The organism is Streptomyces sp. Act143 (assembly GCF_003143935.1).
Lineage (GTDB): Bacteria > Actinomycetota > Actinomycetes > Streptomycetales > Streptomycetaceae > Streptomyces.
The window spans coordinates 6470303-6526266 of sequence record NZ_QFRX01000001.1; the positions used below are offsets into that span (position 1 = coordinate 6470303).

The 55964-nt window shown below is 70.4% G+C and carries 55 protein-coding genes and 2 pseudogenes (1 of these 57 cut by a window edge); 24 read left to right on the top strand and 33 right to left on the bottom strand.

Annotated features, from left to right (window positions below; genetic code table 11):
* Positions 1–859 (top strand): ABC transporter ATP-binding protein (locus tag DI272_RS29615; RefSeq protein ID WP_109498264.1); only part of this gene is annotated, 859 nt, incomplete at its 5' end.
* Positions 852–1199: pseudogene (locus DI272_RS29620) on the top strand (ATP-binding cassette domain-containing protein); the annotation flags it as partial. The gene DI272_RS29615 and the pseudogene DI272_RS29620, both read left to right, overlap by 8 nt.
* A 59-nt stretch (positions 1200–1258) precedes the next feature.
* Here DI272_RS29620 and DI272_RS29625 read toward each other — a convergent pair.
* Genes DI272_RS29625 through DI272_RS29645 form a run of 5 tightly spaced genes read right to left on the bottom strand, consistent with a single transcriptional unit; the run spans position 1259 to position 6842 of the window.
* The gene (locus DI272_RS29625; protein WP_109498265.1) at positions 1259–2569 is read right to left on the bottom strand and encodes a DUF58 domain-containing protein; all 1311 of its coding nucleotides are present in this window, start codon (positions 2567–2569) and stop codon (positions 1259–1261) included.
* Positions 2569–3558 carry an AAA family ATPase gene (locus tag DI272_RS29630; RefSeq protein WP_375138122.1) on the bottom strand — a complete coding sequence of 330 codons (990 nt, stop codon included), beginning with the start codon at positions 3556–3558 and terminating at the stop codon, positions 2569–2571. The genes DI272_RS29625 and DI272_RS29630 overlap by 1 nt, the downstream gene beginning before the upstream one ends.
* Positions 3558–4748 (bottom strand): DUF4350 domain-containing protein, encoded by a 1191-nt coding sequence (locus tag DI272_RS29635; protein ID WP_109498267.1) that lies wholly within the window; start codon positions 4746–4748, stop codon positions 3558–3560. The genes DI272_RS29630 and DI272_RS29635 overlap by 1 nt, the downstream gene beginning before the upstream one ends.
* Complete coding sequence (locus DI272_RS29640) at positions 4745–5506, bottom strand: DUF4129 domain-containing protein (RefSeq protein ID WP_109498268.1); 762 nt, start codon at positions 5504–5506, stop codon at positions 4745–4747. The genes DI272_RS29635 and DI272_RS29640 overlap by 4 nt, the downstream gene beginning before the upstream one ends.
* Before the next feature lie 4 nt (positions 5507–5510).
* Positions 5511–6842 (bottom strand): hypothetical protein, encoded by a 1332-nt coding sequence (locus tag DI272_RS29645; RefSeq protein ID WP_109498269.1) that lies wholly within the window; start codon positions 6840–6842, stop codon positions 5511–5513.
* A 140-nt stretch (positions 6843–6982) separates the two neighbouring features.
* On the opposite strand from DI272_RS29645, the gene mtnA reads away from it, so the two are divergent.
* Positions 6983–8125 carry an S-methyl-5-thioribose-1-phosphate isomerase gene (gene mtnA, locus DI272_RS29650; RefSeq protein WP_109498270.1) on the top strand — a complete coding sequence of 381 codons (1143 nt, stop codon included), beginning with the start codon at positions 6983–6985 and terminating at the stop codon, positions 8123–8125.
* Positions 8126–8326: 201 nt separating this feature from the next.
* Positions 8327–8497, top strand: a complete 171-nt coding sequence (locus DI272_RS44660; RefSeq protein ID WP_181387351.1) for a hypothetical protein — start codon at positions 8327–8329, stop codon at positions 8495–8497.
* Between the two features lie 191 nt (positions 8498–8688).
* On the opposite strand, the gene DI272_RS29660 is transcribed toward DI272_RS44660, so the two are convergent.
* The 12 genes from DI272_RS29660 to DI272_RS29715 form a co-directional block, all read right to left on the bottom strand.
* Complete coding sequence (locus DI272_RS29660) at positions 8689–9897, bottom strand: site-specific integrase (protein ID WP_109498272.1); 1209 nt, start codon at positions 9895–9897, stop codon at positions 8689–8691.
* Entirely contained in the window at positions 9897–10085 is a 189-nt protein-coding gene (locus DI272_RS29665) for a helix-turn-helix domain-containing protein (protein ID WP_109498273.1), read from the bottom strand. Before DI272_RS29665 ends, DI272_RS29660 begins: the two co-directional genes overlap by 1 nt.
* On the bottom strand, positions 10082–11506 hold the full coding sequence (gene repSA, locus DI272_RS29670) for a replication initiator protein RepSA (RefSeq protein ID WP_109498274.1): 1425 nt from the start codon (positions 11504–11506) through the stop codon (positions 10082–10084). The genes DI272_RS29665 and repSA overlap by 4 nt, the downstream gene beginning before the upstream one ends.
* A 4-nt stretch (positions 11507–11510) precedes the next feature.
* The gene (locus DI272_RS29675; RefSeq protein ID WP_109498275.1) at positions 11511–11693 is read right to left on the bottom strand and encodes a hypothetical protein; all 183 of its coding nucleotides are present in this window, start codon (positions 11691–11693) and stop codon (positions 11511–11513) included.
* Between the two features lie 95 nt (positions 11694–11788).
* On the bottom strand, positions 11789–12094 hold the full coding sequence (locus DI272_RS29680) for a hypothetical protein (protein WP_109498276.1): 306 nt from the start codon (positions 12092–12094) through the stop codon (positions 11789–11791).
* Positions 12095–12112: 18 nt separating this feature from the next.
* Positions 12113–12298, bottom strand: a complete 186-nt coding sequence (locus DI272_RS29685; RefSeq protein WP_109498277.1) for a mobile element transfer protein — start codon at positions 12296–12298, stop codon at positions 12113–12115.
* A gap of 20 nt (positions 12299–12318) precedes the next feature.
* Positions 12319–12963: a DUF2637 domain-containing protein gene (locus tag DI272_RS29690; RefSeq protein WP_109498278.1), complete on the bottom strand. Its 645-nt coding sequence runs from the start codon at positions 12961–12963 to the stop codon at positions 12319–12321.
* A gap of 71 nt (positions 12964–13034) precedes the next feature.
* The gene (locus DI272_RS29695) at positions 13035–13226 is read right to left on the bottom strand and encodes a hypothetical protein (RefSeq protein WP_109501104.1); all 192 of its coding nucleotides are present in this window, start codon (positions 13224–13226) and stop codon (positions 13035–13037) included.
* A gap of 2 nt (positions 13227–13228) precedes the next feature.
* The gene (locus DI272_RS29700; RefSeq protein ID WP_109501105.1) at positions 13229–13435 is read right to left on the bottom strand and encodes a hypothetical protein; all 207 of its coding nucleotides are present in this window, start codon (positions 13433–13435) and stop codon (positions 13229–13231) included.
* Between the two features lie 11 nt (positions 13436–13446).
* A complete protein-coding gene (locus tag DI272_RS29705) occupies positions 13447–13638 on the bottom strand; it encodes a hypothetical protein (protein ID WP_109498279.1) in 192 nt (63 codons plus the stop codon).
* Positions 13639–13717: 79 nt separating this feature from the next.
* Positions 13718–15049, bottom strand: coding sequence for an FtsK/SpoIIIE domain-containing protein (locus DI272_RS29710; protein WP_109498280.1), 1332 nt, complete (start codon positions 15047–15049; stop codon positions 13718–13720).
* A gap of 2 nt (positions 15050–15051) precedes the next feature.
* Positions 15052–15384 (bottom strand): hypothetical protein, encoded by a 333-nt coding sequence (locus tag DI272_RS29715; protein ID WP_109498281.1) that lies wholly within the window; start codon positions 15382–15384, stop codon positions 15052–15054.
* A gap of 192 nt (positions 15385–15576) precedes the next feature.
* Between DI272_RS29715 and DI272_RS29720 the strand changes: the two genes are divergently transcribed.
* From DI272_RS29720 to DI272_RS29760, 9 genes and pseudogenes are all read left to right on the top strand, one after another.
* Positions 15577–15897, top strand: coding sequence for a putative quinol monooxygenase (locus DI272_RS29720; RefSeq protein WP_109498282.1), 321 nt, complete (start codon positions 15577–15579; stop codon positions 15895–15897).
* The gene (locus tag DI272_RS29725; protein ID WP_109498283.1) at positions 15894–17129 is read left to right on the top strand and encodes a helix-turn-helix domain-containing protein; all 1236 of its coding nucleotides are present in this window, start codon (positions 15894–15896) and stop codon (positions 17127–17129) included. Before DI272_RS29720 ends, DI272_RS29725 begins: the two co-directional genes overlap by 4 nt.
* 931 nt (positions 17130–18060) lie before the next feature.
* Complete coding sequence (locus DI272_RS29730; protein WP_146238399.1) at positions 18061–18576, top strand: hypothetical protein; 516 nt, start codon at positions 18061–18063, stop codon at positions 18574–18576.
* Between the two features lie 148 nt (positions 18577–18724).
* Positions 18725–19414, top strand: a complete 690-nt coding sequence (mtrA, locus tag DI272_RS29735; protein WP_187284748.1) for a two-component system response regulator MtrA — start codon at positions 18725–18727, stop codon at positions 19412–19414.
* Position 19415: 1 nt separating this feature from the next.
* Positions 19416–21671, top strand: coding sequence for an MtrAB system histidine kinase MtrB (mtrB, locus tag DI272_RS29740; RefSeq protein WP_109498285.1), 2256 nt, complete (start codon positions 19416–19418; stop codon positions 21669–21671).
* Positions 21661–23511 (top strand): LpqB family beta-propeller domain-containing protein, encoded by a 1851-nt coding sequence (locus DI272_RS29745; RefSeq protein WP_109498286.1) that lies wholly within the window; start codon positions 21661–21663, stop codon positions 23509–23511. The genes mtrB and DI272_RS29745 overlap by 11 nt, the downstream gene beginning before the upstream one ends.
* A 247-nt stretch (positions 23512–23758) precedes the next feature.
* Positions 23759–24055 (top strand): annotated as a pseudogene (locus DI272_RS46270) (ComF family protein); the annotation flags it as partial.
* 1345 nt (positions 24056–25400) lie between these two features.
* Positions 25401–26093 (top strand): ribosome hibernation-promoting factor, HPF/YfiA family, encoded by a 693-nt coding sequence (gene hpf / locus DI272_RS29755; RefSeq protein WP_109498288.1) that lies wholly within the window; start codon positions 25401–25403, stop codon positions 26091–26093.
* A gap of 201 nt (positions 26094–26294) precedes the next feature.
* Positions 26295–27041: a response regulator transcription factor gene (locus tag DI272_RS29760; RefSeq protein WP_109498289.1), complete on the top strand. Its 747-nt coding sequence runs from the start codon at positions 26295–26297 to the stop codon at positions 27039–27041.
* Here DI272_RS29760 and DI272_RS29765 read toward each other — a convergent pair.
* Both DI272_RS29765 and DI272_RS29770 read right to left on the bottom strand, forming a co-directional pair.
* Positions 27027–28193: a winged helix-turn-helix domain-containing protein gene (locus DI272_RS29765; protein ID WP_181387352.1), complete on the bottom strand. Its 1167-nt coding sequence runs from the start codon at positions 28191–28193 to the stop codon at positions 27027–27029. The genes DI272_RS29760 and DI272_RS29765 overlap by 15 nt on opposite strands.
* A 49-nt stretch (positions 28194–28242) precedes the next feature.
* Entirely contained in the window at positions 28243–28827 is a 585-nt protein-coding gene (locus DI272_RS29770; RefSeq protein WP_109498290.1) for a GNAT family N-acetyltransferase, read from the bottom strand.
* Positions 28828–29096: 269 nt separating this feature from the next.
* Here DI272_RS29770 and secA point away from each other — a divergent pair, with 269 nt between their 5' ends.
* Positions 29097–31934 carry a preprotein translocase subunit SecA gene (gene secA / locus DI272_RS29775; protein WP_109498291.1) on the top strand — a complete coding sequence of 946 codons (2838 nt, stop codon included), beginning with the start codon at positions 29097–29099 and terminating at the stop codon, positions 31932–31934.
* A 127-nt stretch (positions 31935–32061) separates the two neighbouring features.
* Here secA and DI272_RS29780 read toward each other — a convergent pair whose 3' ends face one another.
* The 5 genes from DI272_RS29780 to DI272_RS29800 all read right to left on the bottom strand — a co-directional run bounded on the left by DI272_RS29780 (position 32062) and on the right by DI272_RS29800 (position 36157).
* Positions 32062–32850 carry an ABC transporter permease gene (locus DI272_RS29780; protein WP_109498292.1) on the bottom strand — a complete coding sequence of 263 codons (789 nt, stop codon included), beginning with the start codon at positions 32848–32850 and terminating at the stop codon, positions 32062–32064.
* On the bottom strand, positions 32847–33827 hold the full coding sequence (locus tag DI272_RS29785) for an ATP-binding cassette domain-containing protein (protein ID WP_109498293.1): 981 nt from the start codon (positions 33825–33827) through the stop codon (positions 32847–32849). Before DI272_RS29785 ends, DI272_RS29780 begins: the two co-directional genes overlap by 4 nt.
* Positions 33828–33916: 89 nt before the next feature.
* Positions 33917–34759 carry a DUF4097 family beta strand repeat-containing protein gene (locus DI272_RS29790; protein WP_109498294.1) on the bottom strand — a complete coding sequence of 281 codons (843 nt, stop codon included), beginning with the start codon at positions 34757–34759 and terminating at the stop codon, positions 33917–33919.
* Between the two features lie 110 nt (positions 34760–34869).
* Positions 34870–35385 (bottom strand): toxin-antitoxin system HicB family antitoxin, encoded by a 516-nt coding sequence (locus tag DI272_RS29795; RefSeq protein WP_109498295.1) that lies wholly within the window; start codon positions 35383–35385, stop codon positions 34870–34872.
* A 247-nt stretch (positions 35386–35632) separates the two neighbouring features.
* Positions 35633–36157 (bottom strand): Rv3235 family protein, encoded by a 525-nt coding sequence (locus tag DI272_RS29800; RefSeq protein WP_109498296.1) that lies wholly within the window; start codon positions 36155–36157, stop codon positions 35633–35635.
* Positions 36158–36497: 340 nt separating this feature from the next.
* Here DI272_RS29800 and DI272_RS29805 point away from each other — a divergent pair, with 340 nt between their 5' ends.
* Positions 36498–37013, top strand: coding sequence for a DUF6912 family protein (locus tag DI272_RS29805; protein WP_109498297.1), 516 nt, complete (start codon positions 36498–36500; stop codon positions 37011–37013).
* A gap of 62 nt (positions 37014–37075) precedes the next feature.
* Complete coding sequence (locus tag DI272_RS29810; protein WP_109498298.1) at positions 37076–37741, top strand: HAD family hydrolase; 666 nt, start codon at positions 37076–37078, stop codon at positions 37739–37741.
* Positions 37742–37938: 197 nt separating this feature from the next.
* On the opposite strand, the gene DI272_RS29815 is transcribed toward DI272_RS29810, so the two are convergent.
* The gene (locus DI272_RS29815; RefSeq protein WP_109501107.1) at positions 37939–38505 is read right to left on the bottom strand and encodes a DJ-1/PfpI family protein; all 567 of its coding nucleotides are present in this window, start codon (positions 38503–38505) and stop codon (positions 37939–37941) included.
* A gap of 474 nt (positions 38506–38979) precedes the next feature.
* On the opposite strand from DI272_RS29815, the gene DI272_RS29820 reads away from it, so the two are divergent.
* Together DI272_RS29820 and DI272_RS29825 are read left to right on the top strand one after the other, a co-directional pair.
* Positions 38980–43920 carry an NAD-glutamate dehydrogenase gene (locus DI272_RS29820; RefSeq protein ID WP_109498299.1) on the top strand — a complete coding sequence of 1647 codons (4941 nt, stop codon included), beginning with the start codon at positions 38980–38982 and terminating at the stop codon, positions 43918–43920.
* 133 nt (positions 43921–44053) lie between these two features.
* Positions 44054–44461: a GtrA family protein gene (locus DI272_RS29825; RefSeq protein WP_109498300.1), complete on the top strand. Its 408-nt coding sequence runs from the start codon at positions 44054–44056 to the stop codon at positions 44459–44461.
* On the opposite strand, the gene DI272_RS29830 is transcribed toward DI272_RS29825, so the two are convergent.
* Both DI272_RS29830 and DI272_RS29835 read right to left on the bottom strand, forming a co-directional pair.
* Positions 44458–45327, bottom strand: a complete 870-nt coding sequence (locus DI272_RS29830) for an ABC transporter ATP-binding protein (RefSeq protein WP_375138078.1) — start codon at positions 45325–45327, stop codon at positions 44458–44460. The genes DI272_RS29825 and DI272_RS29830 overlap by 4 nt on opposite strands.
* A complete protein-coding gene (locus tag DI272_RS29835) occupies positions 45320–46240 on the bottom strand; it encodes an ABC transporter permease (protein WP_109498301.1) in 921 nt (306 codons plus the stop codon). Before DI272_RS29835 ends, DI272_RS29830 begins: the two co-directional genes overlap by 8 nt.
* Positions 46241–46409: 169 nt before the next feature.
* On the opposite strand from DI272_RS29835, the gene DI272_RS29840 reads away from it, so the two are divergent.
* Positions 46410–47036 (top strand): TetR/AcrR family transcriptional regulator, encoded by a 627-nt coding sequence (locus tag DI272_RS29840; RefSeq protein ID WP_109501109.1) that lies wholly within the window; start codon positions 46410–46412, stop codon positions 47034–47036.
* A gap of 57 nt (positions 47037–47093) precedes the next feature.
* On the opposite strand, the gene DI272_RS46275 is transcribed toward DI272_RS29840, so the two are convergent.
* Positions 47094–47315 carry a helix-turn-helix domain-containing protein gene (locus DI272_RS46275; protein ID WP_109501110.1) on the bottom strand — a complete coding sequence of 74 codons (222 nt, stop codon included), beginning with the start codon at positions 47313–47315 and terminating at the stop codon, positions 47094–47096.
* A gap of 324 nt (positions 47316–47639) precedes the next feature.
* Between DI272_RS46275 and DI272_RS29850 the strand changes: the two genes are divergently transcribed.
* The 4 genes from DI272_RS29850 (at position 47640) to DI272_RS29865 (ending at position 49921) form a co-directional block, all read left to right on the top strand.
* The gene (locus DI272_RS29850) at positions 47640–47921 is read left to right on the top strand and encodes an SHOCT domain-containing protein (RefSeq protein WP_109501111.1); all 282 of its coding nucleotides are present in this window, start codon (positions 47640–47642) and stop codon (positions 47919–47921) included.
* A gap of 101 nt (positions 47922–48022) precedes the next feature.
* Positions 48023–48538, top strand: a complete 516-nt coding sequence (locus DI272_RS29855; RefSeq protein WP_109498302.1) for a putative immunity protein — start codon at positions 48023–48025, stop codon at positions 48536–48538.
* 213 nt (positions 48539–48751) lie between these two features.
* Positions 48752–48988: a DUF2945 domain-containing protein gene (locus tag DI272_RS29860; RefSeq protein ID WP_109498303.1), complete on the top strand. Its 237-nt coding sequence runs from the start codon at positions 48752–48754 to the stop codon at positions 48986–48988.
* 66 nt (positions 48989–49054) lie between these two features.
* Positions 49055–49921 (top strand): oxygenase MpaB family protein, encoded by an 867-nt coding sequence (locus DI272_RS29865; protein WP_109498304.1) that lies wholly within the window; start codon positions 49055–49057, stop codon positions 49919–49921.
* 52 nt (positions 49922–49973) lie between these two features.
* On the opposite strand, the gene DI272_RS29870 is transcribed toward DI272_RS29865, so the two are convergent.
* The 4 genes from DI272_RS29870 to DI272_RS29885 are packed head-to-tail and all read right to left on the bottom strand — an operon-like array spanning position 49974 to position 53595.
* Positions 49974–50912: an ADP-ribosylglycohydrolase family protein gene (locus tag DI272_RS29870; protein ID WP_109498305.1), complete on the bottom strand. Its 939-nt coding sequence runs from the start codon at positions 50910–50912 to the stop codon at positions 49974–49976.
* A 37-nt stretch (positions 50913–50949) separates the two neighbouring features.
* Entirely contained in the window at positions 50950–51576 is a 627-nt protein-coding gene (gene vanX / locus DI272_RS29875) for a D-Ala-D-Ala dipeptidase VanX (protein ID WP_109498306.1), read from the bottom strand.
* Positions 51573–52613 (bottom strand): D-alanine--(R)-lactate ligase, encoded by a 1041-nt coding sequence (vanA, locus tag DI272_RS29880; protein ID WP_109498307.1) that lies wholly within the window; start codon positions 52611–52613, stop codon positions 51573–51575. Before vanA ends, vanX begins: the two co-directional genes overlap by 4 nt.
* Positions 52606–53595, bottom strand: a complete 990-nt coding sequence (locus DI272_RS29885) for a D-isomer specific 2-hydroxyacid dehydrogenase family protein (RefSeq protein WP_109498308.1) — start codon at positions 53593–53595, stop codon at positions 52606–52608. Before DI272_RS29885 ends, vanA begins: the two co-directional genes overlap by 8 nt.
* Positions 53596–53722: 127 nt before the next feature.
* On the opposite strand from DI272_RS29885, the gene murF reads away from it, so the two are divergent.
* On the top strand, positions 53723–55066 hold the full coding sequence (gene murF / locus DI272_RS29890; RefSeq protein ID WP_109501112.1) for a UDP-N-acetylmuramoyl-tripeptide--D-alanyl-D-alanine ligase: 1344 nt from the start codon (positions 53723–53725) through the stop codon (positions 55064–55066).
* A gap of 13 nt (positions 55067–55079) precedes the next feature.
* On the opposite strand, the gene DI272_RS29895 is transcribed toward murF, so the two are convergent.
* Positions 55080–55964, bottom strand: the 3' portion of a protein-coding gene (locus tag DI272_RS29895; protein WP_109498309.1) for a peptidoglycan bridge formation glycyltransferase FemA/FemB family protein. Its footprint extends 273 nt past the window's final position; 885 of the gene's 1158 nt are visible here — the last part of the coding sequence; its start codon lies beyond the right edge, outside the window — the gene reads right to left on this strand; the stop codon is at positions 55080–55082.

Consider the following 55964-nt stretch of genomic DNA (forward strand, 5'->3'; position numbering starts at 1 on the left):
GGAGTCCGGGTCCGGCAAGTCCGTCACCGCGCAGGCGATCATGGGCATCCTCGACATGCCGCCGGGGCGGATCGCGGGCGGCGAGATCCTCTTCCAGGGCAAGGACCTGCTGAAGCTGAAGGAGGAGGAACGGCGGAAGGTCCGCGGCGCCGAGATGGCGATGATCTTCCAGGACGCGCTGTCGTCCCTCAATCCCGTGCTGAGCGTGGGCGATCAGCTCGGTGAGATGTTCGTGGTCCACCGGGGCATGTCGAAGAAGGACGCGCGGGCCAAGGCGGTCGAGCTGATGGACCGGGTGCGCATCCCGGCGGCGAAGGAACGCGTCAAGCAGTACCCGCACCAGTTCTCCGGCGGCATGCGCCAGCGCATCATGATCGCGATGGCGCTGGCCCTGGAACCGGCCCTGATCATCGCCGACGAACCGACCACCGCCCTCGACGTCACCGTCCAGGCCCAGGTCATGGACCTGCTCGCGGAGTTGCAGCGCGAGTACAACATGGGCCTGATCCTCATCACCCACGACCTCGGCGTGGTCGCCGACGTCGCCGACCGCATCGCGGTCATGTACGCGGGCCGCATCGTCGAACAGGCCCCCGTCCACGACATCTACAAGGCCCCGGCGCATCCTTACACGCGCGGCCTGCTGGACTCCATCCCCCGCCTGGACCAGAAGGGCCAGGAGCTGTACGCGATCCAGGGACTGCCCCCGAACCTGATGAACATCCCTCCCGGGTGCGCCTTCAACCCCCGCTGCCCGATGGCCCAGGACGTGTGCAGGACGGACGAACCCCCGCTGTACGAGGTGTCGGCCGACCGCACCAGCGCCTGTCACTTCTGGAGGGAGTGCCTCAATGGCTGAGCCGATCATTGAAGTGACCGGACTGGTCAAGCACTACCCGCTCACCCAGGGCATCCTGTTCAAGAAGCAGGTCGGCGCGGTCAAGGCGGTCGACGGCGTCGACTTCACCCTCAACAAGGGCGAAACCCTTGGGATCGTGGGGGAGTCCGGCTGCGGCAAGTCCACCGTCGCCAAGATGCTGGTCAACCTCGAACAGCCCACGGCCGGTTCGATCAAGTACAAGGGCGAGGACACCACCAAACTGTCCGGCCGCGCCCTCAAATCCGTGCGCCGCAACATCCAGATGGTGTTCCAGGACCCCTACACCAGCCTCAACCCCAGACGTCGTACCGCAGGGATCACGACCCGTCACCACAGCCCGGACATCACCGATTCAACCTGAGTAGAGAGTTGGTTGGGTTACAGGCGACCCGCTGTTTTGAGCGCGAGGTAGGCGTCCGCCAGTGTCGGTGCCAGATCGTCAGGTGTCGCGTCGACGACAGTGACCCCGTGCCTGCGGAGTTGTTCCGCGGTGCGATGGCGTTCGCTCTGTGCCTGGGCGGCGGCTGCGGCTTCGTAGACCGCGTCGGTGTTTCCGCGTGATCCCGCCATGCGGGAGACGTGGGGGTCGGCCACCGATGCCAGGAGGACCGTGTGGCGCTGAGTGAGTTGGGAGAGTACGGGGAGCAGGCCCTGTTCGACCGGGGCGGCGTCGAGGGTGGTCAGCAGCACGATCAGGGAGCGGCGGGGGGCCGTCCTGAGGGTGGTTGCCGTAAGACCGCGTGCGTCTGTCTCGACCAGTTCCGGTTCCAGTGCGGCCATCGCGTTGACCAGCGACGGGAGGACGTCGTTCGCGGCGCGGCCCTGGACCAGGGCGCGTACGCGACGGTCGTAGGCCAGGAGGTCGACGCGGTCGCCGGCGCGGGAGGCGAGTGCTGCCAGGAGCAGGGCCGCGTCCATGGAGGCGTCGAAGCGTGGGGCGTCGCCCACGCGGCCTGCCGAGGTGCGGCCGGTGTCGAGGACCAGGAGGATGTGGCGGTCGCGTTCGGGACGCCAGGTGCGTACGGCGACCGCGGACTGCCGGGCTGTGGCGCGCCAGTCGATGGAGCGGGTGTCGTCGCCGGGGACGTACTCGCGCAGGCTGTCGAACTCCGTGCCCTCGCCTCGGGTGAGCACGCTGGTGCGGCCGTCGAGTTCGCGGAGGCGGGCGAGCTTGGACGGGAGGTGCTTGCGGCTGGTGAAGGGGGGCAGGACGCGTACCGTCCAGGGGACTTTGTGGGTGCCCTGGCGGGAGAAGAGGCCGAGGGGGCCGTAGGAGCGGATCGTCACGCGGTCCGCCTGGCGGTCGCCTCGGCGGGTGGGGCGCAGCCGGGTAATGACGCGGCGGCGTTCGCCCGGGGGGACGGTGAGGCGGTGGCGGGAGGCCTCCACCTCCGTGCCGGCGAGCCAGCTGCTGGGGGGCCAGGCGTCGCGCAGGTGGGCGCGGAGGGGGCGGCCTGAGGGGTTGCTGACCGTGAGGGTCACGTCGGCCGTTTCGCCCTGGCGGACGGAGGTGTCGCCGGAGCGGGTCAGGCCTAGGCGTCGTACGGGTGCCGCGAGGGCGAAGTCGCAGGCGCAGGCCAGTGCCAGGGGGCCGTTCACGGCGAGGAGGCCCGTCCAGCCGGGGTCCCAGATGCCGACGGGGAGCGAGCCCAGGGCCGCGAGGAGTGCGGTGCGTCCGGTGAGTGCCATCAGCGCGGGACGGGGACGTGGGCGAGGATCGCGTGGATGACGGAGTCGGCGGTCACGCCCTCCATCTCGGCCTCCGGGCGCAGTTGTACGCGGTGGCGGAGGGTGGGGAGGGCGAGGGCCTTCACGTCGTCGGGGATGACGTAGTCGCGGCCGGTGAGCCAGGCCCACGCGCGTGAGGTCGCGAGGAGGGCGGTGGCGCCGCGGGGGGACACGCCGAGGGTGAGGGACGGGGACTCCCGGGTGGCTCGGCAGATGTCGACCACGTAGGCCGTGATCTCCGGGGAGATCGTCGTCTTGGCGACTGCTGCGCGTGCTGCTTCCAGTTCCGCCGGGCCCGCTACCGGGCGTACGCCGGCCGCTTGCAGGTCACGGGGGTTGAAGCCTTCGGCGTGGCGGGTGAGGACGTCGATCTCGTCCTGGCGGGAGGGGAGGGGGATGGTGAGTTTGAGGAGGAAGCGGTCCAGCTGGGCTTCGGGGAGGGGGTACGTGCCCTCGTACTCGACGGGGTTCTGCGTCGCGGCGACCAGGAACGGGTCGGGGAGCGGGCGGGGGGTGCCGTCGACCGTCACCTGGCGTTCCTCCATGGCTTCGAGCAGGGACGACTGGGTCTTGGGAGGGGTGCGGTTGATTTCGTCCGCGAGGAGGAGGTTGGTGAAGACCGGGCCGGGCTGGAAGGAGAACTCGGCGGTGCGGGTGTCGTAGACGAGGGAGCCCGTCACGTCGCTCGGCATGAGGTCGGGAGTGAACTGGACGCGCTTGGTGTCGAGTTCGAGTGCGGATGCGAGGGCGCGGACGAGCAACGTTTTGGCGACTCCGGGAACTCCTTCCAGTAGTACGTGTCCGCGGCAGAGGAGGGCGACGACGAGGCCGGTCACGGCGGGGTCCTGGCCGACCACGGCTTTGGCGATCTCGGCGCGCAGGGCTTCCAGGGAGGCCCGGGCGGCGCTCGGGTCCCCGGGGTACCCGGCGTTGTCAGTGGTCGGGGCCATCATGGACGGCGTACCTCTCTTTCGAGGGCGTCGAGTTGGTCGGCGAGCAGGACGAGGGCGGCGTCGTCGCTGGGCGGCGGGCCGAAGAGCAGGGTGTGCAGGGACTGGCCGTCGCCGCGGAGGTGGGCGGACAGGGCGGGGAGCAGGGCTTCGGGCGCGTGTGCCTGGGTGACGGGGACGCCTACGAGGGGGGCGAGGCGGGTGCGGGTGGTGGAGCGAAGAGCGGTGGCCGCGCGTTCGCGGGCGTTGGCCTTGCGGTAGAGGCGGGCGCGGCCTTCGACGGTCTCGGAGGCGCGGATCGCCACGGGGAGTTTTTCGGGCACGAGGGGGCCCAGTCGGCGTGCCCGCCAGAGGGCGGCCAGGGCTGCGGCGACGAAGAGCTGCAGGGTGCCCCATTTCCAGCCCGGGGGGAGCAGGTCGAAGAAGCTGCGTTCGTCGTCGCCGGTGGCCGACGTGTCGGAGAGCGAGGGGAGGTACCAGACCAGATGGGGGCGGGAGCCGAGGAGTTGGAGGGCGAGGGAGGCGTTGCCCTGCTCGTCGAGACGGTCGTTGTAGAGGATGTCGGGCGCGCCGAGGACGACGGTGTCGCCGTCGCCGGTCGCCGGGATGCGCAGCAAGGTGGCCAGGCGCTCGCTGGGGTAGCAGGCGTCGGCTTCGAGGTGAATGGTGCTGTAGCGGATGCCGCCGGTGTCGGCGGCGCCGGCGCGCTGGGCGGCGGGCAGGGCGCAGTCCGGCGCGAGGGTCGAGTCGATGCTGGTGACGGGGTCGGCGGTCACGTCGGGGGCGAGTCGGCCGACGGACCAGCTGCCGGGGGCGACGAGTACGGTTCGGCCGCCGGAGGCGGCGGTCGCCGAGTGCAGCCGGGTCTGTTGACGGTGTGTGAGCAGGTCGGGGACCGCGACCAGGAGGGTGGTGTCCGGGCCGGCCGCGGCACGCGCCTCGTCCAACGTGGTGACCACGCGCGTGGACACCCCTCGCTCGGCAAGGAGTTCGGCGACGGCGCGGCTGCCGAGGCCGTCGACGGAGCGCGGGTCGAGGGTGCCGTGTCGGGCGTCGGAGCGGATCACGGCGATCGTGACGGCTGCGGCCACGAGCAGGACGGCGGCGAGTGCGATGCCTCGTGTACGGGTCCACACCTGGCGTGCGGTGGGCGTGACCGAGGTGGGCGGGAGCGTGGCCTCGGTGGTCATCCGGTGGCTCCCTGGCGGGTGTTGTGGGCCGCGCTGGGGGTGCTGCTCGTGAGCTGGGGCTTGGCGCGTTCGAGGTCGCGGTCGAGTTCGGTGAGGCGTCGGTACGACTGCTCGCTCGCCCTGCGGCCGCCGTATGTGACGTCGTCGAAGTCCCGTGCGGCGGCGTGCAGTCGGTCGGTGTGGGACGGCAGGGCGCGGCCCGCTTCCGCGGCGGCCTCGTCGGCGGTGCGGCCGGGGCGGATGTCGAGGAGGGCGCGTTCCTCCAGGGCGCGGACGATGGCCCGCATGCGTTCCTGGACGGCTTGGTTCCAGTGGCCCTGGGCGGCGTGCGCCTCGGCGGCCGCGCGGTGTTCGGCGGCGCTGCGGGGGCGGTCGTCGAACAGGGCGGCGGAGGAGGTGGGTTCGCGGCGTGGAGTGCCCAGGCGCCACCAGAGGGCGCCCAGGACTGCCAGCACGGCCAGGACGATGACGATCAGGCCGAGCGTTCCTCCGGGGGTGGCGGTCGCGGCTGTGCTGAAGAGCTCGTCGACCCACTTCCAGAAGGCGTTGAGGGCGCGCTGGAACCAGCCGGGGTCGTTCTCGTGGTACATGCGCTTGGACAGCTCGCGTCGAGCCGCCTCCCGCGCGGGATCACGCGGGATGGTCACCGGCGGCTCGTCGCCGGAGCGCGGCAGTGACCGCAGTGTGGTGTCGCCGGCGCGCAGCACCGCGTGCGGGAGCAGCGGTACCGAGGTGAGAACTCCCCCCGTCAGGCTCACCGCATCAGCCTCCGGCGGTGGTGCCGGGCGTGCCGGAGCCGTAGTCCTGGAGGCCGGCCGCGCGGGCCAGTTCGAGGTCGAGGGCCTCGCGGCGGATGCGCTGGTCGATGTAGAGGAGCACGGTGACGCCGGCCGTGATCGGGAAGGTGATCATGGCGCCGATCACCGAGCCGACCCCGCTGACGACGAGGAACGTCCAGCCGAGGTCGCCGCCGCTGTTGAGGAAGCCGGTGAAGCCGTCGCCGCTGAGGGCGGCGGCGAGGAAGGCGAAGGGGATGACGACGATCGACGCGACGACGTTGGCGATGATCGTGGCGAGCAGCTGGATGCCGAAGACGCGCCACCAGGAGCCGCGGACCAGCTTCGCGGACCGGCTCAGCGACTTGACGATGCCCTGCTTCTCCAGCATCAGTGCCGGCGAGGCGAGCGAGAAGCGGACCATCAGCCACAGGGCGACGACGCCGGCGCCGAGGCCGCCGAGGACGGCGAGGGCGGCTCCCCCGTCGCCCGATCCCGCGATGGCCACGAGGATGCCGGGCAGGGTGCCGGCCGTCACGACGCCGAAGGCGATGAGCACCAGCAGGAAGATCAGGCCGAACAGTCTGGCCACCTGCGGGCGGGCATCGCGCCAGGCCTCGCCGGTGGTCACCGACTTGCCGAGGACCGCGCGGCTGGTGACGGTCGTGAGCAGGGCGGTCGCGGCGATGGTGCCGATCAGCGAGATCAGGAAGACGACACCGGAGCTGAGCATGGCGTCGCCCATGGCGCGGGTGAGTTCGTCGAGGGTGGCGCTGGGGTCTTCGAGCGCCTCGGTGCTGGTGTCGTTGAAGACCAGGCCCTCAAGGAGGATGACGACGATCTGCGTGACGACCGCGACGGTCAGCGAGATGCCCAGGACCGTGCGCCAGTAGGTGCGCATGGTGGAGACCGCGCCGTCGAGGATCTCGCCGACGCCGAGCGGGCGGAGCGGGATCACACCGGGCTTGGCCGCGGGCGGCGGACCGCCCCAGCCGCTGCCCCAGCCGCCGCCGGGCCCGCCGTAGCCCCTGTAACCGCCGTATCCGCCCGGGCCGTTGGGGCCGGACGGGGGGTGGTTGCCCCAGCCCGGGCCGGGCGGTGGGGGCGGCGGGGTCTGGCCTGGGGCCGGTGGTCCGGTCGGGGCGGACCACTGCGCGGGGGGCGGCTGCTCCTTGGACCACTTCGAGCCCTGCGGGTCCTGGCCCGGCTGCTGCGAGGGGTCGGGGCGGTCGGCGGGCTCGGCGGGGCCGGACGCACCGGGCTCCTGCCCGTCGGACGGGGCAGATCCGGGCGAGGCCCAGCCCGGAGTGTCTTTCATCGTCGCTCCTTCACGGTGCCCGTCCGCGGTCGCGGCGGCAGGTTGGGAGCCATCGTGCCATGGGGTGGTCACGGGGGGACCGGCCGCGGTATCGGCTGCACACCTTCAATTGTCTGCCGGATACGGGGCAGACTGACCGCATGGCTGATCAGTACGCGCAATCCGGCGAGGACAACCGGCCGACCGAGATACCGGCGATCCGCTGGGACGAGCCACCCGAGGGGCCTGTGCTCGTCCTGCTGGACCAGACGAGGCTGCCCGCGGAGGAGGTCGAACTGGTCTGTACGGATGCGTCGGCGCTCGTGGAGGCGATCCGGTCGCTCGCCGTGCGCGGGGCGCCGCTGCTCGGGATCGCGGGCGCGTACGGGGTCGCGCTCGCCGCCGCGCGTGGCTTCGACGTGGACGAGGCCGCGATCGCGCTGGCTAGCGCCCGGCCGACCGCGGTGAACCTGGCGGTCGGTGTGCGCCGGGCACAGTCCGCGTACCGGGCCGAGCTCGCCAAGAGCGGTGACGCCGGGGAGGCCGCGGCGGCCGCGCTGGCCGCGGCGCGGCTGCTGCACCGGGAGGACGCCGAGGCCAGTGCGCGGATGGCGGAGCGTGGGCTGGCGCTGCTGGACGAGCTGCTGCCCGGAGGCGGGCACCGGATTCTCACGCACTGCAACACCGGCTCGCTGGTCTCCGGTGGTGAGGGGACGGCGTTCGCGGTGGCGCTCGCCGCGCACCGGGCCGGGCGGCTCAGGCGGCTGTGGGTGGACGAGACACGGCCGTTGCTGCAGGGCGCCCGGCTGACGGCGTACGAGGCGGCGCGCACCGGAATGGCGTACACGCTGCTCACCGACAACGCGGCGGGCTCGCTGTTCGCGGCGGGGGAGGTGGACGCGGTGTTGATCGGGGCGGACCGGATCGCTGCGGACGGGTCAGTGGCGAACAAGGTGGGGAGCTATCCGCTGGCGGTGCTGGCGCGGTACCACCATGTGCCGTTCATCGTGGTGGCGCCGGTGACGACGGTCGATCCGGACACGCCGGACGGGGCGTCCATCGAGGTGGAGCAGCGGGCCGGGTTCGAGGTCACCGAGGTCGCGGTGCCGCAGGCGCCGGTGACCGGGGCGGGTGGCGGGGTGCCGGTGGCGCCGTTGGGGACGCAGGCGTACAACCCGGCGTTCGATGTGACGCCGCCCGAGCTGGTGACCGCGATCGTCACGGAGGAGGGCACGGTGTCGCCCGTGACGGCGGAGGCGTTGGCGGAGGTGTGCGCGAGGTCGCGGCAGCTGACGATCGGCTGAGCGGGCCGGGGTCCGGGGCCGGGGTCCGGGCCTGTGGGCGGTGCTGACGGTTGTGTGGCGGGGCTGGGGCTTGAGCGGGTGGCTGGGCCTCACCCCGGTCGGATCGCCCGCCGTGCCTGGTCGCAGGCTGCGATGATCAAGGTGCCGGCCGCGGCGCGGGTGGGGTCGGCGGGGCGGCTTTTCATGCCGAGGGGGAGGCGCGTGACGGAGCGGGACTGGGACGACGACAGCGAGTACCGGCGGGCTGTGCGGCGGACCTGGGGCATGGTGGCACTGGCCTCGTGCTGCTCGCTGCTGGTGGTGGGGCTGGTCGTGCTCGCCGTCCTCGGTGCAGGGGTGTTCCTGTTTCTCGTGGAGGCTCTCGGCGCGTAGCCGTGCGGTCTCCTTGCAGCGTGGGCAGACAGTGACCGCCCGGTACGACTAAGGTCACTGGCCGGTGACGTACCTCACCACTGCCTTCGTCGCCGTTATGAGAATGGGATGCTCCCAGCCTGATCAACGGAAACGGCCCCTCTACCTGCGGCGATGAGCCGGGCGAGGGGCCGTGACATCCAAGCTCTACATCAAGCGGCGGTTTCCAGGCCCGCCGAAGCCTCCAGTTCGCGGATGCGCGCCGGTTGCCGAAGCAGCCGATCGAGCTGTCCCACGGCTTCGATCACGTCGGGGTCCAGAGCCTCAGCGTAGATGTCCAGGGTCGTCGAAATCCGGCTGTGCCGCAGCACCGCCTTCACGATCCTGGGGTGCACCCGGAGGTGGACCAGGAGCGTGCCGCACGACTTGCGAAGCCCCTTGGGGTTCATCTTGCCGAGCCCTTCCAGCCGGATGATCCTTTGGAGATCCAGGTAGAGCTGAGCCGGTGTGAGCGGTCGGCCGGTCCGGGTCACGAACACGTGCACCTCGGGGTCCTCGAACCAGGGGCGCCCGTTGCTCGCCGCACGCTCCCGCAGCATGGCTGTGCGCATGCGCGTCCAGCGCAGGGGAGCGATGCACTGGGCTGGTAGCGGCAAGGGCGCCTTGGACGTGTCGGTCTTGAGTTCGGCGTCGTCAATCGTGCCCGCGCTACTGCGCTGACGCTGCTGCTCGATCCAGATGATCCGGTTGTCGAAGTCGATGTTGTCCCAGCGCAGCCCGCACACCTCAGCCCGGCGCAGGCCCAGGAGACAGATCAGCAGGAACACCGGGTAGTACACGGTCAGGCGCCGAGCCGCCGACAGGAAGCGGAGCACCGTCACCGCGTCCCAGCTCTTGCCGCTGTCCGTGGCCGCGCGAACGTGCACGAGCTTGGCCACGTTGCGAGTCAGCCCGATGTCCTCGACCATCGCGGCCGTGAGCGCCGCGGAGAGGACCCGGAGAGCGCGCTTGGCTGTCTTGACCCCTTGGTCCTGTGCGAGCGTCTGCATGGCCCCTCGCAGCTCCTTGACGCCGAGCTTCAGCATGACCTTGGAGCCCAGACGCGGGCGGAGGTGATGCCGAACTGCCGTCTCGTACGCCCGGTAGCTGTTCCCGGCGAGGTTGGGCTTCACGATCACCTCAAGCCAGTAGTCGAACCACTGACCAAGCGTCATGTCCCGCGTAGGCGTCGGGATGCCTCCCTTGGCACGGTCGATCAGCTCCCGGCGCTTCCGGTCGCACTCCTCGAAGGTCGCGCCGTATGCGTACTTCCGCTTCGTGGTGCCGTCCGGCTGCGGGACGTACACGGCAGCCTGATAGCGACCGTCAGAGCGCTTCGTGACCGTGCCCGACCCGTTGGGGTTCCGCTTGCGGGGAGGCATCAGGCAGCCTCCTCAAGCCGGGCGCGGATGTACTCCTCAAGCGCGCTCTCGGGAATCCGGCGGCACCGCCCCTCCGTGAAGGAAGCGAGCCGCTTCGAGCGGATCAAGTCGTAGACCTTGCTCCGGCCGTACTTCAGCCGCGCCATGACCTCAGCCACGGTCAGCAGCTCCACATGAGCAGTTGTCATGCGGCGGCTCCTTCCTGGTCGAGGAGAGCGGGTAGTTCCTCGCGGGCAATCTCGCGGTTGTGCTCGATGTCCCGGCGGATGTTGGCGGCAAGCCAGGATTCGCCGGGGGTGTGGCCATGTCCGGCGTAGGTCCAGTGGGCGAGGGTGAGCGTGGTTGCCTCCGGGGTGTCGTCGGGGTCGGGTAGGCCGAGGGCGGCGCGTTGCTGTGCGGCGCGGTAGTCGGCGCGGACCTGGCGGAGGGCGCCGAGGGTGGTGGAGTAGCGGCGGGACTTGGTGGAGAAGTGGCCGCGGAAGCCGAGCATGTGGGCCCAGTCTCGGAGCTTGCGGTCCGGGTAGAGCGCGTGCAGGTCGAGGCAAGCCGCGATCAACCGGGCGGGATGGTCGGGCACGTCGAGCAGTACGAGGGCCTCTTTGTTGCCGATGCGGCGGTCGACGGTGCCGGTCGTCTCCGCGGCTTTGGTGGCGTACTTGGCGACGTAGGAGGCAACGGCCGCTTCCGTGATCTCTTCGCCGTGCCCGAAGGCGCCGATCGGCTGCACGTCGATCTGTGTGCCCCACCGCAACGTCCGGGCCGGTTGCGTGATCGCCGGTTGCTTGGGGTTCGGCTGATACCGGGCCGGGGGCACGTCAACCATGACGCGGGCCGCGGCGGCGTGGATCGCGTCGGTGAGGAGGCCGAGGGTTGCCCAGGGTGGGGGCGGGGAGTCGGGCCCGTCCGCGCCGTCGAAGCGGATCACGGCGTGGAAGTGCACGGCCCCGCGTTTCTGGTACTCGGCGACCTTGCCGAAGGCGACCCTCGACTGTTCCCGAGCGGCCTTCTGCGTGAGCCCGGCGCGTCGAGCAATCTCGCGGCGGAGGTAGATCGTGAAGTAGCGCCACAGGTCGGAGGCGTGGTTGTTCCACAGCACCGCGCCCGCGTAGTCGTACGTCTGGGGGTCGAGGGGGGTGCCGAGTTCGGGGGCGTCCTCGCCGTGGCGGAGGCCGCAGCGGCAGGGCCGTTGGCCGGGCCGGTTGTGGACCGGGCCGAAGCTCGGGGCGGTGAGGGTGGCGAACACCCGCGGGTGGTTGCGGACGGTGGGCGGGGTGCCCTTGGCGGGGTCGCCGACGAGTCCGGCGCGGATGAGGTGGTAGGTGTCTCCGGCGTAGGTCCAGGCGCAGGCCGGGCAACGGGAAGCTCGGCGGTTGCCGCACGCGATGCGGAGCATGCTGCCCGGCTCGTGCTCGGTCGTGTACGCGTGGAGCACGGTCTTCGTGGCCGGGTCGATGGTCTTGGTTCCGCCCATGAGGCGGATCGGGTCGGAGCAGCCGCCGGTGCGGCGGATCTGTTCTTGCCAGCGGTCGAAGCCGTCGGACGCGGCCACCTTCAGCACGTCGGCGAGGGTGGCCGCATCCAGGCCCGCCAGAGTGGCGGTGTCAGTCACCTGGTCACCTCCCGGCCCGGACGAGACCGGCAGGGGCCGCGGCGTGGCCGATGCCCTTGCAGGCGTGGCAGACGACGCGGAGCAGGACGCGGGAGCCGTCGGCGTGGCGGTCGCCGGTGGTGATGGCGACGACCGGGAAGCCGTCGCAGTTACGGCAGACCGGGCGTGTCGTGGCGTGGGCAGGCATGATGAGGCTCTCCCTTTCGGGTCCGTTGGATCAGGAAGGTGGGAAGCCGTCCGGGGCGGCGGAAGTTTGGCGACCGAGGCCGCCCCGGACGGGCATTACTTGCCGAGCGTGGGTGGTGCCTTCTTGCGCTTGGACGTGCGGTTGATCGAGTAGCTGATCCCGCAGGTGGCCGACAGGACCGAGACGATCGACGCGGCGACGATCTGCGCGACGAACGCGATGACCAGCAGCACCGCGATCGAGCCGGTGATGACCAGGAGCGTCAGCACAATCGGGCCGGTGTAGGAGCGCGGGGCCTGTTGCACGATGACGATCTGGCGTACGTCGGTGCCCGGCGGGAGCTGGCGGTACAGGTCGGCGGGGATGTGTCCGGCGCGGAGCTGTTCGTCGGGCAGACGCACGAGTCCTCTCCTTCCGGGTCAGGCGGTGCAGCGGTGGGTGCGGGCGGCGAGTTCGGCGGCCGAGCGGTCACCGTGTTCGGTGGAGAACCCGCACTTGGGTGCCGTGCAGGCTGCGGTGTGCTTGGTCTGACCGCGTCCGTTATGGAAGGTGCCGACGCGGACGGGGCCGATGCGGATCACGTCGTAGAAGCGGTTGGGGCGCATGGGTGGAACCTCCTTGTCGATCAGGCGAGTTGGGCGGCGATCGCTCCGGCGAGGTCTTCCGGGATGCCGAGGCGGGCGCGCAGGGTGGCGGTGTCGATGTCCGTGCCGGTGCGGGTGCGGTGGTCGGCGGCGACCTTCCGGGCGTGGTCGACCAGGGCCGGAGGCACGACCGGGGAGGGCGCTTCAGGCAGTGCGGGCGCGGGCTCGGCCGCGGTGACAGGATCGGGGACCGGCTCACGGTCAACCTCGGGTTCGGGGGCCGGGGCTGCGGGCGCCGGCACAACCGGCACCCGGTCCCCGGCCGCAGTCGGCGAGTGGGCGAGCAGGGTGCCGCCGAGGAAGGCCAGCGCGGGCCACCCGGCGACGCCGAATCGCAACCAGGCGGGCGGATGCGCCAGGTCGAGGAAGCCTGCGGTGGCGACGTTGGCGCCGAGCGAGGCGACCAGGGCGATCAGGAACCAGCACCAGGCCAGCCGGGACCTGCCACCGTTGCGGAGCCGTCGCCAGGCGGCGACCAGAAGCAGATCAACCGAGACGGGGTAGGCCCACGCCTTCCATCCGGTCTGTCCGGCCGCGGCGGCAAGGTCGTGCAGGTGGGCGAAGGACAGCGCACCGGCAATCACAGCCTGAACCAGGACAGCGTCCAGACGGAGCTTGCGGGTCATGTCCTCACCTCCTTCAGGGAGTTGGGCCGGGCCGGGCGGGGAGCGGTGTCCGGCCGCCCGGCCCCGGCGGTTCAGTCGTCGGCGGGGATCTCGCCGGAGCCCAGGCAGTTCAGGCAGATGCCGGTCTGCTGCCCGGCGACCCGCTGCCTGCGGCCGACGCGGACGGTGCGGGAGACCTCACCGCTGCCCTTGCACACCGGGCACTTGGCGGGCTCCGGGGCGGCGGGCTTCCGGCGGGCGGTCGCCTTCTTCGCGGTCGCCACCGTCACCACCCCTCACCGGGGTACTGGGGGCCATCGGCGGGGTCGTAGCCGGGCGGGAACAGGCCCGGCGGCGGCTCGGGCAACGACGCGGCCAGAGACGGGCCGATGGCGGCAACGAAGGCGTTGTCTGCCCCGGCGGTCTGGGAGTACGCGGCCAGGTCGAGGAGCAGCCCGAGGGTGCGGGCGAAGTCGTCGCAGTGCGCGCACATCGCGGGCACCCCTACTTCGGGTAGCGGCGGGGGTAGCCGGACCCCTGCGGGGGCCGGTCGCCGCTGTGCTCGGCGTGCAGACCACCGCGGATGACGTCGGAGAAGTCGTCGGTGCCCTGCTTACGCTCGTACTCCCGGATGTCGCGGCCGAACTTGGACAGGCGGGAGAGGTTGTCGGCGAAGTTCTCGCGGCTAGTGCTCATCGGTGCCTCCTGATCTCGGACATGGCTCGGGTAGGGACCTGGCGCGAAGGCGGTCGCGTCGACCGGGAAGAACAGGGATCTACTTGCTTGCGGGCTCGGCGTCGGCGAGGGGCCGGGCGGGCTCGTACTGCGAGGCCGGGCGGAACGGAGCCAGGAACGCCAACTCCGGGGTGAGGTGGGCGAATTCGCGGCAGACGGCCGTCGCCTCTTCGGGGCTGATCTCGGGGGTGCGGATGCGGGACCAGTAGCCCGAGGCGTCACCAGCCACCGCCACACCCGGGCGGTCGGCGCGGATGCCCGTCACGGCGACCACCGCGTCCGGGGCGATGTCGCCAAGGCCCATCTCGGCGGTCTGCTTGTCGTTGACGCGGTGGCAGACACGGCCGGTGAGCTGGGCCCGCAGGGCGGTTGCGCCGCGGCCGAGGTCGGAGCCGAAGCGCTGCCCGCACACTTCCAGGTAGATGCCGACCGCGCGGGCCATCTGGCCGAGCCGCACGAGCTGCATGACGGTGTGATCGCGGGCCGGTTCGTCCTTCTTGGACATCACCAAGAACAGTTCCGCCACCTCGTCAATCAGCACGACCAGCGGCACCGGCCGCACCTCATCCGGCAACTCCCACAAGTTCGAGACGCCGTAGAGGGCGAGGAGATCGAAACGCTCCTCCATCTCCGCGACCAGCGCATCAGCCAGACGCCCGGCGGACTCGCGGTCGGTGGCCAGCGCCGACAGCCGGGGCGCGTAACGGGACTGCTCCACCCCGCGCTTGCAGTCGATGCCGACCAGGCCCACCGGCAGCTTGGCCAGGCCCTTGATCAGGTTGCGCTGATACATCGACTTGCCCGACCCGTTGGCGCCCAACGTCAGCGCCATGGGCATCTTGCGGTAGTCCCGCTCGAAGACCGTGCCGTCCTCGCGCAGCGCCACCGGCACGACCAGGCCGCGAGGCTGGGCCTTGCGCGGCATCCGCACCCGGCGCAGCACGTCATAACCCGTCATCCGCAGCTCGACATACCCCGGCTTGGACGACACCACGGTCACCGAGTGCACACCCCACGCATGGCGCAGACGCTCGGAGGAAGCGGCGATGTCCGCGGGCTCCAGCCCGGCCGGAAGCCGCAGCGTGACCCGCAGGCCGGTCGAGGTCGGACGGACGCGGCGAACCTTGGGCGGCACCGGCATGACCTCACGGCGACCGACGTTGCGGGCGACGAACGCCCGCAGGCCGGAGGGCTGCACGGTCAGGCCGCACGCGTCCATGGTCGAGGCGTAGGTGACGGTGAACCGGCCCCACGTAACCGGCAGACCCACCAGCGCCCAATAGGTGCGCGGCAGACGGTACTTGGCGTAGCCGACGCCACCGGCACCGGCCGCTAAGCCGCCGACCTCCACCCACGTCTCTACGCTGGTCATGGTCAGGCCGCCAGCGGGGTGATCGCGACCGCGCGGAACGAAATCCCGTGCCGCTTCTGGCCGTTGAACTCGTTCTCCCAGTCACGCGCCTTCAATCCGGTGACGGCCACCGGCGTGCCCGGCGTCAGCCCCTCGGGGAAGCCGGTCTCCGGGATCGTGACGGAGTAGAGGTTGCCCTCCCCCTCGTCCGAGACCAGCAGGCCCACCGTCGACAACGGCGCCTCGGTCTTCGAGTCCACGGCCCGCTCACCGGTCCGCTTGTTGACCATCTTCGGTTCCGGCGCGGTCGCCACGAACACCACCGCGGTCGAAAGGTCGATCTTGAAGGACGGCATTATGGAGTCTCCCTTTTGGGAAGAGCCCTGGGCTGCGTTGTGATCTTGGCGGATGGCACGCAGTCCGGGGCTGCTTGTTTCTTCCGACACGATCGAAGCTACTCGCAGAAAAACTGCGAGTCAACAGAAAAACTGCGACTAGTAGTAGTTCTTCGACTCTGCGAGACTGGGTGCGACGACAAGGAGGAAGAAATGAACCACTTCGGGCTTTTTGTTCGGTTCACCTTGCGCGAAGGTGCGGGCGAGGCGTTCGACGCGCTGATGGAGGAGACGACCGCAGGCATCCGTGCACATGAGCCGGGCACGCTGGTCTATGCGTGCCACAAGGTCGAGGGCGCGCCCGATGAGCGGATCTTCTTCGAGATCTACGCCGACCACGCCGCGTTCGAGGAACACGAGCGCCAGCCGCACACGCGGCACTTCCTGGCGGAGCGCACCAAGTATGTCGAGAAGACCGAGGTAGACCGCCTTGAGCCGTACACCGGCAAGTACCCGACCGAGGCCGAGAAGTGACGAGCGCCGACGTCAAGACCTTCGGCCAGAGAGTCAAGGAGCTGCGACGCGAGGCGGGCATGTCGCAGAGCGACCTTGCCGCCGCTATGGGGCGCTCGGAGAGTTGGGTGTCGCAGGTTGAACGAGGCGTGCAGCCCGTCGAGCGGCTGTCAGTGCTTCAGGCCCTTGCCGACGCGCTCAAGGTGTCTGTACGAGAGGTGCGCCCCGAGGCCGCTCCTGAGGAGGAGGCCGAGCCTGAAGGGCAGTCGGCTAGCAACGACCTCGACGGGCTGCGGGTAGCCCTCACCGGGCACCCGGCACTCAGCAGCTTGTTCGATCAGCCGACAGCCGACCCCGTCCCGTCGCTTGCCGAGTTCCAGCGGAGCGTAGACGAAGCGTGGACACTGACTCACGCATCGAGCTATGCAGCACTAAGCGATCACCTTGCCCGGCTGCTGCCGAGCATCGAGGCCGCCGTACGTCACGCACCAGCCGGTGACCGTGCGGAACTCCATGCTCTCCGCGCCAAGGCCTATCAGGCAGCAGCCTCAAGCTTCACGCGGCAGGACCAGGCGGATGCGGCTTGGGTCGCAGCGGACCGAGCACTACAGGCGGCCGAACTCGCCGGGAAGCCGCTGGAAGTGGTCGCAAGCCTCTTCCGCATGTCGCATGCGTTCATGCGGCAGCAGCACATGGAACAGGCCGAGCAAGCCGCGAGTTCGGCGGTTGCCGTCTTGGACCCGAGGGCAGCGGCCCCGGCATGCCCTCCGGAAGAACTGTCGCTCGTAGGCGCCATGAATCTTGTTCTGGCAGTGATCAACGCACGCGAAGGCAACCGAGCGCGCACCCATGAACACATCGATCGGGCGCGCGAGATCGCGGCGCGACTGGGCGAGGACCGGAACGACTTTGACACGGAGTTCGGTCCGACGAACGTCGAGATCCATGCCATGAGCACAGCGGTTGAGTTGGGAGACGCGGGCCTTGCTCTGGAGGTAGCCCAGCGGGTTGACGCGTCGGGGCTTTCGCCTGAGCGGCAGGCACGTTTCCTGCTAGACGTGGCGCGAGCACACGCGCAGCGGCGACACGTCGGTGAGGCCACAGCCGCACTGCTGGAGGCCGAGGCTCTGACGCCTGAGCAAATCCACGATCACCACTTGGCCCGCGAGGTCATCCGTGACCTGATCCAGCTCTCAGGCTCTCGTGTCCCGGAGCCCCTGCGTGAATTGGCCGAACGGAGCGCAGTCGGCTAGTTGATGTTGTTACAGGTTTCTCTACCTCATCAAGCCCCGCCGTTCCGGCGGGGAGGGGCGATCCCTGGGACCACGGCCCGCATGATCCAACGAAGCCCAAGCCGTCGCGCACCTTGGAATAACAGGACTCGACAGCTCACGCCGGGAGCCTCAGACCTCCCACGCTTCACGAACCCCCAGGGCTTGTAGCCTCCATCCCCGGCGATCACTGGCCTACGGCGTCGTGGTCCTTTGGTCGGGGGGCTCTTGCCTTCGGCATCCGGTCGCGCTGGCCCTACCGGCTTCCGGTCGTCGCTGCGTAGATCACACCCCACCGGCCCGCACTGCGGGCCGCCGCGGGCTCGGGGCTCGGGGCTTCGCTCCTGCCTTCGGCCCGCGCCGCCCCGGCCCCGGCCCCGCGGCCCCATAGTTGCCACGGGGTGATCACGCTTCACGCTCTGATCCCGCCTATGGGCCGATGCACCGGACCGATCCTGATTCCCCTCCCCGGACCACATCACCAGGCCCGATCCTGGGGGAAGACGGCATGGCCCACAGGCCCGCACGCCAGGTGCGGCCACGGACCCAACAGACGCTTTGTGCTCCACAAGCAGGTGCGCGACGGCTTGGGCTTCGTTGGATCATGCGGGCCGTGGTCGGGGGGATCGTGGGGGCTGGGGTGATCGACTCCGCGACTTTAGCCAGCCACTTTGGGGGGAGCCTCGAAGATCATGGCCCCAACGTCGTGCTTTAACGGGCAGGTCCACAGACTGCCCGACGCGCCGGAAGCTTACGGGGCCATGATCACTCCCCCCAAAGCAGCTCCCGGCCAAAGTCACTCCGTCGATCACGTGAGTCGGCTTGCCGAGCAGCAGGCTCAGGAAGTGCCTGAGCAGATAACGTTTGCGGGAATCGACCGTGGTCGAACGCATCGGCGGTATAGAACCAGGTCATGGAACCAACCGCCATCGGTGCCGCAGCCGCGCGGAGCATAGGCAAGATCGGTTCAGCAGCGATCAGCCGCTACAAACCGGTCGGCGTTGCCCGCGTTGGTAGCCCGGAAGATCGAGCACAGGCATACAAGCGGATGTTGGATGCCGCCGCGCACCATCGTCTCGCTCAGTCCTACGTCGAGGTCGTGAAGGTCACGAAGGACGACAAGCACCCGCTCTTCATGGAGGCGGTGCGCGACCTCCTGGCCTCAGGAGCTGAGCTGGCGTCTGCCATCTTGGGCGTGCAACTCTGCGCTCCTGCATATGTCATTGATGCAGCTCAGAAGGTCGCTGACACCGTCCAGGGCTCAGGACCTGATGGCGTGGAGCCCTATAAGGACGCGCAGGTCGCCTTCCTGAACGCTGCTCGGTACGACCTTGACTACAACCCCAAGCGTTGGCAGCTCTGGAAGCAACGGAAGACCCGCAAGTTCACCACGCAGCCGAGAGCGCTTGAGAGGGCGTCGGAGGGGTGAGAGCTCCGGCTGACCGGTGCCGACGAGCTGACATCCTCGCTGACATCAACGCTGGCGGCCGTGGGCAGACAGTGACGGCCCGGTACGACTAAGGTCACAGGCCAGTGAGCCTGCTCACCTGTACCTTCGCCACCGTTATGAGAATGGGATGATGTCGTTTATGAAGGGACGAGTCCTTGTCGTCGACGACGACACCGCACTGGCCGAGATGCTCGGCATTGTGCTGCGTGGTGAAGGTTTTGAGCCGTCTTTCGTAGCCGACGGCGACAAGGCGCTGGCCGCGTTCCGGGAGAGCAAACCCGATCTGGTGCTGCTGGACCTGATGCTGCCCGGACGGGACGGCATCGAGGTGTGCCGGCTGATCAGGGCCGAGTCGGGCGTGCCGATCGTGATGCTGACGGCCAAGAGCGACACCGTGGATGTGGTGGTCGGGCTGGAGTCCGGCGCCGACGACTACATCGTGAAGCCGTTCAAGCCGAAGGAGCTGGTCGCGCGGATCCGGGCGCGGCTGCGGAGGTCCGAGGAACCCGCTCCCGAGCAGCTCGCCATCGGTGACCTGGTCATCGATGTGGCCGGGCACTCCGTGAAGCGGGACGGGCAGTCGATCGCGCTGACGCCGCTGGAGTTCGACCTGCTGGTCGCGCTCGCGCGCAAGCCGTGGCAGGTGTTCACGCGTGAGGTGCTGCTGGAGCAGGTGTGGGGTTACCGGCACGCGGCCGACACCCGGCTCGTGAATGTTCACGTGCAGCGGCTGCGTTCCAAGGTCGAGAAGGACCCTGAGCGGCCCGAGATCGTGGTGACCGTCCGTGGTGTGGGATACAAGGCAGGACCCAGCTGACATGTCCGGAGACAGTGCCGCTTCGTCGCCCGGGCGGACCGGGGCCAGTGCGGGGCGGCCTGTCGGGCGGAGGCCTGCGGGCTCCCGCTGGGGGCGTTTCTTCGAGGGCGGGCTGCTCCAGGGCGGTGTCCAGGGCAGTCCGGTCCTGCGGTTGTTCATGCGCTGGGTACGGCGGCCGCTGCTGCCGGTCATGCGGTTGTGGCGGCGCAACATCCAGCTCAAGGTCGTCGCCACGACCCTGTTGATGTCCCTCGGTGTCGTTCTGCTGCTCGGGTTCGTCGTGATCGGGCAGGTGCGCAACGGCCTGCTGGACGCCAAGGTGAAGGCTTCGCAGAGCCAGGCCACCGGCGGTTTCGCATCGGCTCGGCAGAAGGCCGACACGGCGCCGAGCGCGAACCAGGAGGACGGCGCGGGCGCGGACGGGCGTGGCAGCCAGAACGTCAGCTCGTGGATGGGCGACCTGGTGGAGTCGCTCTCCAGCGGCGGCCAGGGCGCCTTCGACGTCGTCACCCTGCCTGCCGCGGGCGACGACAGCGGCGGGCGCGGGCCGCGCGCCTCGGGCGGCGTGGACGCCACCGCGAGCGTCCCCGAGGACCTGCGGGAACGCGTCGACAACGACAGCAGCATGGCGGCCCAGAAGTACACCCGCATCCAGTACACCGACGGCCACGAGTCGCAGCCGGCGCTGATCATCGGCAAGCAGGTCAACGACCCGAACGACGACCCGTACCAGCTCTACTACCTCTTCCCGCTCACCCAGGAGGAGAAGTCGCTGAGCCTGGTCAAGGGGACGCTGGCGACCGCCGGGCTCTTCGTCGTCGTTCTCCTCGGGGCCATCGCCTGGCTCGTGGTGCGGCAGGTCGTCACGCCGGTGCGGATGGCGGCCGGGATCGCCGAGCGGCTCTCCGCCGGGCGTCTGCAGGAACGTATGAAGGTCACCGGTGAGGACGACATCGCCCGCCTGGGTGAGGCCTTCAACAAGATGGCGCAGAACCTTCAGCTGAAGATCCAGCAGCTGGAGGACCTGTCGCGGATGCAGCGGCGGTTCGTGTCCGATGTGTCGCACGAGCTGCGGACGCCGCTGACGACCGTACGCATGGCCGCGGACGTCATCCATGACGCGCGCGAGGACTTCGACCCGGTGACCGCGCGGTCGGCGGAACTGCTCGCCGATCAGTTGGACCGGTTCGAGTCGCTGCTCGCCGACCTGCTGGAGATCAGCCGGTTCGACGCGGGCGCGGCGGCGCTGGAGGCGGAGCCGATCGATCTGCGGGAGGTCGTGCAGCGGGTCGTCAGCGGGGCGGCGCCGCTCGCGGAGCGCAAGGGCACGCGGATACAGGTGCTGGGCGACCAGCAGCCCGTTGTCGCCGAGGCCGACGCCCGGCGCGTGGAGCGGGTGCTGCGCAACCTGGTCGTCAACGCCGTCGAACACGGCGAGGGCAAGGACGTCGTCGTCAAGCTCGCGTCGGCGGGCGGGGCGGTCGCGGTCGCGGTGCGCGACTACGGCGTCGGGCTCAAGCCCGGCGAGGCCACGCGCGTGTTCAGCCGCTTCTGGCGGGCCGACCCGGCACGCGCGCGTACCACCGGCGGTACGGGTCTGGGGCTGTCCATCGCCCTGGAGGACGCGCGGCTGCACGGCGGCTGGCTGCAGGCCTGGGGTGAGCCGGGTGGCGGTTCGCAGTTCCGGCTGACGCTGCCGCGGACCGCGGACGAACCGCTCCGGGGCTCGCCGATACCGCTGGAGCCCAAGGACTCACGTCGTAACCGTGGACTTAATGACGCCGGATTGCCGCGCGGGGCGGGCGACGGGGAGAAGCGCGCCACCGTACCGGTGCAGCCGGCGGGCGAACGGACGCCCGCGCGGGCGCCGCTCGCGCCCCGGCTGAACGCCCAGCCCCCTACGGCCGACCCCACCGCGCTGCCGGGCAACGGCGCGCGCGTGGTGCCGCGGCCCGCCGGGGGCGCACGACCGGCGGACGACAGCGCGGGCGCCGCCGCGGGCGCGCCGGAGGCGGATGGGCGGCCGTCGGGTGGGCCTCAGGTGGATGCACCGCCGTCGGGTGGGGCGCAGGCGGATGCCGCATCGTCTGGCGGGGTGTCGTCGGGTGGGGCGCAGGGGGACGGCTCATCGGCTGATGGGGCATCGTCGGATGCGCCATCATCGGGCGCGTCATCGCCGGGTGCGTCGTCGTCGTGGGCCCGGAGCGTCGGGTCGGAGGATCGCAGCAAGCAAGGGGAGGGCAGCCGTGGGCGCTGACCGTGTGGGGGGCGGCCGACGGCGGAAAGCGGTGCGCACGGTGGCGTACGCCGTCTGCGGCGCCGTAGTGCTCGCGGGGTGCGCCTCGATGCCGGACAGCGGGGATCTGCGCGACGTGGAGTCCACGCCCCGGCAGGACACACAGGTGCGGGTCTTCGCGCTGCCGCCCCGGGAGAACGCCGGTGCCAGGGAGATCGTCTACGGCTTTCTTGAGGCGCTGACCAGCGACGATCCCCATTTCGAGACGGCGAAGAAGTATCTGACCAGCGACGCCGCGAAGGCGTGGCAGCCCGAGACGTCGCTCACGGTGCTGGAGGAGGGGCCGGGGGCGACCCCGGAGGGGGCGGTGAACGGCCAGGACACCCAGTCCGAGGCCTCGTTCCGGCTGTACGGCGAGAAGGTCGCCACCGTGGACGCGCAGCAGGCGTACGCGCCCGCCGCCGGCGACTACGACAAGGTGCTGCACCTCACCCGCGAGAAGAAGAGCCACCAGTGGCGCATCGACGCGCCGCCATCGGGCGTCGTCATGGGCAAGTCGGACTTCCTGCGCAACTACACGTCGGTCAACAAGTACTACTTCGCGTCGAACACCCCGTCCGCCGCGGGCGGGCAGCCGGTCGCCGTGGCCGACCCCGTGTACGTCCGCAAGAAGGTCGACCCGATGACGCAGACGGTACGGCTGCTGCTCGCGGGTCCGTCGCGCTGGCTGGACCAGGTCGTCAGGTCGAGCTTCCCCACGGGGACGCGGCTGAAGCTGGGCAAGGGCGTGACCTCGCTGACGCCCGACGAGCAGAACCGTCTGACGGTGCCGCTGAACGCCAAGGCGAACCGGGTCGGCGTGGGCAGGTGCCAGGAGATGGCCGCGCAACTCCTGTTCACGCTCCGGGATCTCACCCCCACGGGCGTGGACGAGATCGCGCTCCAGGGCTCCGACGGCGCGCAACTGTGCACGGCTCAGGCGAGCGACGCCGAGAACGCCGTGGTGCACGGTGTGGGCAGGAACGAGTACCAGTACTTCCTCGACGGCAAGCACCGGCTCGTGCGGCTCGCTAGTGAGAGCACCGGCACGGACGACGTCGCGCCGGTTCCGGGCGCGCTGGGCGAGGGTGCCAAGGAACTGCGGTCGGCCGCGGTGTCCCGGGACGAGAGGATGGCGGCCGGGGTCACGCTCGACGGCAGTGAGCTGTACGTCGGGTCGCTGGTGTCGGGCGCCTCGCTCGGCGAGCCGGTCCTGCACAGTGACGGCAAGACTCAGAACGACCGCTTCACCGCGCCCAGTTGGGACGGGGACGGCAACCTGTGGGTGGCGGACCGCGATCTCGACCGGCCTCGGCTGCTGTTCCTGAAGGGCGGAGCGGGCGAGCCGATCGAGGTCTCGACTCCGGGGCTCGACGGGCGTGTTGACGCGGTGCGGTTGGCCGCCGACGGGGTGCGGATCGCGCTCATCGTGGAGAAGGGCGGCAAGAAGTCCCTCTGCATCGGGCGCGTCGAGCGGGATGACAAGGCGGACGAGGGGTCCGTCTCGGTTGTCGAACTGCGCTCGGTCACACCGCAGTTGGAAGAGGTCACCGCCATGTCCTGGGCGGGGGACAGCCGTCTGGTGCTGGTGGGACGTGAGCTCGGCGGGGTGCAGCAGATGGCGTACGTCGAGGTCGACGGCTCCACGCCGGTGGGGTCGGCGCCCGCGGCGCTCACGGGAGTGAAGGCCCTCGCCGCGGCCGAGGACGAGAAGTTGCCGCTGGTGGCTTACTCGGACGAGGACGGCATCGTCCGGCTCTCGGCGGGGTCGAAGTGGCAGCAGGTGGTCAAGGACGGGACGGCGCCTGTCTATCCGGGGTAGTCGGGGGCGCGCGTTCGGATGGTCATGTCGCCGTTCCGGGACGGCCCGGGGGGCTGGTCGCAGGTCGCAGGTCGCCGCGGACCGGGGGCGCCGGGGCGGTATGCGGGTCGGTGTTGCGGTGGCTGCGCGTGTTCTGAGGCGTGCGGTGGTTGGGGTCTGACCTGCTTGTGCTTGCCGCGGCGAGTTGTCCACAGCGAGTTATCCACAGGGCTGGCCGGGGTGGGTGGGCCTTGGCACAGTGGTGGGCATGCGGGGGTGGTGGCGGGATCTCACGGAGCTGGTGCTGCCGGCCGACTGCGGAGGCTGCGGGAGGCCTCGCGCGGTGCTCTGTCCCAAGTGCCGTGGCGTCCTGAGCGGGCGCGCACCGTGCCGGGTGCGACCGGTGCCGGAACCGAGGGGGTTGCCGGCGGTGCATGCGGCGGCCCCCTATGCCGACGAGGTGCGGGCGGTGCTGCTGGCCCACAAGGAACGCGGTGCGCTGGCGCTCGCGACACCGCTGGGGGTGGCTCTGGCGGGGGCGGTGCGGGCAGGGCTTCGGGCGGCTCGGACGAGAGGGCAGGGGCTCTGGGCGGGGGCTGGGGCGGGCCTCGCCGGGGGCGACGACGGCGGCGAGGACCAGGGTGAGGGTGTGGCCGGGGCCGCGGTGAGGTCTGACAGCGGGAGGCAGGCCGGGGTGGTGGTGCGTGCGGCTGCGTCTGGGGAGGTGGGGCGGTCCGGGGGCGCGGATGGCGTCGGCCGGGTCTTGGCCCGGTCTGGCCATGGGGGTGGTCAAGGGCGGGGCGAAGGCGGGCCCGGGGGTGTTGCGGAGATGGCCGCCGGTGCTGCGGGGCGTGGGCTTGGGAGTGGCGTGGTGCTGCTCGTGCCTGTTCCGTCCTCGCGTACGGCGGTGGCGGCCCGAGGGCATGATCCGGCGCGGCGGATCGCGCTGGCGGCGGCTGCGGAGCTGCGGCGGGGCGGGGTGCCGGCGCGGGTGCTCGCGGTACTGCGGCAGCGGCGTGGTGTGGCCGACCAAGCGGGGCTCAACTCCCGGGAGCGGCTGGACAACCTCGCCGGCGCGCTCTCTGTGGTCCCCGGCGGTGGGCGGCTGCTGCTCGAGGGGGCGGTTGTGCTCGTTGACGACGTCATGACGACGGGGGCGTCCCTGGCGGAGGCTGCGCGGGCCGTGCGGGCGGCGATGGCTGAGGAGGGCCCCCGGCGCGGAGTCGAGGAGAGGGGCGTCGAGGCTCAGGGCTCGGAATGGGGCGGTGGGGGTCGTGTGGGAGAGGCGGGCAGTGGGCGGTCGGGTGTGGGGGAGGGGTCCGGGGGCGGGGGCGTTGAGGGGGTCGGGCGGGGCTGTGCGTATGGAGGGGCGGTGACGGCGGAGCCGATCGGGTGTGGAAGTGACGCCGGTGCCGTGTACGGGGCGGTGCGACGGGAAGGCACAGGGGGAACGAACGGCGGATCAGTGGAGGAGGGCGGGGGTGACCGGACCGGAGGGCCGGGAATGGTGGACGTGCGCCGAGGCGGAGGCGTCGGTGCCGTCGCCTGCGCGGCCGTGGTCGCGGCGTCGCCGGATGCTTTCGAAATAAACCGGAACTGACCGTGAACTTGCATCGTTGCAGGTAATGAGAGGACCAATTCACCTGAATGGAGGTATGCCGCGGTAGAGGGTGACGACATCCGTCCGGGCGAGATATGTTCGGTTGTGAGGAAAGGCGCAGGCCACACCTCTCATATCCGATTGCCGTGCTGCGGGTTTTTCACCATCACCCGCACTGGTGGAGTGGAGATCTCGCTCGCGGGGGAGGAGGTGGAAGTCACCGAGTCCGAGGTTCCGGGACTCACCGGAGCCTGGTGCAAAAGGGAGATGCTCCGCCGTTGAGCGGAGTGATCCGGGAACGGAGTTCTGCGTGGACATCGTCGTCAAGGGCCGCAAGACCGAGGTGCCCGAGCGGTTCCGCAAGCACGTGGCCGAGAAGCTGAAGCTGGAGAAGATCCAGAAGCTCGATGGCAAGGTGATCAGCCTCGACGTCGAGGTGTCCAAGGAGCCCAACCCCCGACAAGCCGACCGCTGCGACCGAGTGGAGATCACGCTCCGCTCCCGCGGTCCGGTGATCCGGGCGGAGGCCGCGGCAAGCGATCCGTACGCGGCGCTGGACCTGGCGGCGGAAAAGCTGGACGCCCGCCTGCGCAAGCAGCACGACAAGCGTTTCTCGCGGCGCGGCGCACGCCGGATTCCCGCCGCGGAGGTCGCCGACCACGTCCCGGGTGCGGCCACGCTCAACGGCAACGGCCACCCCGTCCACGAGGAAGAGACGGACGGCGTCCCCACCAAGAAGATCGGCTCGCTGGAAGTGAAGGGCGAAGGCCCCCTCATCGTCCGCGAGAAGACCCACGTCGCCTCCCCGATGACCCTCGACCAGGCTCTGTACGAGATGGAGCTGGTCGGGCACGACTTCTATCTGTTCGTCGACTCCGAGACCAAGGAACCGAGTGTCGTGTACCGGCGACACGCCTACGACTACGGCGTCATCCACCTCAGCACGGACCCGATGGTCGCCCAGGCGCAGCCTCCCGCGGCCGGGGGCACGTTGGGTGGCTGACCGCCCGGCTGACGGCTGAGCCGGTGCCCCTGGAGCGCGTGTGCGCCCCCAGGGGCACCGGTGTGCGACCGCTTCACGCCCCGCTCGGTCACCGCGGTGTCGTCCGGGCATGAAATCATGGCCGCACCGGCCCAACCGCTGGGCCGTTGCCTTGGGTTGGCGATGGCACAGGACCAGCCACAGCCTTCAGGGGGAGGAACGATGGCGGACAGCTTCGGACCGATGCATGACGGAGATGTCGGCGACGGCGTCACCGACATGGGCCCGGACACGGGCTCACCACGCAAGGAGCCGATCCGTGTCCTGGTCGTGGACGACCACGCCCTCTTCCGGCGAGGACTGGAGATCGTGCTCGCGGCCGAGGAGGACATCCAGGTCGTGGGTGAGGCGGGCGACGGCGCCGAGGCCGTCGACAAGGCCGCCGACCTGCTGCCCGACATCGTCCTGATGGACGTACGCATGCCCAGGCGGGGCGGTATCGAGGCCTGCACCTCCATCAAGGAGGTCGCGCCCAGCGCGAAGATCATCATGTTGACGATCAGCGACGAGGAGGCCGACCTCTACGAGGCGATCAAGGCCGGCGCGACCGGCTATCTCCTCAAGGAGATCTCCACGGACGAGGTGGCCACCGCCATTCGCGCGGTCGCCGACGGGCAGTCGCAGATCAGCCCCTCCATGGCGTCGAAGCTGCTCACCGAGTTCAAGTCGATGATCCAGCGGACGGATGAGCGCCGTCTCGTGCCTGCGCCGCGGCTCACCGACCGTGAGCTGGAAGTGCTCAAACTCGTCGCCACCGGAATGAACAACCGCGATATCGCCAAGGAGTTGTTCATCTCCGAGAACACCGTGAAGAACCACGTGCGCAACATCCTGGAGAAGCTTCAGCTGCACTCCAGGATGGAGGCCGTCGTCTATGCGATGCGGGAGAAGATCCTAGAGATCCGCTAGTGCCTTGGTGAGGGCCGCGCGCAGTTCGGGCGCGTCCACCCGCTCCACGCGTACGTCCGTGCAGTCCACCCAGCTCGCCGCCTCGGCCAGCGCCTGGGCGACCGCCGGAACCGCCTTCGGGCCGTCCAGGGTGACCTGCCGGGCCACCAGGGTGCGGCCCTCCCGCGCGGGGTCCACGCGGCCGACGAGACGGCCGCCGGCCAGGACCGGCATCGCGAAGTAGCCGTACACCCGCTTCGGCTTGGGGACGTAGGCCTCCAGGCGGTGGGTGAAGCCGAAGATCCGCTCCGTGCGCGCGCGTTCCCAGATCAGGGAGTCGAACGGCGACAGCAGCGTCGTACGGTGGCGGCCGCGCGGCGGTGTTTCCAGGGCCGCCGGGTCGGCCCAGGCCGGCTTGCCCCAGCCCTCGACCGTGACCGGCACCAGGCCCGAGTCGGCGATCACCGCGTCCACCTGCTCGGCCTTGAGGCGGTGGTAGTCGGCGATGTCCGCGCGCGTGCCGACCCCCAGTGACTGGCCGGCCAGCCGGACCAGGCGGCGCAGGCACTCGGCGTCGTCCAGCTCGTCGTGCAGCAGCGCGGCCGGGACGGCGCGCTCCGCCAGGTCGTACACCCGCTTCCAGCCGCGCCGTTCCACACAGACGACCTCGCCGTACATCAGGGCCCGTTCCACGGCGACCTTGGTGCCCGACCAGTCCCACCACTCGCTGGTCCTCTTCGCGCCGCCCAGCTCCGTGGCCGTGAGCGGGCCCTCTGCGCGGAGCTGCTTGATGACCTGGTCGTAGGTGCCCTCGGGGAGGTCGTGGTTCCAGTGCGGGCGGTCGCGGTAGGCGCGGCGGCGGAAGGCGAAGTGCGGCCACTCCTCGATGGGGAGGATGCAGGCGGCGTGCGACCAGTACTCGAAGGCGTGGGTGTCGGTCCAGTAGGCGTTCTCGACGGTCTTGCGGCCGACCGCTCCCAGGCGGGCGTACGGGATGAGTTCATGGGAGCGGGCGAGGACCGAGATGGTGTCGAGCTGGACCGCGCCGAGGTGGCGCAGGACGCCGCGGACGCCGGCCCGGCGGTCGGGGGTGCCGAGGAAGCCCTGGGCGCGCAGGGCGATGCGGCGGGCTTCGTCGGCGGTCAGTTCGGTCGAGGGACGCGGGGTCGTCATGATGCGGACGATAGGCGGTGGCACTGACAACGGGAGATGAGCTGCGCCGTCACTGCGGCCGCTCGGCACGCGCCGGCAGATACGGGGCCGTCGACGGCAGCCCCAGGTCCGACGGGAGCAGGGAACCCACCCAGCAGTCGCGGCGTACGCCCTGGTGGACGATCCCGGAGCGCAGGACGCCCTCGACGGTGAAGCCACAGCGCTCCGCCACCGCGCGCGAGGGGAGGTTTCCGACCTCCGCGCGCCATTCCACACGGTCGATCGACAGCTGGGTGAAGGCCCAGCGGGCGGCGGTGAGGACGGCCTCGGTGACGTAGCCGTTGCCGCGGTGCTGCTTGGTGCCCCAGAAACCGACCTCCGCCGCGCTCATGGAGCGCATGGACAGCCCGAGCATGCCGACCAGTTCCTCCCCTTCGGGGAGGAAGAGGCCCCACGTGAACGAGGAGCCGTTCGCCCAGCCGTCGGGGACGAGTTGGTCCGTGAAGCTCTCGGCGTGCTCGCGCAGGTAGGGCGAGGGGATCGTGGTCCAGCGCTGGATGTCGGGGTCCTGGGCGGCCTCGTACACGGTGTCGGTGTCCGGCGGGCCGACCGTGCGCATCAGCAGGCGGCCGGTGGTGAGGGTGACGGGTTCCATCGGCCGATTCTGCTCGGGGATTCACGACGAGCGCCATCTTTTTGCGGTGTGTGAGCGGGCGATCACTTTTCGCGCAATTCGTCGGTGCGACGCGGCACCATCCGCGACCCCCGGCCGTTGTGCCTTTGACGGAGATTTGAAGCAGCGGACGGTCGGCGTCCCCGGCAGGCTCCCGGCGTGGCCATGTCCTCGCTTACGATGGCCGTTGCTCAGTCAAGTCAAATGGAAACCGACCGTCCCAGGCCCGACCGGCAAGGAGACCAACCCCCGTGTCCGTCCTCTCGAAGATCATGCGTGCAGGCGAAGGCAAGATCCTGCGCAAGCTGCACCGCATCGCGGACCAGGTCAACTCCATCGAAGAGGACTTCGTCGACCTCTCCGACGCCGAGCTGCGAGCCCTGACCGATGAGTACAAGCAGCGGTACCAGGACGGCGAGAGCCTGGACGACCTGCTCCCCGAGGCGTTCGCCACCGTGCGCGAGGCCGCCAAGCGCGTCCTCGGCCAGCGCCACTACGACGTACAGATCATGGGTGGCGCCGCCCTCCACCTCGGCTACGTCGCCGAGATGAAGACCGGTGAGGGCAAGACCCTCGTCGGCACCCTGCCCGCGTATCTCAACGCGCTGTCCGGCAAGGGCGTCCACCTCATCACGGTCAACGACTACCTGGCCGAGCGCGACTCCGAGATGATGGGCCGCGTCCACAAGTTCCTGGGCCTGGAAGTCGGTTGCATCCTCGCCAACATGACGCCCGCCCAGCGCCGCGAGCAGTACGCCTGCGACATCACGTACGGCACGAACAACGAGTTCGGCTTCGACTACCTGCGCGACAACATGGCGTGGTCCAAGGACGAGCTCGTCCAGCGCGGCCACAACTTCGCCATCGTCGACGAGGTCGACTCCATCCTGGTCGACGAGGCCCGTACGCCGCTGATCATCTCCGGCCCGGCCGACCAGGCCACCAAGTGGTACGGCGACTTCGCCAAGCTGGTCACCCGCCTGAAGAAGGGCGAGGCCGGCAACCCGCTCAAGGGCATCGAGGAGACCGGCGACTACGAGGTCGACGAGAAGAAGCGCACGGTCGCCATCCACGAGGCCGGTGTCGCCAAGGTCGAGGACTGGCTGGGCATCGACAACCTCTACGAGTCGGTGAACACGCCTCTGGTGGGCTACCTCAACAACGCCATCAAGGCGAAGGAGCTCTTCAAGAAGGACAAGGACTACGTCGTCATGGACGGCGAAGTCATGATCGTCGACGAGCACACCGGCCGTATCCTCGCCGGCCGCCGCTACAACGAGGGCATGCACCAGGCGATCGAGGCGAAGGAAGGGGTGGACATCAAGGACGAGAACCAGACCCTCGCCACGATCACCCTGCAGAACTTCTTCCGCCTCTACAAGCGCCAGGACCACGACGGCAAGGAACAGCCGGGCCTGTGCGGCATGACCGGTACGGCCATGACCGAGGCCGCCGAGTTCCACCAGATCTACAAGCTCGGCGTCGTCCCGATCCCGACCAACAAGCCGATGATCCGCAAGGACCAGTCGGACCTGATCTACCGCACCGAGGTCGCGAAGTTCGAGGCGGTCGTCGACGACATCGTCGAGAAGCACGAGAAGGGCCAGCCGATCCTCGTCGGCACGACGTCGGTCGAGAAGTCCGAGTACCTCTCGCAGCAGCTCAGCAAGCGCGGCGTCCAGCACGAGGTGCTCAACGCCAAGCAGCACGACCGAGAGGCGATCATCGTCGCCCAGGCCGGCCGCAAGGGCGCCGTCACCGTGGCCACCAACATGGCCGGCCGTGGTACCGACATCAAGCTCGGCGGCAACCCCGAGGACCTCGCCGAGGCGGAGCTGCGCCAGCGCGGCCTCGACCCCGAGGAGCACATCGAGGAGTGGGCGCAGGCTCTGCCGGCCGCCCTGGAGCGTGCCGAGCTCGCCGTGAAGGCCGAGAAGGAAGAGGTCGAGGACCTCGGCGGCCTCTACGTGCTGGGTACCGAGCGGCACGAGTCGCGTCGTATCGACAACCAGCTGCGCGGTCGTTCCGGCCGTCAGGGCGACCCCGGCGAGTCCCGCTTCTACCTGTCCCTCGGCGATGACCTGATGCGCCTGTTCAAGGCCCAGATGGTCGAGCGCGTGATGTCCATGGCGAACGTCCCGGACGACGTGCCGATCGAGAACAAGATGGTCACGCGCGCGATCGCGTCCGCGCAGTCGCAGGTCGAGCAGCAGAACTTCGAGACCCGCAAGAACGTCCTGAAGTACGACGAGGTCCTCAACCGCCAGCGCGAGGTCATCTACGGCGAGCGCCGCCGCGTCCTGGAGGGCGAGGACCTGCACGAGCAGGTCCAGCACTTCATGGACGACACCATCGACGCCTACATCGCCGCCGAGACCGCCGAGGGCTTCGCCGAGGACTGGGACCTCGACCGGCTGTGGGGCGCCTTCAAGCAGCTCTACCCGGTGAAGATCACCGTCGAGGAGCTGGAGGACGCGGCGGGCGACCGCGCGGGTCTCACCGCCGAGTACATCTCCGAGTCCATCAAGGACGACATCCACGAGCAGTACGAGGCGCGTGAGGCGCAGCTCGGCTCCGAGATCATGCGTGAGCTGGAGCGCCGGGTCGTGCTGTCGGTCCTGGACCGCAAGTGGCGTGAGCACCTCTACGAGATGGACTACCTCCAGGAGGGCATCGGCCTGCGCGCGATGGCGCAGAAGGACCCCCTGGTCGAGTACCAGCGCGAGGGCTTCGACATGTTCACCGCCATGATGGAGGGCATCAAGGAGGAGTCCGTCGGCTACCTGTTCAACCTGGAGGTCCAGGTCGAGCAGCAGGTCGAGGAGGTCCCGGTCGAGGACGAGAAGCCGTCCCTGGACAAGCAGGACGCGGTGCCGGCGCAGGCGGGCGCCCGCCCGGAGATCCGCGCCAAGGGTCTCGACGTCCCGCAGCGCCGGGACCTGCACTTCTCCGCGCCCACCGTGGACGGCGAGGGCGGTGTCGTCGAGGGCGAGTTCGCCGACGACGAGCCGGTGCGCTCCGAGGCGGACGGCCTCACGCGCGCGGAGCGTCGCAAGCAGTCGCGTGGTGGGCGTCGTCGTAAGAAGTGACGGTGCCTGTGGCGCTGTAGCGGTGTGAAGAGCCGGGTCACCTGGGGTGACCCGGCCCTTCGGCGTACAGGGGGCTGTCGATGGCGGCGGGAGGCAGCGGGAGAGAGGGCCCGCGTGGGCGTCCGGGCTACTTCGCGGCGCGGTCGTAGGCCGACTTCGCCCAGCGGTGGCCGAGGACCGCCAGGACGAGGCACCAGGCGAGGGCGAGCCAGCCGTTGTGGCCGATCTCGGTGCCGAGGAGGAGGCCGCGCAGGGTTTCGATGGCCGGGGTGAACGGCTGGTACTCGGCGACCGGCTGGAACCAGCCCGGCATCGCGTCGACCGGCACGAAGGTGCTGGAGATCAGCGGCAGGAAGATCAGCGGCATGGCGTTGTTGGAGGCGGCCTCGGCGTTGGGGCTGACCAGGCCCATGCCGACCGCGATCCAGGTCAGCGCCAGGGCGAAGAGCGTGAGGAGCCCGAAGGCGGCGAGCCATTCCAGGACGGTGGCGTCGGTGGAGCGGAAGCCGATGGCCACGCCGACGGCGCCGACCAGGAGCACGCTCAGCACGCACTGCAGGACGCTGCCGACGACGTGTCCGACGAGGACCGAGCCGCGGTGGATGGCCATGGTGCGGAAGCGGGCGATGATGCCTTCGGTCATGTCCATCGCGACGGACACCGCGGTCCCGATCGTGGTCCCGCCGATGGTCATCAGCAGCAGACCGGGGACGACGTAGGCGACGTAGGCGGAGCGGTCGGCGCTGCCGCCGATGCCGGCGCTCATGACGTCACCGAAGACGTAGACGAACAGCAGCAACAGCATGACCGGGGTGAGCAGCAGGTTCAGGGTCATGGAGGGGTAGCGGCGTACGTGCAGCAGGTTGCGCCGCACCATCGTGGACGAGTCGCGCAGGGCGAGGGTGAGGGAGCTCATCGGACAGCCTCCGTCGGCTGGTCGGTGTCACCGGTGAGGGCGAAGAAGACGTCGTCGAGGTCGGGGGTGTGGACGGTCAGTTCGTCGGCCTGGATGTCTGCGGCCTCCAGCCAGTCCAGTACGGCGCGTAGTTCGCGTTGGCTGCCGTCGCTGGGGACGCGCAGGGCGAGGGCGTCGTCGTCGCGGGAGGCGCCGGTGAGGGCGGTGGCGGCGGTCTGGTAGACGGCGGGGTCGGTGAAGCGGAGGCGGATGTGCCCGCCGGGGACGAGGCGCTTGAGTTCGTCGGCGCTGCCTTCGGCGGCGATCTTGCCGTTGTGCAGGACGGCGATGCGGTCGGCGAGTTCGTCGGCCTCTTCGAGGTACTGGGTGGTGAGGAAGACCGTGGCGCCGTCGGCGACGAGTTCGCGGATGATGCCCCACATGGTGTGGCGGGAGCGGGGGTCGAGCCCGGTGGTGGGCTCGTCGAGGAAGATGATGGACGGGTCGCCGACGAGGGTCATGGCGATGTCGAGGCGGCGTTTCATGCCGCCGGAGTAGGTGGAGGCGGGCTTCCTGGCGGCTTCGGTGAGATCGAACCGCTCCAGCAACTCGGCGGTCGTACGCCGCCCTTCGGCCTTGGGCAGGTGGTGCAGGTCGGCCATGAGGAGCATGTTCTCCTCGCCGGTGATCAGGCCGTCGACGGCGGAGAACTGACCGGTGACCCCGATGGCGGCGCGTACGGCCTGGGGATCGGCGGTGAGGTCATGGCCGGCGATCTGTGCCTGGCCGCCGTCGGCGGTGATGAGGGTGGAGAGGATCTTGACCGCGGTGGTCTTGCCGGCGCCGTTCGCGCCGAGCAGGGCGAAGACCGAGCCCGCCGGGATGCGCAGGTCGATGCCGTCGAGGACGACCTTGTCGCCGTAGGACTTGCGCAGACCGAGGGCGGAGACGGCGGTCGCGGAGGACGGATCACCGCCCCTTCGGTTGGACGTGGGCATGACAGATGAAGGCATGGCGCTCTCCGATCGGAGGCTGAAGGCGGTGGTGGGGGAAGGCGGGGAGCGGTGGCCCCCGCGGGGGCCGGTGCTCAGCTCTTGGTGCGGCGGACGTCGATGTTGCCGTAGCGGGTACGGGCGTGGACCTCGACGGTGTCCTCGGTCCCGTCGGGGGAGCCGGTGGCGGTGAGCGCGTTGCGGACCTGGCCCTTGGCCGAGCTGAGGTCCAGCCAGGCGGCCGTGCCCGAGCGGATGCCGATGTCGATGGCGCCGTAGTCGGTCTCCAGGCGCACGGCGCCGCGGACCACGTCGGCGACCCGCAGGGTGCCGTGGGCGGTGGTCGCGGTGACCGAGCCCTCGGCGCGCTCGATGTCGATCGGGCCGTTGGCGCCGCTCACCTGAAGGTCGCCGGTCGCGGCGCCGACGGTCGTGCTGCCGTGGGAGTTCTTGAGGACGGCCGGACCGTCCAGCAGGCCGGCGCGGATGCTGCCGGAGCTGCTGGTGATCTCGGCCGGGCCCTCGACGCGGTCCACGATGATCGAGCCGTGCGACACGGACAGGCGCAGCGGTCCCGTCGTGTCGAGCCGGACGTCGCCGACCGACGTCTTCACACGGACCTCGCCGAGCCGGCCCTCGCTGATCACATGGGCCACGGAGCCGTCCGTGTCGATGTGCGAGCCGGTGGGCAGCGCGACCGTCACGTCGACGACGCCGCTGGGGCCGATCATGCGGCGTTCCTTCGTCCGGATGCCGAGGACCCCGTTCGCATAGCCGACCTCGGTCTGCTCGGCGGCCCGGACGTCCTTGTCCCGCTTCGGGTCGGCGGGCCGGACCTCGACGACGGTGTCCGTGCGGTCGCTCGCGACGAACTGGATGGAGCCGGCGCCGATGTGCGCGGCGACCGAGATCGCTTCGGGAGTGTCGTAAGAAGGCATGGCTGTCCCGTCCTCTTGGGTCGGTGGGGCGTCCCCGCTGGTGGGGCGGGGTGTGGGTGTCGTGGTGTGAGCGGCCTGGAGTGGCCGTGTGGCGTGGGGTGCGGCCGGCGCTAGCGCGCCCAGCCCGTGAAGCTCTGCCCGACGGTTCGGCTCGTCTGTGGCGCCTTCGGTGCGGTGCCGCCCTCGACGGCGGCCGACACGGCCCGTACCAGCCACGCGTTGACCGACAGTCCCTCGCGGTTCGCGGCCTCTTCGGCGCGGGCCTTGAGGTGGGCGGGCAGCCGCAGGTTCACGCGGGCGGTGCCGCCCTCGTCGCCGTCGGCCGGAGCGGGCGCCTGGGCGGGGGCCTGGAACGGTTCGACGACGGGGGTGTCGGCGTGGCTGGGCGGCGGTGTCACCACGAAGTCGGGGTCGAGGCCGCGCAGCCGTACGTCGACCGAGCCGGGGGCGAGTTCGCGGGTGATCTCGTCCATGGCGGCGGAGAGCACGTTGAGCATGGTCAGCCGGGTCGCCGACTCCAGGGGGGCGGTCAGCCGTTCGGCCAGCTCGCGGGCTTCGTCGCCGCCGGCTTCGGCGGCCACCGCGAGTTCGCGGCGGAGAGTGTCGACGTACGGGGTGAGGTCCATGACGCCATCATGGCACCACTATGGCGCTATGCGCAAGCCTGAATGGCGCTGAGGGATGCCGGAGTGGTGTCGCGCTGGCTGGCTGATGCCCTGACCTGCGGGAATGTGCTGGGCGCGAGTGGGTCCACTGTGGCGCCACACCGAACCGCCGAATTGCGGTGGCACGGAATGGCGTCGCTTGGCGCATCGTGGTGCCACCTGGTGCCACTCGGTGTCATGTGGTGCCATCCGGTGACGTCTGCGGCCCTCAGTCGTCGTTCGCGCGGCGATCGCGGGACCCGCCCAGCTCCACGGCGGTGCAGCGCCAGCGCCGGTCCCGGCCCTGCTCCACGCGGAAGGCCATGGCGCGCAGCTGGTCGCCGGCGCCGATGCGGGCGAAGGCCTCGAAAGCGCCGGGGCGAGGGGCGTAGTAGCCGATGTCGCGGACGGTCGGACGGGTGCCTCGGGCGCGGAGGGGGCCGCGTTCGGCTAGGTCGGCGAGTTCGTCGTAGGCGCGGCCGACGGCGTGCCGGAGCATCGAGTGCACCGGGCGCTGGCCGCTGAGCACCAGGACGAGGAGTTCGGCGATGTGGTCGGTGGGGTGGAGCTGGGCTGCGGGCCGAGGCGGGCGGGAGGGGGCCGCCGTGACGGAGGCGGCGGTGGAGGCGGAGGTGGCGCGGGGCGTTCCGCCCGCCGGTGTGCGGGGCGGGGTGCCGCCGGGACGACGGGAGTCGCGGCGCCCCGGCGGACGGGTGCCGGGACGGAGCTGCGACCTGGTCATGACCTTGTTCATGGGAACCCCGTTCGCCGGGCCCGGAAATGTACCGGGCGGTAACTTGGTGGTTGGGGATCTTGTACGGGGACGAGGGCGACGGCGGCAAGGAAGGGCGGGGGCCGGTTCGGGGTGCCGGAATGTTCGCTTATCCGGGTGATCGGAGGCGGTGGAAGCCCGTGGCGACGGGGGTGCGGCGGGTGAATCTCCGGACGTGGGTGGACGCCTCCGGGCCTCCGGGCGGGGACTCGAAAGGGGACGCCCGCACGTATCCTGAAGGCCCTTCGGGAGGCCGTCACCACCCTGCCGGGAGCCTTCCGCGGAGCCTCGTCCACGCTCTCCGACCACGAAAGCGGCAACCATGCGCGTCTACGTCCCCCTGACCCTCTCCGGTCTCGCCGAGGCGTACAAGACGGGCGAGGTGGGCCCCGACCCGCTCGTCGCCTACGCCGTGACGCCCGCGCTGCGCGAGTGGTACGTGTCCGACGACATCGAGGAGCTGGAGTACGCGGCGCTGAACCGGGCCGCACTCGCCTCGCTGCGGCTGCTGGCCGCCGACCCCGACGCGGCACGCCGCCGGGTCGTGGTGGCGGTCGACGTGCCCGACGGCGCGGCGGTCGCCGACCCCGACCGCGGGCTCGATCCGGCGGCGCTCGGCGAGGTCCGGGTCGCCGGGGGCGTGGCGCTGGCCAAGGCGGCGGCGGTGCATGCCGACGCGAGCGATGCCGAGGCGGACGTGGCCGCGGGGGCGGAGGCGCTGGCGGCGGCGGACGCCGGTGACGGCGACGCGCAGTTCGTCGTGGACGGGACCGAGGACCACGAGCTGCTCTGGTACGCCACGCAGGAGATTCCCCACCTGGTGGGGTTGGGCGACTGACGGCTGTGCCCGCCTGACCTGCGGCTCTCATGATTGTCAGTGGGGGCGGGTAAGTTTTCGGCATGGGGATGCACAGGGGTGCGCACATCGTCTGGGACTGGAACGGGACGCTGTTCCACGACAATGACGCGATCATCGGGGCGACGAACGCGGCGTTCGCCGAGCTGGGGCTCGCGCCGATCACGATGGAGCAGTACCGGGCGTTGTACTGCGTACCGGTGCCGAAGTTCTACGAGCGGTTGATGGGGCGGCTGCCCACCGAGGCCGAGTGGCTGGTCATGGACGAGACCTTCCACCGGTACTACACCGAGCACCGGGTGGGGTGCGGGCTCGCCGCGGGGGCGGCGGAGCTGCTCGCGGGGTGGCGGTCGGCGGGGCGCAGCCAGTCGATCCTCAGCATGTACGGGCATGACGAGCTGGTTCCGTTGGTGCGGGGGTTCGGGATCGAGGCGCACTTCGTCCGGGTGGACGGGCGGGTCGGGCCGTCCGGGGGGAGCAAGGCGGAGCACATGGAGCGGCATGTCGCCGCGCTCGTGGGGGTCGATCCCGGGCACACGGTGGTGATCGGGGACGCCGCCGACGACGCGGTGGCGGCGATGCACGTGGGCGCGCGGGCCGTGCTGTACACCGGTGGGTCGCACAGCCGGGCGAGCCTGGAGGAAGTGGGGGTGCCGGTGGTGGACACGCTGGCCGAGGCGGTCGCGGTGGCGGAGCGAATAGCCGCGTAGACGAAGGGCCGCGCAAGCGAAGGGCGCGCAAGCCGAGAGCCGCGCAAGCCAAGAGCCGCGTAGACGAAGGGCCGCGCAAGCGAAGGGCGCGCAAGCCGGGAGCCGCGTAGGAGAAGGGCCGCGTAAGCGAACAGCCGCGCCATCGCCGCCCAGCGGCACGGCTGCCCGCAACGGCACCCCGCTTGTCCTCCAGCCGCCTACCTCACCGGCGCCTTCGCCCGCAGTACCGTCAGGAACTCCCGCATCCACGCCGAGTGGTCCGGCCACGCCCGCGACGACACCAGCGTGCCGTCGACGACCGCCTCGGCGTCCTGGAAGGTGGCGCCCGCCGCCTGCATGTCGAGTTCCAGGGCGGGATACGCCGTGACGCGGCGCCCGCGCAGGCCGTCGATCGCGGCCGTGAGCAGAGGGCCGTGGCAGATCTGGGCCACGGGCTTGTCCGCGTCGAAGAAGGACTTGAGGATCTTGCGCAGCTCGGGGTCGTTGCGGAGGTACTCGGGGGCGCGCCCGCCGGGGATGACGAGGGCCGCGTACTGGCCGGGGTCGACCTCGGCGAAGGCCAGGTCGGCGGGCCAGGTGTAGCCGGGCTTCTCGGTATAGGTGTCGAAACCGGGTTCGAAGTCATGGACGACGAACCGGAGCTTCTTGCGGGTCGGGGCCGCGATGTGGACGTCGTAGCCCTCCTCGCGCAGGCGCTGGTAGGGGTACAGGACCTCCAGCGATTCCGCCGCGTCGCCGGTGACGATCAGGATTTTGGCTGTCATGTCGGCAACGTGCATGCGAAACAAGCACTTGGCAAGAGGGCGGGGGACTGTGCAGAACGTCAAAGTTCGACCCCCGGTTTTGTACACATACGGCTCATGACGGGCCCCCTGTGAGGAGCGATAGCCTTGGTGGCGTGATCAGCGCGATATCTCGCGGGGGCACCGTTGCCCCTGCCCTGCGCCCGGTGAGCACGGACGACATCCGTGTCCGGGCGTCAGTCGCTGGTCCGCGCGGGCGGGACGGAGGTGCGGAACCCTCCAGGGCGCCGCGCGCACCCCATGACAGGGCCTCCCGGAGAGCAGCGTCACACCTTTCGAGGGCGTCGACATTGGCTGATATCACCCCGCCCATCCCACCTTGCGGCATAGCGTCGGAGCGGACCGGACACCCCGGGCCGTGGCGTAGAGCCGCAGGGGAAGGCACCGTACTTCCTTCAACGTCACGCAACGGCGCGCGACAGGAGCCAGAGGACAATGCAGACCAAGCTGGACGAAGCCAAGGCCGAGCTGCTCGAAAGGGCCGCACGGGTTGCTGAGAACAGCCCGGTCGGGGGGCACCTACCGACCGGGACGGCGGACGAGGGCACCCCGGACCGGGAATCCGTGCTCGCGTTCCTCCAGCGCTACTACCTGCACACCGCCCCGGAGGACCTCACCGACCGCGACCCGGTCGACGTCTTCGGAGCCGCCCTTTCGCATTACCGGCTGGCCGAGAACCGGCCACAGGGCACGGCCAATGTGCGGGTCCTCACCCCCACAGTGGAGGAGAACGGCTGGGCGTGCAGTCATTCGATCGTCGAGGTCGTCACCGACGACATGCCCTTCCTGGTCGACTCCGTCACCAACGAGCTGACCCGGCAGGGACGCGGCATCCATGTCGTCATCCACCCGCAGGTCGTCGTCCGGCGTGACCTGACCGGACAGCTCATCGAGGTGCTCCCGCAGCGCCCGAGCGGCGACCGCAGCGCGCTTCCGCACGACGCGCACACCGAGTCCTGGATCCACGTCGAGATCGACCGCGAGACCGACCGCGCCGACCTCAAGCAGATCACCGCCGATCTGCTGCGGGTGCTGTCGGACGTCCGGGAGGCCGTCGAGGACTGGGAGAAGATGCGCGAGGCAGCGCTGCGCATCGCCGAGGACCTGCCCGCCGAGCCCACCGCCTCCGACCTGCCCGAGCAGGAGGTCGAGGAGGCCCGCGAGCTGCTGCGCTGGCTGGCCGCCGACCACTTCACCTTCCTCGGCTACCGCGAGTACCAGCTGCGCGAGGACGACTCCCTGGCCGCCGTGCCCGGCACCGGCCTCGGCATCCTGCGCTCCGACCCGCACCACGCGAGCGAGGACAGCCACCCCGTCAGCCCGTCCTTCGAGCGGCTGCCCGCCGACGCCCGGGCCAAGGCCCGCGAGCACCGGCTGCTGGTGCTGACCAAGGCCAACAGCCGGGCGACCGTGCACCGGCCGTCGTACCTCGACTACATCGGGGTGAAGAAGTTCGACGCGGACGGCAACGTCGTCGGGGAGCGGCGCTTCCTCGGACTGTTCTCCTCCGCCGCCTACACCGAGTCCGTCCGCCGGGTCCCCGTGATCCGCCGCAAGGTGGCCGAGGTGCTCCAGCGCGCCGGGTTCTCGCCCAACAGCCACGACGGCCGCGACCTGCTCCAGATCCTGGAGACCTACCCGCGCGACGAGCTCTTCCAGACCCCGGCCGACGAGCTCCAGTCCATCGTCACGTCCGTCCTCTACCTCCAGGAGCGGCGCCGGCTGCGCCTGTACCTGCGCCAGGACGAGTACGGCCGCTACTACTCCGCCCTCGTCTACCTGCCCCGCGACCGCTACACCACCGGCGTCCGGCTGCGGATCATCGACATCCTGAAGGAGGAGCTCGGCGGCATCAGCGTCGACTTCACCGCCTGGAACACCGAGTCGATCCTCTCCCGGCTGCACTTCGTCGTCCGCGTCCCGCAGGGCACCGAGCTGCCCGAGCTCAGCGACAGCGACAAGGAGCGCATCGAGGCCCGCCTCGTCGAGGCCGCCCGCTCCTGGGCCGACGGATTCGCCGAGGCCCTCACCGGTGAGCTGGGCGAGGAGCGCGCCGCCGAACTGCTGCGGCGCTACGGCAACGCCTTCCCGGAGGGCTACAAGGCCGACCACACCCCGCGCGCGGCCGTCGCCGACCTGTGCCACCTGGAGCAGCTCACCGAGGACAGCAACTTCGCCCTGAGCCTGTACGAGCCGGTCGGCGCCGCCCCCGAGGAGCGCCGCTTCAAGATCTACCGCAAGGGCGAGGCGGTCTCCCTGTCCGCCGTCCTGCCGGTGCTCAGCCGCCTGGGCGTCGAGGTCACCGACGAGCGGCCGTACGAACTGCGCTGCGCGGACCGTACGGCCTCCTGGATCTACGACTTCGGTCTGCGCATGCCCAAGGCGCAGAACGGCGCCGGGGACTACCTCGGCGACGACGGCCGCGAGCGGTTCCAGGAGGCCTTCGCCGCCACCTGGACCGGCAAGGCGGAGAACGACGGCTTCAACGCCCTCGTGCTGAGCGCCGGGCTGACCTGGCGGCAGGCGATGGTGCTGCGGGCGTACGCCAAGTACCTGCGGCAGGCCGGGTCGACGTTCTCGCAGGACTACATGGAGGACACCCTCCGCAACAACGTCCACACCACCCGCCTGCTCGTCTCGCTGTTCGAGGCGCGGATGTCGCCGGACCGGCAGCGCGCCGGACACGAGATCGTGGACGCGCTGCTGGAGGAGGTCGACGCGGCGCTCGACCAGGTCGCCAGCCTCGACGAGGACCGCATCCTGCGCTCCTTCCTGACGGTCATCAAGGCGACCCTGCGCACCAACTTCTTCCAGGAGGCGCTCGGCGGGCAGCCGCACGACTACGTGTCCATGAAGTTCGACCCGCAGGCCATCCCCGACCTCCCGGCCCCGCGCCCGGCGTTCGAGATCTGGGTGTACTCGCCCCGCGTCGAGGGCGTGCACCTGCGCTTCGGCAAGGTCGCGCGCGGTGGTCTGCGCTGGTCCGACCGGCGTGAGGACTTCCGGACCGAGATCCTGGGCCTGGTCAAGGCGCAGATGGTGAAGAACACCGTCATCGTGCCGGTCGGCGCCAAGGGCGGCTTCGTCGCCAAGCAGCTGCCCGACCCGGGCGTGGACCGGGAGGCGTGGCTGGCCGAGGGCATCGCCAGCTACAAGGTGTTCATCTCGGCGCTGCTCGACATCACCGACAACATGGTGGCCGGCGAGGTCGTCCCGCCCGCCGACGTCGTACGGCACGACGAGGACGACACCTACCTGGTCGTCGCCGCCGACAAGGGCACCGCCACCTTCTCCGACATCGCCAACGGGGTCGCGGAGTCGTACAACTTCTGGCTGGGCGACGCCTTCGCCTCCGGCGGCAGCGCGGGCTACGACCACAAGGGCATGGGCATCACCGCGCGCGGCGCCTGGGAGTCCGTGAAGCGGCACTTCCGGGAGCTGGACGTCGACACCCAGACCGAGGACTTCACGGTCGTCGGCATCGGTGACATGTCCGGAGACGTGTTCGGCAACGGCATGCTGCTCAGCGAGCACATCCGCCTGGTCGCCGCCTTCGACCACCGGCACATCTTCATCGACCCGACGCCGGACGCGGCCACCTCGTACGCCGAGCGCCGCCGCGTCTTCGAGCTGCCGCGCAGCTCCTGGGCCGACTACAACACCGAGCTGATCTCGGCCGGTGGCGGCGTGTTCCCGCGTTCCGCCAAGGCCATCCAGCTCAACGCGCACATCCGCGAGGCCCTCGGCATCGAGGGCAAGGTCTCCAAGATGACCCCGGCCGACCTCATGAAGGCGATCCTGAAGGCGCCGGTCGACCTGCTGTGGAACGGCGGCATCGGCACGTACGTGAAGTCGAGCGCGGAGTCGCACGGGGACGTCGGCGACAAGGCCAACGACCCGATCCGTGTCGACGGCGCCGACCTGCGGGTCAAGGTCGTCGGCGAGGGCGGCAACCTGGGGCTGACCCAGCTCGGCCGGATCGAGTTCGCGCTGCACGGCGGCAAGATCAACACCGATGCCATCGACAACAGCGCGGGCGTGGACACCTCCGACCACGAGGTGAACATCAAGATCCTGCTCAACGGCCTGGTCACCGAGGGCGACATGACGGTGAAGCAGCGCAACAAGCTGCTCGCCGAGATGACCGACGAGGTCGGCCACCTGGTGCTGCGCAACAACTACGCGCAGAACACCGCGATCGCCAACGCCCTCGCCCAGTCCAAGGACATGCTCCACGCCCAGCAGCGCTTCATGCGCCACCTGGTCAGGGAGGGCCATCTCGACCGGGCCCTGGAGTTCCTGCCCACCGACCGCCAGATCCGCGAGCGCCTGACCAACGGCCAGGGTCTGACCGGCCCGGAGACGGCGGTGCTGCTGGCGTACACGAAGATCACGGTCTCCGACGAGCTGCTGCACACCTCGCTGCCCGACGACCCGTATCTGCGCACCCTGCTCGACGCGTACTTCCCGAGCGCGCTGCGCGAGCGGTTCCCCGAGCAGATGCACGGCCACCCGCTGGCCCGCGAGATCATCACGACCGTCCTCGTCAACGACACGGTCAACACGGGCGGTACGACCTACCTGCACCGCCTGCGCGAGGAGACCGGCGCCTCCCTGGAGGAGATCGTCCGGGCGCAGACCGCGGCCCGCGCGATCTTCCGCTCGGCCGCCGTGTGGGACGGGGTGGAGTCCCTCGACAACCGGGTCGAGGCCGCCGTGCAGACCCGTATCCGGCTGCACTCGCGCCGCCTCGTCGAGCGCGGCACCCGCTGGCTGCTCAACAACCGGCCGCAGCCGCTCCAGCTCGCCGAGACCGTCGAGTTCTTCGGCGAGCGCGTCGAGCAGGTGTGGTCGCAGCTGCCGAAGCTGCTCAAGGGCGCGGACCTGGAGTGGTACCAGCAGATCTACGACGAGCTGTCGGGCGCCGGCGTGCCGGACGAACTCGCCACACGCGTGGCCGGGTTCTCCTCCGCCTTCCCCACGCTCGACATCGTCTCGGTGGCCGACCGCAACGGCAAGGAGCCGCTGGACGTCGCCGAGGTCTACTACGACCTCGCCGACCGGCTGCACATCACCCAGCTCATGGACCGCATCATCGAGCTGCCCCGCGCGGACCGCTGGCAGTCCATGGCCCGCGCCTCCATCCGCGAGGACCTCTACGCGGCCCACGCGGCCGTGACCGCGGACGTCCTCGCGGTGGGCAACGGCACCTCCACGCCCGAGCAGCGCTTCAAGGCGTGGGAGGAGAAGAACGCGGCGATCCTCGGCCGGGCGCGCAGCACCCTGGAGGAGATCCAGGGCTCGGAGACGTTCGACCTCGCCAACCTGTCGGTGGCCATGCGGACCATGCGCACGCTTCTGCGGACGCACTCGTAGGCCGTACCCGCTCGTAGTGCGGTACGAGCAGCAGGGCGCCCCGGGCCGTGTACGGCTCGGGGCGCCCTTTTCTTGGCTTGCTTTAGGTAAAGGGAAGGGCCACGAATTACCGTTTCCCGTTAAGAGTTGTCCCGTGAATGCCTGGCTTGTCGGCGGCAGCGGTGCCGTGGTGAATTTCGCCGTCTTCAATGTGCTGCTGCACGGGAACGCGCTGCTGCCGGGTTCCGGCCGACAGGCCCTGGTGGCGTCGGTGCTGGCGAGCCTCGTCGCCGTCGGCGCGAACCACCTGCTCCTGCGCTCCCTCGCGCACCGCGACCACCGGGTGCGCCCCGATGAGCGGCCGGCGCTGTTCTTCGCCTTCCGCGGCATCGGGGTCGCGATGGAGAGCGGCCTGTTCTACGTCGGCTATCACGGCCTCGGCCTGCACGGGCCGCTCCAGTCGAACGCCGTGAAGGCCGTGTCCCTCGTGCTGGCCTCGGCCTTCCGGTTCCTCGTCCGCCGCACCTGGGCGGTGCCGCAGGAGGCGCTCAGCCGGTCCTAGACGGCTGCCTTCGGCTTCGGCCTGGGCTTCGGCTTCGTCGCTGTCTTGTCGCCGGTGAAGGCCTCGTACTCCTTCAGGACGTCCTCGGTCGGCCCGTCCATGCGCAGCTCGCCGCGCTCCAGCCACAGCACCCGGTCGCAGGTGTCGCGGATCGACTTGTTGTTGTGGCTGACCAGGAACACCGTGCCGGCGTGCTTGCGCAGCTCGCGGATGCGGGCCTCGGAGCGCTTCTGGAAGGAGCGGTCGCCGGTGGCGAGGGCCTCGTCGATGAGGAGGACGTCGTGGTCCTTGGCGGCGGCGATGGAGAAGCGGAGCCGGGCGCCCATGCCGGAGGAGTACGTGCGCATGGGCAGGGTGATGAAGTCGCCCTTCTCGTTGATGCCGGAGAAGTCGACGATCTCCTGGTAGCGCTCCTTGATCTGCTCGCGGGACATGCCCATCGCGAGGCCGCCGAGGTAGACGTTGCGCTCGCCGGTGAGGTCGCCCATCAGGGCCGCGTTGACGCCGAGGAGGGAGGGCTGGCCGTCGGTGTAGATGGCGCCGCTCTCCACGGGGAGCAGGCCCGCGACGGCCTTCAGCAGGGTCGACTTGCCGGAGCCGTTGGTGCCGATGAGCCCGATGGCCTCGCCCTTGTAGGCGACGAAGGACACCTTCTTCACGGCGTGCACCTTGCGCACCCCGGAGGCCTTCTCGGTCTGCTCGCGGCGCAGGATGCGGTTGAGGGCGGCGGTGGCGGAGCCCTTGCCGGCGCCGGTGCCGTTGACGCGGTAGACGATGTCGACGCGGTCGGCGATGACGGTGGGGGCGGGTGCCTGGTCGCTCACGGCGACGGGGACCCGGTCGTTGATGTTCGTGTTCTCAGCCACGGCCGTACGTCTCCTCAGCCTTCCAGAAGTAGATGAAGCCGCCGATGCCGGCGAGCAGGGCCCAGCCCGTGGCGATCAGCCACACGTGGGCCGGCAGCTGGCCGGCGTGGAAGCTGTCGATCAGCGCGAAGCGCATCAGATCGATGTAGACGGCGGCCGGGTTGGCCTGGAGGACGGGGACCACCCACGACGGCCAGTCGCTGTGCTTGCCGGCCAGCTGCTCGATGCTCCACATGACACCCGAGACGTACATCCAGGTGCGCAGGACGAACGGCATCAGCTGCGCGATGTCCGGGGTCTCGGCACCGAGCCTGGCCATGATCATCGAGACGCCGGCGTTGAAGACGAACTGCAGGGTCAGCGCCGGGATCACCAGCACCCAGGACACCGCCACCGGCACCCCGAAGCAGAGCAGGATCACGACCAGGGCGCACATGGAGAACAGCAGCTGCTGGAGCTGCTGGAGGCAGAAGGAGATCGGCAGCGCGGCCCGCGGGAAGTGCAGGGCCCGCACCAGGCCGAGGTTGCCGGAGATCGCGCGGGTGCCCGCCAGGATCGAGCTCTGCGTGAACGTCCAGACGAACACGCCCGTCACCAGGAACGGGACGTAGTCCGGCACGCCCTTCTTGGTGCCCAGCAGCAGGCCGAAGATGAAGAAGTAGACCGCCGCGTTCAGCAGCGGGTTCATCACCTGCCAGACCTGGCCGAGCTTCGCCTGGCTGTACTGGGCGGTGAGCTTGGCGGTGGAGAACGCGCTGATGAAGTGGCGCCGGGCCCACAGCTGGCGGATGTACTCGGGCAGGGTCGGGCGGGCACCGCTGACCGCGAGGCCGTGGCGGGCGGCTAGGGCCGCGAGGTCGGCCTCGACCGGGGGCGCCGGTGCCGAGGGCGGTGTGTGGAGGACCTGGCTCACATCCGCTGCTTTCACTTGGGGGGTACGGAGGGGTCGGCGCCCGGCGTTTCCTTACGCTTCTCTTTGCGTTCTCTTACGTCGGGACGGGACCGTATCGTCGCAACGTGAGCGTAGGCCGATTGCACGTCGGAACGCAACCGTTTCGTCGTAACGCCCTATGCTGGTCCGCATGACGACGAACGCCGACGAGCCTCAGACGCGTCCGCGCCGCCGGGCCCCCGCCGGGGCGGCCGTGCTGCGGGAGGACGTGACGGAATCCATCCGGGCGGCCGTCTTCGAGGAGCTCGCGGCCGTCGGCTACGCGCGGATGTCCATCGAGGGGATCGCGCGCCGCGCGGGCGTCGGCAAGACGGCGGTCTACCGCCGCTGGCGCTCCAAGCTGCACCTGGTGCTCGACGTGGTGTCGGCGCTCGCCGTGCAGGGCCTGCCGGCCCCGGACACGGGTGCGCTGGAGAGCGACCTGCGGCTGCTGTACGAGCTGACCTCGCGTGCCCTGCGGCACCCCGTGGCCTCGCAGATCCTGCCGGACCTCCAGGCCGAGGCGGCCCGCAACCCCGAGATCGCCGAGGCCGTGCAGAAGGCGCTGCGGGACGGGCAGGAGGGCGTCGCCAGCAAGATCATCGTGGCGGCGGGGCAGCGGGGCGAGGTGCGGGTGGGCGCCGACGACGCGCTGGCCCTCGACCTGATCTCCGGGCCGCTGTACTGGCGGTCGGTCGTGATCCGCAGCCCGAAGCTGCCGAAGGGGTACCTGGACGCGCTCGCGCGGGCGACGGCGGCCGCGATCAAGGCGCTGTAGCGGTCAGCGCTGTAGGGGGGCAGGGCTCGGGGCTGTAGGGCGCGGGGCTGTAGTGGCTCAGCGCTGTGGAGCGGCCCGCGGTGCGGGCAGCTCCGAAGCGCGGATCTCGGCCTTTCCGTCCCCGCCGGTCCGGATCAGCCCGGCGCGCCGGAGCCGGGACAGGGCCCGGGCGACCGGGACGCGGGTGATGCCGAGCAGATCAGCGGGTTCGCGCTGCGAGCGGGCGCCGGTCGCGGGCCCGCCCCGGGGCTGAGCCCCTCGTACGGGGCCGGGCCCTATGAGCCCCTCGTACGGGGCCGGGCCCTAGGGCGTGTTTTAGAACTCGCTGACCTGCTTGGTGGGCCGTCCGGGGAAGTCGCGGGCGGCCACCGCGAGCGGCGGTGAGTGACCAGGCAGGCGTCTGAACACACGGCATCCACGCGTCCGCCGTCCCCGCAGGACGACGGACACGCGGATGCCGTACAGGCCCAACGGCCCGGGTGGGTTGCCCTCACCGGCCCATGACGGGCCACTCGGCAAGGGCGACCGTGAGCAATGCGACGGCCGGCAAGGCGCAGGCGCAGGGCCCGACTCCTGAAGGCCGCGAGGAGGCTGGTGACCACGATGTTCTGGTACGACCACGATCCCAGCGGCTGGGGCTGGTTCGCCATGTCGGCCGGCATGATCGTCTTCTGGGCGCTGCTCATCGCCCTCGGCGTCCTGCTCTTCCGCGCCCTGGCCCGCACGGACCACACCGGGGCGACGACCGGCACCCCTTATTCCCGTCCCGAGGAACTGCTCGCCGAACGCTTCGCCCGCGGCGAGATCGACGAGGACGAGTACCACCGGCGCCTGACCGTCCTGCGGGGACGCACCGGCGACCGCACTCGGCTGGACAAGAGCTGACCGGGGCCGGACAGCGCCTCGTGCCGACCGCGTCAGGCATGATCGAGCCGTGACGCCGACCGCGTTGCGCCCCGTGCCGGTGCCACCGAGGAAGGCCGACGATGATCCTCCCGAAGATCAGGGACCCTCGCTTCGTGACGATCCGCCGTGGTGGCACCCTCACTGATTCCGATCACCATCTCCTCGCCCTGTGGGCGGCGGCCTGCGCGGAACACGTCCTGCACCTCTTCGAGGCGGCCCGGCCCGGGGATCCTCGGCCACGTCAGGCGATCGAGCACGCCCGCGCCTGGGTGCGCGGCGAGGTCAGGATGATGCAGGCCCGGGCGGCGGGCGGCCATGCCATGGGCGCGGCTCGCGATCTGCGGGGCGCTGCCCGGCATGCCGCCTACGCCGCCGGCCAGGCCGGGGCCGTCGCCCATGTCGCCGCGCACGAGCTCGGTGCGGCGGCCTATGCGATCAAAGCCGTACGCGCTGCCGCGCCCGAGGGGGAGAGCGAGGCCGCAGGGCGACGCGAATGCCAGTGGCAGCGCGACCGGCTTCCGCAGGAGATACGCGAACTCGTCCTCGACGACCAGCGCTGCCGGAACGACATCTGCTGGTCGGTGTTCGACTGCTGATCCCGTGCCGCGTGGGTGTTCTCGCGGAGGAGGGGCGCGACAGCTCGGGCCGCGAGACCTCGGTCGGCCAGACCGGCCGCTCTGCGTGTCCGTCGCCCCACGGGGCGTGAGACGCATCCGACCGCCACTTCCGCGCCGAAGTACCGATCAGGACGCGCATCCGAACGGAAGGCAGGGCCGTCCCCCGCGCAGCGCCCGGACGGAGGAACCGCGATGCCGAAGAAGACGAAGAGCAGCGCCAGGAGCGAGAAGTTCTCCCGGGGCGACGAGGTCACCTGGAAGAGCCACGGCGGCACCGCCGAGGGCACGGTCGTCCGCAAGCTCACCCGGCGCACCGAGGTCGCGGGCCGCACCGTGGACGCCTCGCCGGACGAGCCGCAGTACGAGGTGCGCAGCGCCAAGTCCGGCGAGACCGCGGTCCACAAGCCGTCCGCGCTGCGCAGGAAGTGAGCACGGGCCCCGGTGCAGACGTGGAATGCCGCGTCGCCGGCCCGTGTCCGACAGGGAGGAGCAACCATGCTGACGGTGGTCCGGGAGCAACTGGGCCGGGCTCTGTTCCGGCGCGTCGCGGGCCCCGACGGACCGGTGAACCGTGCGCGCATCCACGACACCCCAGGCCCGCGCTGGTTCGCCCCGGACCGCCCCATCCGCACGGTGCACGGCGACGCCTCGATGTTCATCGGGGGCCTGAGCGCACTGCTGCTGCAGTCCCTGCATCCGCTCGCCATGGCGGCGGTGGCCGGGCACTCCGGTTTCCGCGGCGACCCGTGGGGCCGCCTCCAACGCACCAGCACCTTCCTGGCCGTGACGACATACGGCACCGCCGACGACGCCCAGCAGGCCGTGGACCGCGTCCGCGGCATCCACGACCACATCCGTGGGACGACCGCGGAGGGTGTGCCCTACCACGCAGCCGACCCGCACCTGCTCACCTGGGTCCACATCGCCGAGACGGACAGTTTCCTGCGCGCCCACGAACGCTACGGAGCCCGACCGCTGGATGCGGTCGCCTACGACGCCTACGTCGCCGACACCGCACGCGTCGCCGAAGCCCTGGGCGTCGTCGACCCGCCACGCGACCGCCGTGAGCTGTCCGAGCGCCTGTCCGTGTACTGCCCGGAACTGCGCGCGACCCCCGAGGCGCGCTCCGCCGCTCGCTACCTCATGCTGCAACCCCCGCTCCCGCTCGCGGCACGCCCCTTCTACGGCGGCCTGGCCGCCAATGCCGTCGCCCTCCTCCCTCCTTGGGCACGCACCATGCTCGGGCTTCCGCACCTGCCCCTCGTGGAGAGCCTCGCGGTACGTCCCGCGGGCCAGATGCTGACCCGCACCATCCGCTGGGCCATGACCCCACCTCCGCCTGCCTCACCCGCCCGCCCCTGAGACGGTGACGAAATGAAGCCGACAGTGAGCCGACTGAGCCGACCGAGCCGGCTCAGTCGACTCGGCTGACGAGGCGGTGCGCGAGGCGGAGCAGGTCGGCCGAGGCCAGCACCCGGCCGTCGAATCCCGGGAGGGGGACGTGGAGCGGCCGGGTCCAGCGGGCGGGGATCGCATCCAGCCCGTAGCGTGCCCCCGCGAGGCCCCCGGTCACCGCGGCGACGGTGTCCGTGTCGCCGCCGAGGTCGATCGCCGCGCGTAGCGCGCCTTCGAAGGTGTCGGTCGTGCGCAGCGCCCAGACGGCGGAACCCAGGCAGGGCCAGACGGCGCCGTTGAACTCGGTTGCCTGATCGGGGTGCCAGTCAGGCGCGAGGACGGTGGCGTAGCGGCTCCGGTGGTCGGGATGGACAAGAGCCAGGACGTCCGGGAGCGCGGCCAGGGGGTCGATGTCCTCGAACGTGACACGGACGAGCTCATGAAACACCGCCGTGCCTTCCCAGGCCGCGCGGTCACCGTGGGTGAGCGCGGCGATGCGGCGGGCCGCGTCCATGGTGGCTGCCCGGCCGGCGGCGGCGAAGCGGACCGCGGACGTCGAGGCCCGCATCAAGGCACCGTTGCCCGCCGCCCGTTGGTTGACCTGGAAGTGAACGGCGGCGGCGAGGTCCCAGGGCATGCCGTTGGTCAGGACGTCCTCGGTCTGCAAGCCGATGTCCTTGGGTTCTGCCGCCGCCCACCGCTGGAAACGGGCGAAGACGTCCGGCAGATCCAGCCCGCCCCGCTCCAGGAGCGACTCGGCGATCAGCACGGCCATCTGCGTGTCGTCCGTGGCCTCCCCGGGGTCCCAGCCACCGCCTCCGCACATCTCGCCCCCGGCACCGGGCGTGGGAAACCGCGCGGAGAACGCTCCCGGGGGCCCGAACTCGAAGGGGCCGCCCAGGGCGTCCCCCACCGCTGAGCCGATGACCGCGCCGGCGGCCCGCTGCATCCGATCCATCCGCGCAGGCTAGCTACCCTGCCCTGGTCCGGGCGGTCTACGTGATGGGGAAGTCGAAATACGTGTCCGGATAGGGCTCGTCGTCGAGTGTGTAATGCCACCACTCGCGCTCGTACGCGCTGAAACCGCAGGTCTCCATGAGAGAGCGCAGGCGCCGGCGGTTGCGTGCTTCGGTGGGGGCGATTCCTTGTGCGCCATGGTGGGAGACGGGATCCATCAGGTCGTGGTCGCCGCCCATGGGAAGGAGTTCACCCGTGGCGAGGTCATAGAGGGTGAGGTCGACGGTGCTGCCCCTGCTGTGGCCCGACCTGGCGGCGACATACCCTTTCTCGAACATCTCGGCCCTGCCGATACGGGGATAGTGCCGCGGCTTCGTCCGGCCGTCCTCCGGCTGCCGGGACCAGCGCAGAAAGCAGTCCACGGCGTGCTGCGGCCGATAGCCGTCCCAGAGCAGCAGCCCGAACCCGAGGGCCGCGGCCTTCTCCTGCGCCCTCTGGAGGGCCGCGCACAGAGCCCGCGTACCGACGACCCGGTTGACCAGGTAGCCGTCCACCGGTTTGCCGGTGAAGTTGTCCCACGTGGCGTACTTGGCATCCCAGCGTATTCCGGGTGCCAGGTCGTCCACGAAGACGAAGTCGTCCTGCCTCGACGCCACCGGTGTCATTGCATCTTCCCCGTCAAGGCGAGGGAGACCGCGTGGTCGATCACCGCGGAGAGCGGCAGACCGGCGGCGGCCATCATCCGCGGATAACGGCTGTAGGAGGTCATGCCGGGGAATGTGTTGACCTCGTTGAGGACGACGCGTCCGTCCTCCGTGAGGAACATGTCCACTCGCGAGAGACCGCTGCATCCCAGCGCGCGGTAGACGGCCGTGGCCGTTTCCTGGACGAGTCGCCGCGACGGTTCGGGGATGTCGGCGGGGACGATCGCCGTGGAGTTGTCGGAACCGTTCTCCGGGGTCTGCTCCTGATGGATCCTGAAGAACCCGTGCGAGAGGGCGATCCGGTCCACCTCGCCCGCGACGAGGTCCGCTCCGTTCCCGAGGATGGCGCAACCGATCTCGCTGCCTACGACCGCCTCTTCGATCACCACCTTCGAGTCGAACTGCCGCGCCGCGTCCACGGCACCCGGAAGTTCCTCCGCCCGGGACACCTTGGTGACGCCGAAGGACGATCCCGACCGGGCCGGCTTCACGAAGACCGGGTAGGGGAGGGAGGCGGGATCGATGGTTTCGCCCGCTGCGACGGTCCAGAAATCCGGTGTGGCGATTCCGGCGCTTCTGGCGACGACATAGGCGAGGGTCTTGTCCATGCACAGGGCGGAGCTCTGGATGTCGCAGCCGATGTAGGGGATGCCGGAGAGTTCCAGCAGGCCCTGCATCGCGCCGTCCTCGCCGAGTGTGCCGTGCAGCACGGGCAGGACGACGTCCAGACGGATCGTCGTGCAGTGCTCCCGCTCCAGGACGAGCAGTCCGTGCGTTTCGCTGTCCGGAGACAGGACGGCGGGGCGGGAGTCGAGATTCTCCCAGTCCGTGTCGGGGCCGTTGCAGAGTTTCCAGGAACCGTTCTTCGTGATCCCTATGTAGAACGGTTCGTATTTCTCGGGATCGAGATTCCGCGCCACCTCACGCGCGGACTTGACGGAGATGGGGTGCTCCTCGGAACGGCCGCCGAATACGATACCGATCTTGAGCCTAGCCATGCTGGTTCCCGCTTTCGAATGTCAGGCAATTGGTGAGGGAGTTCTGCACGGTGTCGCGCAGCGCGCGGTCCGTGTAGTAGGCGGTGTGCGGGCTGATGACGGCGTTCGGCAGCTCCTGCAGCCGCAACAGCGCTTTGCTTTCCAGGGGTTTGTCCCGGCAGTCGGCGTAGAAGATGCCTTCCTCGCCCTCGACGACATCCAGCGCCGCGCCGCCCAATCTGCCGTTTTCCAGTTCCTGGACGAGGGCGTCGGTGTCGATGAGCGCGCCGCGTCCGGTGTTGACGATCACCGCGTCGTCCTTCATCTGCGCCAGCCGCTGCCGGTTCAGCAGGTGGTGCGTGGCCGCGGTGAGCGGTGCGTGCAGTGTGACCAGGTCGCTGCGCCGCAGCAGTTCGTCGAGCGGAACGTGTTCGACGGCGGCCCCGGGGCGCTTCGCGGGACGCTTGTCGTGGGCCAGGATGCGGCAGCCGAAGCCGCGCAACCGGTCCATGACGGCCGCGCCGATACGGCCTGTTCCGATCACTCCGACCGTCAGATCGCGCAGTTCCTTTCCACGCGCCTCGCTCAGCCGGTAGTCGTGCAGATCGGTGCGGCGCACCATGGATTTCGCGTCCCGTAGCGCCATCAGCATGAGCATCAACGTGTAGTCGGCCACGCTGTCCGGCGAGTAGGAGACGTTTTCGACGAGGATGCCGACGCCGCCCGCGTAATCCACGTCGATGTGATTGCAGCCGATGCTCCGTGTGGAGATGTATTCCACTCCGGCTCGGCCGAGCGCACGCAGCGTGTCTCGGGTCACGGGTGTCTTGTGTCCGACGCTGACGCACCGGCTGCCGGAGGCCAGTTCGGTATTGGCCTCGGACACCGGTGCGGGGGTGATGGCCGGCCGCACACCGAGGCCCGGTGCGATTTCGCGGAACAGAACAGCTTCGTCCGGGCCGCACCCGTACACGGTGATGCGGGTCGTTTCGCTGTGGGTCATGCCGCCAGTCAAGGCGGCGCCTTGTTGCCGGAACGTATGGGGTTTTCGATATGCCCGCGATATGCCCGACTCCCTTGACTGGAGGCATGACTTGCACAGCACCCGGTATGACCTCCTGGGAATCGGAGTGATTCCGCTCAGCCTCGGCGAGATCGCCGAAATCGTCGGTGGAAAGGCCGCGGGCGACAGCTCCGTGACCGTGACCGCGCCGGCCGTGCTGGACAGCCGGCGCGCCCAGCCGGGCGGCCTCTTCGTCGCCTTCGTCGGTGACCACGCCGACGGCCATGACTACGCGGAACAGGCCGGGCGGTCCGGCGCCGTGGCCGTGCTCGGCTCCCGGCCCACACCCCTGCCCACCGTCGTGGTCGAGGACGTCCAGGTTTCGCTGCAGCTGCTCGCCGCCCATGTCGTGGCTCGGTTGCGCGCGGGGCTGACCGTCGTCGGGGTGACCGGCTCGCAGGGCAAGACCGGCACCAAGGACCTGCTGGCGGCCGTACTCTCGGGCGCCGGTCCCACGGTCGCCACGGTCGGCTCGCTCAACAACGAGCTCGGCGTGCCGCTCACCATGCTGCGCGCCCGGGCGGACACCCGGTTCCTCGTTCTGGAGATGGGCGCCCGCCATGTCGGCGACATCGCCGCGCTCACCGACCTGGTCGCGCCCGACGTCGCCGTCGTCCTCAACGTCGGCCAGGCCCACCTCGGCGAGTTCGGGTCGCGCGCCGCCATCGCCAGGACCAAGGGCGAACTGGTGCGGGGGCTGGTGCCCGGCGGCACCGCCGTCCTCAACGCCGACGATCCGGCGGTGGCTGCGATGCGCGCCCCCGCGGAGGGCCCGGTCGTGACCTTCGGCCGGGCGGCCCACGCCGGCGTCCGGGTACGCGGCCTGACCCTCGACAGGCTCGGCCGGCCGTCGTTCACCCTGCGGACCGCCGCCGCCTCGGCCCACGTCACGCTGCCGCTCGTCGGCGCCCACCAAGCGCTCAACGCGTCGGCTGCCGCGGCGGCGGCGCTGGCCGCCGGGGTGCCTCTCGATGCGGCCGGCGCGGCGCTGGCCACCGCCTCGCTGTCCCCCTGGCGGCTGGAGCGGCGCGACCTCGCCTGCGGGGCGACGCTGCTCAACGACTCCTACAACGCCAACCCCGACTCCACCCGTGCCGCCCTGGACGCGCTGGCCGCCGTCGCGGGCGGGCGCCGCATCGCCGTGCTGGGCGACATGCTGGAACTCGGCGACGACAGCGAGGCCGAGCACCGCGCCGTCGGGGCGTACGCCGCCGGCCGGGCCGACGTGGTGGCCGTCGTCGGCGAGGGCGCCTGGCCGATCGCCGACGGGGTGGGGGAGCGGGCGGTGGTCCTCGCCGACCGTGCCGCGGCCGTCGACTGGCTGCGCGGCTGCCTCACCGCCGGTGATGTGGTGCTGGTGAAGGCGTCCCGCGGGGCGCGCCTCGACGAGGTCGCCGCCGGGCTCGGGTAGTCGGCCGTGCGGTTCAGCGTCCGCGCCGGCTCATGTAGAGGTCGAAGGCCCGGTACACCAACGGCCGCAGCGGCAGGTCCCATTCGCCGACGTACCGCACCGCCTCGCCACCGGTGCCGGCCTTGAACCGGACCAGGCCGACGTGCGGGTCGTCGGCGTCGAGGGTGGGGGTGATGCCGCGCAGGTCGTAGACGTCGCAGCCGGCCGCCAGCGCGTCGCGGATCATCGCCCACTGGCAGGCGTTGGAGCCGCGCACCTCGCGCTTCCCGGTGGCGGAGGCGCCGTAGGCGTACACGGCGTGGGCCCCGACCCGGACCAGGACGGCGGCGGCTGCCAAGTCGCCCTGGTGGTGGGCCAGATAGAGCAGGATCCGCTCGGGGTCCTCGGCGCTCAGCTCCGCGAACATGGTCTCGAAGTAGCGCAGCGGCCGGGGGATGAAGCGGTCACGCTCGGCGGTGTGGACGTAGAGGTCGTGAAACGCCTTGAGGTCTTCCTGCCCTCCGGCGCTGACCGTGACCTCGACGCCTTCCTCGGCCGCCCTTCTGATGTTGCGGCGCCACTGCTGGTTCATGCCCTTGAGGAGTTCGTCCTCGGTTCTGCCCGCCAGCGGAACCTGGTACTTGAACTGCGGATGCCCGACCCCGAAACCGTCCCGCGGGTTCTGCGGCAGCCAGCCCGCGTCCTTGAGCCTGCTGCTCACGCGGGCGCCGACGGGGTCGCTCCACCGCGCCGGCAGATCGGTCAACCGCCGGATGTCCGGGTCGGCGACGCCCTGCTTCACCTGGGCGGCACTCCAGGTGTCCGTCACCACCGGCGGGCCGAGCCGGACGGCGAACGCGCCGTGCTCCTTGAGGTACGCCGCCAGCGGATCGAGCCACGCGCCGATGTCGCCGCTCCA

Bases quoted from the DNA above. Each gene is read 5' to 3' on its own strand.
- DI272_RS29815 (WP_109501107.1), bottom strand. From the start codon at position 38,505: ATGACAGCCAAAATCCTGATCGTCACCGGCGACGCGGCGGAATCGCTG.
- DI272_RS29700 (WP_109501105.1), bottom strand. From the start codon at position 13,435: ATGTGCGCGCACTGCGACGACTTCGCCCGCACCCTCGGGCTGCTCCTC.
- DI272_RS29850 (WP_109501111.1), top strand. From the start codon at position 47,640: ATGTTCTGGTACGACCACGATCCCAGCGGCTGGGGCTGGTTCGCCATG.
- DI272_RS29675 (WP_109498275.1), bottom strand. From the start codon at position 11,693: ATGCCTGCCCACGCCACGACACGCCCGGTCTGCCGTAACTGCGACGGC.
- DI272_RS29645 (WP_109498269.1), bottom strand. From the start codon at position 6,842: ATGAAAGACACTCCGGGCTGGGCCTCGCCCGGATCTGCCCCGTCCGAC.
- DI272_RS29855 (WP_109498302.1), top strand. From the start codon at position 48,023: ATGATCCTCCCGAAGATCAGGGACCCTCGCTTCGTGACGATCCGCCGT.
- DI272_RS29805 (WP_109498297.1), top strand. From the start codon at position 36,498: ATGCGCGTCTACGTCCCCCTGACCCTCTCCGGTCTCGCCGAGGCGTAC.
- mtnA (WP_109498270.1), top strand. From the start codon at position 6,983: ATGGCTGATCAGTACGCGCAATCCGGCGAGGACAACCGGCCGACCGAG.
- DI272_RS29785 (WP_109498293.1), bottom strand. From the start codon at position 33,827: ATGCCCACGTCCAACCGAAGGGGCGGTGATCCGTCCTCCGCGACCGCC.
- mtrB (WP_109498285.1), top strand. From the start codon at position 19,416: ATGTCCGGAGACAGTGCCGCTTCGTCGCCCGGGCGGACCGGGGCCAGT.
- DI272_RS29760 (WP_109498289.1), top strand. From the start codon at position 26,295: ATGGCGGACAGCTTCGGACCGATGCATGACGGAGATGTCGGCGACGGC.
- vanA (WP_109498307.1), bottom strand. From the start codon at position 52,613: ATGGCTAGGCTCAAGATCGGTATCGTATTCGGCGGCCGTTCCGAGGAG.
- mtrA (WP_187284748.1), top strand. From the start codon at position 18,725: ATGATGTCGTTTATGAAGGGACGAGTCCTTGTCGTCGACGACGACACC.
- DI272_RS29685 (WP_109498277.1), bottom strand. From the start codon at position 12,298: ATGCGCCCCAACCGCTTCTACGACGTGATCCGCATCGGCCCCGTCCGC.
- DI272_RS29810 (WP_109498298.1), top strand. From the start codon at position 37,076: ATGGGGATGCACAGGGGTGCGCACATCGTCTGGGACTGGAACGGGACG.
- DI272_RS29860 (WP_109498303.1), top strand. From the start codon at position 48,752: ATGCCGAAGAAGACGAAGAGCAGCGCCAGGAGCGAGAAGTTCTCCCGG.
- DI272_RS29635 (WP_109498267.1), bottom strand. From the start codon at position 4,748: ATGACCACCGAGGCCACGCTCCCGCCCACCTCGGTCACGCCCACCGCA.
- DI272_RS29625 (WP_109498265.1), bottom strand. From the start codon at position 2,569: ATGGCACTCACCGGACGCACCGCACTCCTCGCGGCCCTGGGCTCGCTC.
- DI272_RS29765 (WP_181387352.1), bottom strand. From the start codon at position 28,193: ATGACGACCCCGCGTCCCTCGACCGAACTGACCGCCGACGAAGCCCGC.
- DI272_RS29665 (WP_109498273.1), bottom strand. From the start codon at position 10,085: ATGACAACTGCTCATGTGGAGCTGCTGACCGTGGCTGAGGTCATGGCG.
- DI272_RS29715 (WP_109498281.1), bottom strand. From the start codon at position 15,384: ATGCCGTCCTTCAAGATCGACCTTTCGACCGCGGTGGTGTTCGTGGCG.
- DI272_RS29885 (WP_109498308.1), bottom strand. From the start codon at position 53,595: ATGACCCACAGCGAAACGACCCGCATCACCGTGTACGGGTGCGGCCCG.
- DI272_RS29800 (WP_109498296.1), bottom strand. From the start codon at position 36,157: ATGAACAAGGTCATGACCAGGTCGCAGCTCCGTCCCGGCACCCGTCCG.
- DI272_RS29790 (WP_109498294.1), bottom strand. From the start codon at position 34,759: ATGCCTTCTTACGACACTCCCGAAGCGATCTCGGTCGCCGCGCACATC.
- DI272_RS29865 (WP_109498304.1), top strand. From the start codon at position 49,055: ATGCTGACGGTGGTCCGGGAGCAACTGGGCCGGGCTCTGTTCCGGCGC.
- DI272_RS29660 (WP_109498272.1), bottom strand. From the start codon at position 9,897: ATGCCTCCCCGCAAGCGGAACCCCAACGGGTCGGGCACGGTCACGAAG.
- DI272_RS29705 (WP_109498279.1), bottom strand. From the start codon at position 13,638: ATGAGCACTAGCCGCGAGAACTTCGCCGACAACCTCTCCCGCCTGTCC.
- DI272_RS29770 (WP_109498290.1), bottom strand. From the start codon at position 28,827: ATGGAACCCGTCACCCTCACCACCGGCCGCCTGCTGATGCGCACGGTC.
- DI272_RS29720 (WP_109498282.1), top strand. From the start codon at position 15,577: ATGAACCACTTCGGGCTTTTTGTTCGGTTCACCTTGCGCGAAGGTGCG.
- DI272_RS29795 (WP_109498295.1), bottom strand. From the start codon at position 35,385: ATGGACCTCACCCCGTACGTCGACACTCTCCGCCGCGAACTCGCGGTG.
- DI272_RS29870 (WP_109498305.1), bottom strand. From the start codon at position 50,912: ATGGATCGGATGCAGCGGGCCGCCGGCGCGGTCATCGGCTCAGCGGTG.
- DI272_RS29820 (WP_109498299.1), top strand. From the start codon at position 38,980: ATGCAGACCAAGCTGGACGAAGCCAAGGCCGAGCTGCTCGAAAGGGCC.
- DI272_RS29780 (WP_109498292.1), bottom strand. From the start codon at position 32,850: ATGAGCTCCCTCACCCTCGCCCTGCGCGACTCGTCCACGATGGTGCGG.
- DI272_RS29630 (WP_375138122.1), bottom strand. From the start codon at position 3,558: ATGGCCCCGACCACTGACAACGCCGGGTACCCCGGGGACCCGAGCGCC.
- DI272_RS29710 (WP_109498280.1), bottom strand. From the start codon at position 15,049: ATGACCAGCGTAGAGACGTGGGTGGAGGTCGGCGGCTTAGCGGCCGGT.
- DI272_RS29840 (WP_109501109.1), top strand. From the start codon at position 46,410: ATGACGACGAACGCCGACGAGCCTCAGACGCGTCCGCGCCGCCGGGCC.
- vanX (WP_109498306.1), bottom strand. From the start codon at position 51,576: ATGACACCGGTGGCGTCGAGGCAGGACGACTTCGTCTTCGTGGACGAC.
- DI272_RS29690 (WP_109498278.1), bottom strand. From the start codon at position 12,963: ATGACCCGCAAGCTCCGTCTGGACGCTGTCCTGGTTCAGGCTGTGATT.
- DI272_RS29730 (WP_146238399.1), top strand. From the start codon at position 18,061: ATGGAACCAACCGCCATCGGTGCCGCAGCCGCGCGGAGCATAGGCAAG.